Below are 57,671 nucleotides of genomic sequence, written 5' to 3' on the forward strand. Positions count from 1 at the left end.
ACGCCACGGAGAAGCGGTACGCGCCCAGCCCCAGGTCGCGCAGCAGGTCGAGGTCCTCGGCCCAGCGGTGGTAGTGGTCGCACGCCACGTCGCCGGTGTCGCCGCCGAGCACGCGCCCGGGCTCGTGGCTGAAGGTGTCCCAGACCGAGCGCCCGCGCCCGCCCTCGTCGACCCCGCCCTCGATCTGGTACGACGCCGTCGCCGCGCCCCAGAGGAAGCCGGGCGGGAACGTGCGGGCGGCGCTGCTGGCGTCGGTGGGGGTGGGGCCGGTGCTCATGGCCCGGACGCTACCCGCCCACCTGGCGGCGCCTGGCCTCGGCGGTCAGGTCGCGCACGTCGCGCAGGAACGCGAGCACGGCCTCCTGCCCCCCCGGGTCGAGCGCGGCGAAGCGCTCGCGGACGCCCGCCCCGAGCGGGCCGAACATCGCGCGCCCCGCGTCGCGCGCCTTGTCCTGCATCTCCAGCACGACCCGCCGGCGGTCCTCCGGGTGCCGGCGCCGGCGCAGGTGCCCGGAGCGCTCGAGCCGGTCGACGAGCGCGGTGGTCGCCGGCGCGGACAGCCCGAGCCGCCGGGCGAGCTGCCCGGGGGAGAGCGGTTCCCCGGCGCGCTCGGCGTCCATGACGTGCACCAGGGCGTCGAGGTCGGTGCGGTGCAGCCCGTGCGCCGCGGCCATCGCGTCGCCCATGCGGTCGGTCTCGACGCTGATGGCGCGCAGCAGCTCCGCGACCTCGTACGCCCCGCCCACCGCACCTCCGCTCGCCGTACCGCCCCGCACACCCTACTCTTTCCATCGTCGAACGTTCTCGTCGTGGAAGGACCAGGCTCATGGGCATCGCGGAGCGGGCGCGGCACCTCGTCACGGGACGGCGCTCGGCGTGGGTCGTGCTGCTCGTGGCGGTGGTGCTCTCGGGGCTCGCCCTCGGGCTGCGCGGGGAGGCGCCGTCGAGCGGCGACCCGACGTCGGGGCTGCCGGCGTCCGCGGAGTCGGCGCGGGCCGCCGCCCTGCAGCGGGAGCTGCCGAGCGGCCAGCTCGACCCCGCCGTCGTCGTCTACGCCCGCGGCGGCGACCCGCTCACCGCGCAGGACCGCGCCGCGGCGGCGCAGGACGCGGGGGAGCTGCGCGCGCTGGCCGTCGGGGGCGCGCTGCCGCCCCCGCTGCCGTCGGAGGACGGCACCGCCCTCGTCCTCACCGTGCCGCTGCAGGCCGACCGCGACTCCGAGCGCGTGGCCCGGGTGGTCGAGGAGGTCCGCGAGGTCGTGCGCGCCGGGCTGCCGGACGGGCTGAGCGCGCAGGTGACCGGCGGGGCGGCCTTCACCACCGACCTCGCCGGCGTCTTCGACGGCGCGGACGTCACGCTGCTCGGCGCCACCGTGGTCGTCGTGGCGCTGCTGCTGCTCGTGACCTACCGCAGCCCGTTCCTCTGGCTCGTCCCGCTGCTCGTCGTCGCGGTGGGGGACCAGGTCGCGGCGTCGCTGCTGACGATCGTCGCCCGGGCGTCGGGCACGCCGCTCGACCCGTCGACCGAGGGCATCAGCTCGATCCTGGTGTTCGGCGCCGGCACGAACTACGCCCTGCTGCTCATCGCCCGCTACCGCGAGGAGCTGCGCCGCACCGAGGACCGGCGGCAGGCGATGCGCGACGCCCTGACCGGCGCCGGCCCGGCCGTCCTGGCCAGCGCCGGCACCGTCGTGCTGTCGCTGCTCTGCCTGCTCGCGGCGTCGCTGACCTTCAACCGCGACATCGGGCTGGCCGGCGCGCTGGGCATCACGGTCGCGCTCGTGTACGCCCTCGTCGTGCTGCCCGCCGCCCTCGTCGTGCTGCCCCGCGGCGTCTTCTGGCCGTTCGTGCCGCGGGTCGGGCAGGGGGACAGGGCGCTGCACGGGCCCTGGGCGCGGGTCGGCGCCGCGGTGGCCCGGCGGCCGGTCGCCGTGGTGCTGCTCAGCGCGCTCGCGGTCGCGGTGCTCGCCGCGGGCACGCTCGGCGTGCGGGTCGGGCTGTCCCAGACGGAGCAGTTCCGCGAGCGGGTCGAGGCCGTCGAGGGGCAGGAGACGCTCGCCCGCTCGTTCTCCGCGGGGGCGTCGCAGCCGCTGTCCGTCGTGGCGCCCGTCGCGGACGCGGACGCCGTCGCGGCGGCCGCGCTCGAGGTGCCGGGGGTGTCCGACGCGCGCGTCACCGAGCGCGCCGAGGACCTCGCCGCCGTGCAGGTGGTCGTCGACGCCGCCGCGGGCACGGACGCGAGCGACGCCGCCATCGAGGGGCTGCGCGAGCGCCTCGACGACGTCGGCGGCGGGACCGCCCTCGTCGGCGGCCCGGTGGCCACCGAGCACGACACCCGCGAGGCCGCCGCCCGCGACCGGCTCGTCGTCATCCCGCTGGTGCTCGTCGTCGTGCTCGCCGTGCTGGCGGTGCTCCTGCGGGCGCTCGTCGCACCGGTGGTGCTCGTGGCGACGGTCGTCGCGACGTACTTCGCCGCGCTGGGCGCGAGCGCCCTGATCGTCACGCGGTGGTTCGGCGACCCGGCGCTCGACGCCAACGTGCCGCTCGTGGGGTTCCTCTTCCTCGTGGCGCTGGGCGTCGACTACAACATCTTCCTCACGACGCGGGCCCGCGAGGAGGCCCCGCGGGTCGGTACGCGCCGCGGCGTCCTCGTCGCGCTCGCCGTCACCGGCGGGGTCATCACGAGCGCCGGCGTCCTGCTCGCCGCCGTCTTCGCGGTGCTCGGGGTGCTGCCGCTCATCCTCCTCGGCCAGCTCGGCGTGCTCGTCGGCCTCGGCGTCCTGCTGGACACCCTCCTGGTCCGCTCCCTCGTCGTGCCCGCCCTCGTGCTGCTCCTCGGCCCGCGCTTCTGGTGGCCGTCGCGCCTCGCCCGCGAGGCGGAGCCGGAGCGGCGCGAGCCGGTGCGCGCCGGCGCCGGCTGAGGGTCCTGCCCGTGGCGCGCCCCTCCTCGGGCGGGCAGCGCCGACGACGCTCCCGGCGCCGCGCCGTCCGCGCACGACCACGGCACGGTCCGGGGCGGCGGCGCGCAGCGCGAGCTGCCCACCCTCCTCGGGGACGCGACGGGCCCGCTCGTCCCGGCCAGCACGGGCGGCGGGGCTCAGAAGCGGTAGACCTCCACCGCGAGCGCCGGGCGACCGCCGAACCGGGTGCCGGCCTGCTCGAGGAACACGCGCAGGAACTCCGGGTCCGCCATCGGGTGGTCCCCGAGCCCCTCGAGGTAGGCGCGGTGCTCGCGCAGCGAGGCGATGCCCGCGTCGACGGTGGCGGAGACGTCGATCGCGTGGGTGGCGAGGGGGGACCCGGCGACGAGCGCGGCGCGGACCTGGTGCGGCGGGCCGAGCTCGGGGAAGACCCACCGGTTCCCGGCGTCGCCCGCGGCGTCGAGCCCGGCCTGGCCCACGGCGCGGTGGTCGGGGGAGTTCAGCGTCCCCGGCGCCCACGTCTCGCGGTGGTTGAACAGCAGCAGCGTGTCCGGGCGGTGCCGGCGCACCGCGGCGGTGATGTCGCGGCGCAGCGGCACCCCGTACTCGACGACGCCGTCGGGGTGGTCGAGGAACTCCACGACCTCGACGCCGACGACGCGGGCGCTCGCGCGCTGCTCCTCCTCGCGGACGCGGGCGCACTCGGCGGGCTCCAGCCCGTCGATGCCGGCCTCGCCGCGGGTGGCGAGCAGGTACGCGACCTCGTGCCCGGCGGCCGTCCAGGCCGCGACGGCCGCGGCGGCGCCGTACTCCACGTCGTCGGGGTGCGCGACCACCGCGAGCACGCGGCCGATCTCGAGGTCGAGGGGTGCGAGGTCCGGCTGCTCGTCCACGAGGGGCAGCATGCCCGAGCCGCGCCGGGTGTGCGAGGCTGCGCCGCATGGTGCTCGAGGTCGCTCTCATCGACGTGGTGCCCGGCTCGGAGGACGCCATGGCGGCGGCGTACGGCGAGGCGAGGACGGTCATCACCGCGGCCGAGGGCTGCCGGTCGGCGCGGATGACCCGCGGCGTGGAGACCCCCGACCGCTTCGTGCTGCTCGTCGAGTGGGACTCCGTCGAGGCGCACGAGGCGTTCCGCGCGAGCGAGGCGTTCGGGCGCTGGCGGGCGCTCATCGGCCCGCACTTCGCCGGCCCGCCGCGCGTCGAGCACTTCACCGACGTCTGAGGCGCCCCCGGGTCAGCGCGCCTGCGCCACGTAGTCCTGCAGCGCCGTCCGCTCCCGCTCCAGCTCGTCGATCCGGTGCTTGACGACGTCGCCGATGCTGACGATCCCCGCCAGCGCGCCGTCGGCCAGCACGGGGACGTGGCGGACCCGCTGCGTCGTCATGAGGACCATGAGCTCCTCCACGGTCGTGGAGGGGGCGGCGGTGCGCACGTCCGGCGTGGCGATCGCGGCGACCGGCAGGTCGAGGGCCCCGGCACCGTGGGCGGCCAGGGCGGCGACGACGTCGCGCTCGCTGACGATCCCGGTGACCCGGGCGCCGTCCAGCGACACGACCACCGCCCCGATGCGCCGCCCGGTGAGCAGGTCGACGAGGTCGCGGACGGGGGTCTCCGGGGCCACGGTGACGACGTCCGTCCCCTTGGCGGCGAGCAGTCGGCTCACGAGCACGGCGACCTCCCGGGGTCCGCCGGGCCGGGCGCTCCCGGCCCGTGCGCCCCCGACGCTAGACCCGTCGGGCCGCTCAGTCGAGGTACGCCTGCGCCAGCCACCGGCCCTGCTCGTCCTGCCTGCCCGTGGGCAGGTAGGACCAGCCGCACTCGCGGTGCACGACCCGGTCGCGCGGCACGTTGAGCTCGTGGAACTCCACGGTGCGGCCCTCCGCGGGGCCGCCGACCAGGACGTACAGCACGGTGCGCTCCTCACGTGGTCGCCGCTCCGGCACCGTACCGACCGCGCCGGACCGCGCGCCGGAAACCCGGCTGACCGGGGGCCCCGCCGCGCGTACCGTCGGCCGCATGTGCCGCAGCATCAAGACGCTCCGCCCGCCGTACGTCGAGCAGGTCCAGGAGGACGACGTGCGCGCCGCGGCGCTGCAGTACGTCCGCAAGGTCAGCGGCTTCCGCGCCCCGTCGCCGGCCAACGCCGAGGCGTTCCAGGACGCGGTCGACGCGGTGACCGCCGCGACCGAGGAGCTGCTGGGCCGGCTGCGGGTCGGGGCCCGGTGACCTGGCGGGTCGACCGCTGGCAGCGCGGCGACGAGCCCTCGCTGCGGGCGTGGTTCGACGCGCGGGACAGCGCGTTCCGGCACGACCACCGCGGCCTGCCCGACGACCCCTGGGAGGAGGTGCGCCTCGTCGCGTCGACCGACCGGCCCGCGACGGCGACCGAGCGGCTCGTGCTGCGCACGGAGTCCGGCGACGTCGTGGGCGGCGCCCAGGTCGACCTGCCGCTGGAGGACAACGAGGACGTCGCGGAGGTCGACGTGTTCGTGGCGCCACCGCACCGCCGCAGGGGCGGCGGCACGGCCCTGCTCGGCGCCGTGCGCGAGGTGGCGCGCGGGCACGGGCGCACGAGGCTGGTGGCGGAGGTCGGCGGGCCGCTGGGGGAGGAGCCCCCCGGCGCCGCGTTCGCCCGCGCGCACGGGGGCAGCGCCGCGCTCGCGGAGGTCCGGCGGGTGCTCGACCTGCAGGGAGCGCAGCTCGACCCGCCACCCGTGCCCGGGGGCTACGAGGCGCTGGGCTGGACCGGGACGCCCGACGACGCGCTGCTGGAGGACCTCGCGCGGCTGCGGGTCGCGATGTCGGTGGACGTGCCCATGGGCGACCTCGACTGGAAGCCCGAGCGCTGGGACGCCGGGCGCACCAGGGCCTCGTACGAGTGGCCGCACGAGTGCGGGCGCACCGTCGTCAGCACCGCGGTCCGCCACACGGCGAGCGGGCGCCTCGTCGGCTGGACCGACCTCGCCGCCTCGCGGTTCACGCCGGAGCACGCCTACCAGTGGGACCTCCTGGTCGACCGCGACCACCGCGGTCACGGCCTGGGCCTGGTGCTCAAGGTCCTGAACCTGCGGCGCTTCCGCGAGGCGTGCCCGGGCAGCCGCTGCGTCCACACCTGGAACGCGGCGGTCAACCGCCACATGATCGCCATCAACGAGGCGGTGGGCTTCCGACCGCTCGAGGAGTGGGAGGAGTGGCTGCTGCCGCTGTGAGCCGTGCGAGGCTCGCCCCGTGACGACGCGCGTCCCCTGGTCGCAGGGCACCTGGCTCAACCCGCCGCCCGAGGCGCGGGAGGACGGCGGGGACCTCGTGGTGCTCGCCGCCGGCGGCAGCGACCTGTGGCGCACCACCTCGTACGGGTTCGTCCGCGACAGCGGCCACGCCCTGCTCGCCCCGCTCGCCGCCGGCGAGGCCGTCGAGGTCTCCTTCGTCGCCGCGCACGACCGGCTCTACGACCAGGCCGGGGTCCTCGTGCGGGTCGACGAGCGGACCTGGACCAAGGCCGGCGTGGAGGTGAGCGACGGCGCACCGCAGCTCGGCGCCGTCGTCACCCGCGGCGCCTCCGACTGGTCGATGGCGCCCGTGCCGGAGTGGGCGGGGACGACGGTCACGGTGCGCGCGAGCCGCGCCGGCGACGCCCTGACCCTGCGCGCCCGCAGCGGCGGCGGGCCGTGGCGGATGCTGCGCCTCGCCCCGCTGGACCCGGGCGCGGCGGCGCTGGCGGGGCCGTACCTCTGCGCCCCGCAGGGGGAGGGGCTGCGGGTGCGCTTCACCCGCTGGGCCACCGGGCCCGCCGACACGGGGCTGCACGACCCGGTCGCCTGACCGCGCGCCGCGCTGCGTCCCTTGACAGCCGCCGCCGCCGGGCGGAGGGTCGCCCCGCCGGGGGCGGGCGTCGCCCCCGCCGTCGACCAGGAGGTCCTGTGACCAGGTCCCTCACCCGCTGCGCCGTGGGGCTCCTCGCCGCCGCCGCGCTCGCGGTGCCCACCACCGCGGCCACCGCCGCGCCCGCCCCCGTCGCGCCGGCGCCGACCGCGCCCGCCGCCAGCGGGGGGACCGTCGACTGGGGCCCGTGCGAGGACGGCACCCTGCAGGCGTACGGCGCCGAGTGCGGCTTCGTCAGCGTCCCGCTCGACCACGACCGCCCGCGCGGCGAGCAGATCCGCCTGGCGGTCTCGCGCGTCGAGCACACCGTCCCGGACGACGAGTACCAGGGCGTCATGCTCGTCAACCCCGGCGGGCCCGGCGGCTCCGGGCTCGTGTTCTCCGTGCTCCAGACGTTCGTCCCGGACGGGGCCGGTGCCGCGTACGACTGGATCGGGTTCGACCCGCGCGGGGTCGGCGCGAGCGAGCCGTCGCTGTCCTGCGACCCGGGCTACTTCGGGTACGACCGGCCGCCGTACGACCCGGTCACCCCGGCCGTCGAGCGGGCCTGGCTGCGCCGGGCCGCGGGCTACGCGGCGGACTGCGCGCGCGCCGGCGGCGACCTGCTCGAGCACCTCACGACCCGCGACAACGTCCGCGACATGGAGCACATCCGCCGCGCCCTGGGCGAGCGGCGGATCAACTTCTACGGCTTCTCCTACGGCACCTACCTCGGGCAGGTCTACGCGACGCTCTACCCGCAGCGGGTGCGCCGCATGGTGCTGGACAGCAACGTCGACCCGCGCAACGTCTGGTACCGCGCGAACCTCAACCAGGACGTCGCGTTCGACCGCAACATCCAGCTGTTCTTCGCCTGGGTCGCGCGGTACGACGAGGTCTACCACCTCGGGAGGAGCCGCAAGGCGGTCAGCGCCCGCTGGTACGCCGAGAAGGCCGAGCTGCGCGACGCCCCCGCGGCCGGGCTCGTCGGGCCCAGCGAGTGGACCGACATCGTCCTCGGCGCCGGGTACGACGAGGGGGCCTGGCCGGGCACCGCCGAGCTGTTCGCCGCGTGGGCGCACGACGGCGACGCCCAGGCGCTCGTCGAGGCGTACGGCGAGCCCGAGGACATCGAGGGCGGCTACCCCGTCTACCTCGGCACGCAGTGCACCGACGTGCAGTGGCCGACGTCGTGGGAGCAGTGGCGGCGCGACAACACCCGCATCGCCGAGCGCGCGCCGTTCGAGACCTGGGCGAACGCCTGGTACAACGCGCCCTGCCTGTTCTGGCCCGCCACGGCGGACCGGCCGGTGCGCGTGGACGGGCGCCGCGCACCGGCCGTCCTGCTCGTGAGCGAGACGCTCGACGCGGCGACGCCGTACGCGGGCAACCTCGAGGTCCGCGAGCGGTTCCCGCGCTCGCGGCTCATCGCCACCGAGGGCGGCGCGACGCACGCGAACTCCCTCGCCGGCAACGCCTGCGTCGACGACCGGATCGCGGCGTACCTCGCCACCGGCGAGCTGCCGCGGCGCGTGCGGGGGCGCACCGCCGACGTGGTCTGCGAGCGCCTGCCCGAGCCGGTGCCCGCAGCGCCGGCCGCCGCCGCGCGCACGCTGGGCGCGACCCCGGCCCCGGCGCCCGCCCCGGCCCAGGACGGCCTGCGCGACGCGCTCCGCGCGGAGACGTACGGCCGCTGAGGCCGCGTCAGGCCGTGTGAGGCCGGGGGACCGGCCGCGCCCCCGTGCGGTTCGATGGGGTCGTGGCCGGTCCTGCGCCCGAGGGGCAGCGCGCCCGCCCGGGCCGCTACGCCCGGGCGGAGCGCGAGCGGCGGTGGGTGCTCGCCGCGCCGCCGTACGCCCTGCACGGGCCCGGCGTCCGGCGGATCGACCTGCGCGACCACTACGTCGAGGGCACCCGGCTGCGGCTGCGGCAGAGCACCGACCTCGGGACCGGGACGACCACCCTCAAGCTCGGGCAGAAGGTGCCGCTCGAGGGGGAGGGGCCCTCGTCGGTGGCGCACACGACGACGTACCTCTCGCCCCAGGAGTACGCCCTGCTGCGCCGCTCGCTGCCCGGGCGCGAGCTGCACAAGACGCGGCACCTGCTGGCCGTCGAGGGGGCCCGGGTGGCCGTCGACGTCTTCCACGGCGTCCTGCACGGGCTGGTGACGGCCGAGGTCGAGCTGGCCCCGGAGGCGTACGGGGCGTTCGTCCTGCCGCTGGAGGCCGCGCTCGTCGTGCGCGAGGTCACCGACGACCCGCGCTGGACCGGCGGGGCGCTCGCGGCCCTGGACCCGGCCGGCGCCGCCGCGCTCGTCGCGGACGGGCTGCGCCGCCCCCGGCGCCGGACGCCGCCGCGGGCGCCCCGGCAGACCGGCCGGCAGACCGGCGGGCGGGCCGGCGGGCGGGCCGGCGGGCGGGCCGGCGAGGGCCCCGACGGGTAGCATCGGTGGGAGCGCTCGGCGTCACCGATGGGAGGCCCGGAGGGGCCGCGCCGGGCCGGTCGCCCCCGCACGCCCGCACCCGGGCCGTCGCGGCGCGCGGCCCGCACGGGCCCGGGCCACCCCCGGGCACCCCATCGACCCGGAGGGACACCCACGTGACCACCCCCGCGACCACCGCCACCGGCGACTTCAAGGTCCGCGACCTCTCCCTCGCCCCGTGGGGGCGCAAGGAGATCCAGCTCGCCGAGCACGAGATGCCCGGCCTCATGAAGCTGCGCGAGGAGTACGGCCCGAGCCAGCCGCTCGCCGGCGCCCGCATCGCCGGCTCGCTGCACATGACCGTGCAGACGGCCGTGCTCATCGAGACGCTCGTCGCGCTCGGCGCGCAGGTCCGCTGGGCGTCCTGCAACATCTTCTCGACGCAGGACGAGGCGGCCGCGGCGATCGCCGTCGGCCCGACCGGCACCCCCGAGGCGCCCGCCGGCGTGCCCGTCTTCGCCTGGAAGGGCGAGACGCTCGAGGAGTACTGGTGGTGCGCCGAGCAGATCCTCGTCTGGCCGGGCGGCGAGGGCCCGAACATGATCCTCGACGACGGCGGCGACGCCACCCTCCTCGTCCACAAGGGCACCGAGTTCGAGGCCGCCGGCGCGGTCCCGACCGCCACCGAGGAGGACCCGGAGGAGTACCGCGTCATCCTCGACCTGCTGCGCCGCAGCCTCGGCGAGGACCCGCAGCGCTGGACCCGGATCGGGCAGGGCATCAAGGGCGTCACCGAGGAGACGACGACGGGCGTCCACCGCCTCTACGAGTTCGCGCGCGCCGGCACGCTGCTCTTCCCGGCGATCAACGTCAACGACTCGGTCACCAAGTCGAAGTTCGACAACAAGTACGGCACCCGCCACTCGCTCATCGACGGCATCAACCGCGGCACCGACACGCTCATCGGCGGCAAGGTCGCGGTGATCTTCGGGTACGGCGACGTCGGCAAGGGCTGCGCGGAGTCGCTGCGCGGGCAGGGCGCCCGGGTGATCATCACCGAGATCGACCCCATCTGCGCGCTGCAGGCCGCGATGGACGGCTACCAGGTCACGACGCTCGACGAGGTCGTGTCCACCGCCGACCTGTTCATCACGGCGACCGGCAACAAGGACATCATCACCGCCGAGGACATGGCGAAGATGAAGCACCAGGCGATCGTCGGCAACATCGGCCACTTCGACAACGAGATCGACATGGCCGGCCTCGAGCGCACCCCGGGCGTCGTGCGCAACCGGGTCAAGCCGCAGGTCGACGAGTGGGTCTTCCCCGACGGCCACTCGATCATCGTGCTGTCCGAGGGCCGCCTGCTCAACCTCGGCAACGCCACGGGGCACCCGTCCTTCGTCATGTCGAACTCCTTCGCGAACCAGACGATCGCCCAGATCGAGCTGTTCACGAAGAACGACGAGTACGAGAAGAAGGTCTACGTCCTGCCCAAGCACCTCGACGAGAAGGTGGCGCGCATGCACCTCGACGCGCTCGGGGTGAAGCTGACGCAGCTGAGCAAGGAGCAGGCCGAGTACATCGGCGTCGACGTGGCGGGCCCGTACAAGCCGGACCACTACCGCTACTGACCACTGCTGACCACCGCCCGAGGCGGTCGCCGGGCCCCGCGCCCGGCGACCGCTCAGGAGGGCGGGGCGAAGCCGCCGGGCGCCGGCCGGTGCGCCGGGGGCTGCACCGGCGCCGGGCCCGGCTGCGGCGCGGGAGGCGCTGGAGGCGCGGGCGGTCCGTACGGTCCCGCGCTGCGGTACGGCACCGCGCCCTGCCCGCTCCCGCCCTGCCCGCCGCCGACCAGGGCGCGCCGGGTGCGCTCGGCGAGCACGGCGGACAGGTACGCCGCCGGCGGCGTGCCGGGCGGCGGGTACGGCGCGACCCGCTCGGCGACGGCCCGGGCCAGGCGCAGGCCCACCTCCTCGCGGGGGCCGTCGGCGAGCTGGTGCCAGCGGGCGAGGTACTGCCGCGCGGCGAGGGCGAGGTCGTCGGGCAGCCGCGACAGGTCCAGGCCGCGGGCCCAGCCCTCGAGGCCGGGGGGCATCTGCGCCGGCAGCGGCTCCTCGCCGCGGCCGACCCGCTCGCGGACCACGACCGTCCCGGCGAGCAGGTCCCCGACGCGCTTGCCGCGCTCGGAGGCCAGCGAGACGAGCGCGGCGGGCACGCCGGCGAGGCCGTACAGCTCGACGACCGCCACCACGCCGCGCACGAGCGCGTGCCGGAAGCGCACCGGCCCGCCGTCGTCGCGCACCACGCGCAGCCCCATCGCCGCCTTGCCGAGCGTGCGCCCGCGGGACAGCGTCTCCGCGACGACCGGGTAGCCGACGAGCACGGCCACGACGACGACGAGGCTCAGCGCCGCCTCGAGCGCCGGGTCGGTCGCGACCCCGTACACCGCGAGCACGCCGCCGAGCAGCGCCGCGCCCTGCAGCAGCAGGTCGAGCGCCAGCGCCACGGCCCGGCTGGGCAGGCGGGCCACCCGCAGGTCGAGGGCGACCGCCTCGCCGGTGACCAGGTCGCTCACGGCTCCACCACGGCCCTAGCCTGCCAGGGTGGACCTCGACGCGTACGTGGCGGTGCACCGCCGGGAGTGGGACCGGCTCGCCGAGCTGGTGTCCCGGCGGCGCCGGCTCGCCGGCGAGGAGGTCGACGAGCTGGTCGAGCTCTACCAGCGCACGGCGACGCACCTGTCGGTCGTGCGCTCCGCCGCGCCCGACGCCGCGCTGGTCGCGCGCCTGTCCACCCTCGTGGCCCGGGCCCGCTCGGCGGTGACGGGCGCGCACGCGCCCGCCTGGCGCGAGGTGCTGCGCTTCGTCCTCGTGGTGTTCCCCGCGGCGTGCTACCGGTCGATGCGCTGGTGGGTGCCCACGGCGCTCGCCTTCGTGCTCGTGTCCGCGGCGATCGCGGCGTGGGTCGCCTCGACGCCCGAGGTGCAGGCCGGCATCGGCTCGCCGGCGGAGGTCCGCCAGCTCGTCGAGGAGGACTTCGAGGACTACTACTCGACCGACCCGGCCGGCTCGTTCGCCTTCCGCGTCTGGACGAACAACGCCTGGGTTGCGGCGCTGTCGCTGGCCCTCGGCGCGCCGACGCTCGGGCTCGCGGTGCTGTGGCTGCTCCTGCAGAACGCCCTGAACGTCGCCGCGTCGGCGGGCCTCATGGCGGCGAACGACCGCCTGGGGCTCTTCTTCGGGCTGATCCTGCCGCACGGGCTGCTCGAGCTGACCGCCGTCTTCGTCGCGGCCGGCGCCGGGCTGCGGCTCGGCTGGACCGTCGTGTCGCCGGGGGAGCGGACGCGCTCGCGGGCCCTCGCCGAGGAGGGGCGCGCGGCCGCCGCCATCGGGCTCGGGCTCGTCGGCGTGCTGCTCGTGTCGGGCGTGGTCGAGGCGTTCGTGACGCCGTCCCCGCTGCCGACGTGGGCCAGGGTGGGGATCGGCGTGGTCGTCGAGGTGGCGTTCCTCGCGTACGTCGTCGTGCTCGGCCGCCGCGCCGTGCGCCGCGGCGAGACCGGCGACCTCGAGCGCGCCGAGGCGGGGGACGTGCTCCCCGCCGCCGGCTGAGCCGACGACGCGAGCAGGGCCCGCACCCCGAGGGGTGCGGGCCCTGCTGCCGTACGGGCGGGTGCCGGGGCTCAGCCCTGGGCGACGTACGTGTAGGTGCTGCCGGGCGTCACGACGCTGCTGACGGTGCCGGTCGTCACCTTGACGGTGCACGGGCCGTCGACGGCCGTGGTGGCCGACTTCGGCACGGTGACGGTCATCGCGGTGGCGGTGGTGCCCGCCTTCACGGTCGCGGCGGTGCCGCAGACGGTGACGGTGGAGCCCGCGGTGAAGCCGGTGCCGGCGATCTTGATGTCGTTGCCGCCGTTGGACGGGCCGAAGGCCGGGGTGACGGTGATGGTGTTGCCGGCGTAGGAGAAGTCGGTGTCGGCGACGGAGAACGTCTTGGTGACGCCACCGCTGGTGACCGAGAGCGCGACCGCCCCCGCCGCGTGCGGGCCCACCTTGCCGGTGAAGGAGGCGCCACCGCTGGCCATGACGATCCCCGTGAGCGGGACGCCACCGAGGGTGGCCGCGAGCGGGGTGGCCGTGGTGTTGACGAACGGCGTGCTGCCGGCGGTGACCTTCACCGTCGTGCCGCCGCCCACGGGCGCGGTGATGACCTGCTCGCTCTGCGCGTGGGCGCTCGTGTTGGCCTGGATGACCGGGTGCGTCGTCGCCTTGGCGCTGATCGTCGGTGCGGCCACGAAGTTCAGCTTGTGCGCGGCCGCGACGGTGGCGGTGGCGCTGTTCGGGGTGGAGGCGACGAGCGTGGCGCCCTGGTCGTCCTTGAGCGTGACGACGGCGTTGGTGCCCGCGGCGCAGTCGGCGGCGGTCTTGAGCAGCAGGCTGGTGGGGCTGCTCACGATGTAGACGGGGTCGGTGGTGCAGCCCGTGACCGAGACGTCGGCGATGACGTCCTCGGAGAAGCCGGTGCCCGTGACGGTGATGATCTGGTTCGCGGTCAGCGCGGCGACGAGGTGCGGCGCGACCGAGGTGATCGTGGGGGCGGCGGCGGTGGCCGAGCCCGTGCCGAGGGCGAGACCGCCGGCCAGGGCGGAGACGGCGACGGCGGTGCTGAGCGCGGCGCGGCCGGCGCGGCGGGGGGAGAGCATGCGGGGGACTCCGTTCGATCGTCGAGAGGGGCTTCCGTGCCCCGGTGCGGCGGGGGCCGCTGCCCCACCCATCGACGCCCGCGCCGCGGGATGAAGGATTTCTGCCCGGTCCGATCGAGGAGCCGGTCGAGGGGCCCGGCCGAGCAGCCCGGTCGAGCAGATCGGCGGGGGGTCAGAGGCGCCCGGCCGCCTTGAGGTCGAGGTAGCGGTCGACGAGCGCCGGGGGCAGCCGCTCCGGCGGGGCGTCGAGCACCTCGACGCCGCGGCGGCGCAGCAGCGCGCTCGTGCGGGCCCGGTCGAGCCGGGCGCGCTCGGCGGCCGCGGCGCCGTACACGGAGGCGGCGTCCCCCCGCGCGGCGGCGAGCTCCTCCACCCGCGGGTCGGCCACCGCCGCGACGAGCAGCTGGTGCCGCGCGGCGAGCCCGCCGAGCACGGGCAGCAGCCCCTCCTGGACCGGGGCGGGGTCCAGCCCGGTCAGCAGGACGACGAGGGAGCGGCGCCGGGCGCGGGCCAGGACGGCCGCCGAGAGCGCCCGCCAGTCGGCCTCGACGAGCTCGGCCTCCAGCGGCGCCATCGCCTGCACGAGCGCGGGCAGCAGCGCCGCGCCCGTCTCGCCCCGCACGTCCGCCCGCACCCGCCGGTCGAAGGCGAGCAGGTCGACCCGGTCGCCGGCCCGCGCGGCGAGCGCCGCGAGGAGCAGGGCGGCGTCGAGCGCGGCGTCCAGCCGCGGCGCGTCGCCGACCCGCCCGGCGGCCGTGCGCGAGGTGTCCAGGACGAGGAGCACGTGCCGGTCGCGCTCGGGCCGCCAGGTGCGCACCACGACCTCCCGGCGGCGCGCGGTCGCCCGCCAGTCGATCGAGCGCACGTCGTCGCCCTCGACCCAGTCGCGCAGCGCGTCGAACTCGGTGCCCTGGCCCCGCACGTTGACCGCCGTGCTGCCGTCGACCTCGCGCAGCCGGGCCAGCGCGGCCGGCAGGTGCCGGCGCGAGGCGAAGGGCGGCAGCACCCGCAGGCGCCACGGGACGTCGTGCGAGCCCTGGCGCCCGGCCAGCCCGAGGGGGCCGAGGGCGCGGACGGTGGTGCGGGCGGCGTACCGGTCGCCGCGGCGGGTGGGGCGCAGGTGCGCCTCCACCGTCCGCACCTCGCCCGGGGGCACCCGCAGCCGGTGCCGCTGCGCCGCGGCGCCGGCGCTGGGCGGCCAGGCGTCGCGCAGCGCCCCGCGCACCGTCCGGTCGCCGTCGTTGCGCATCGCGAGCCGCACGACGGCGGGCTCGCCGAGGCGCACCGACGCGTCGCCCGAGCGGGCCAGGGCGAGCCGGCGCACGCTCGGCGCGAGCGCCACGTCGAGCAGGGCGAGCGCGACGACGAGCCCCGACACGACGAGGACGCCGGTCGCGGACGGCCAGGCGAGCGCGACGACGAGCACGCCGGCCAGCGCCAGCAGCCCCGCGCGCGCCGTCAGCGCCACGCCGCCGCCCCCCTCCCCGCGCGCCCGCTCAGCGCGGCACCGGCACCGCGGCGAGCAGGCCGTCGAGCACCGCGTCGGCGCTGACGCCCTCGAGCTCGGCCTCGGGGCGCAGCGCGAGCCGGTGCCGCAGCGCCGGCCGGGCCAGCGCCTGCACGTCGTCGGGGGTCACGAAGTCGCGCCCGGACAGCCACGCCCAGGCGCGCGCCGCCGCCACCAGCCCGGTCGCCCCGCGCGGGGACACGCCGAGCCGCAGCGCGGGCGAGGTGCGGGTCGCGCGGACCAGGTCGACGACGTACGCGAGCACCTCCGGCGCCACCTGCACCCGGGCGACCGCCGCCCGCCCCGCCGCGAGGTCCGCCGGGCCGGCCACCGCCCGGACCCCGGCCGCGGCGAGGTCGCGCGGGTCGAAGCCCGCGGCGTGCCGGCGCAGCACCTCGACCTCGTCGTCGCGGCCCGGCAGCGGCAGGACCAGCTTGAGCAGGAAGCGGTCGAGCTGGGCCTCGGGCAGGGGGTACGTCCCCTCGTACTCCAGCGGGTTCTGGGTCGCCGCGACGACGAAGGGGTCCGGCAGCGGGCGCGCGAGCCCGTCCACCGTGACCTGGCGCTCCTCCATCGCCTCGAGCAGCGCGGACTGCGTCTTCGGCGGGGTGCGGTTCACCTCGTCGGCGAGCAGCAGGTTGGTGAAGACCGGTCCGGGGCGGAAGGTGAGGTCCGCGGAGCGGCCCTGGAGCACCAGCGACCCGGTGATGTCGCCCGGCATGAGGTCGGGGGTGAACTGCACGCGCTTGCTGTCCAGGTCGAGCGCCGCGGCGAGGGTGCGCACGAGGAGGGTCTTCGCCACCCCCGGCACGCCCTCGAGCAGGACGTGGCCGCGGCACAGCAGCGCCACGACGAGCCCGCTCACCGCGGCGTCCTGGCCCACGACCGCCCGGGCCACCTCCGCGCGCAGCGCCACGAGCGCCTCGCGGGCGGGGTCGGGCGGGCGCTGGTCCGGCTGCTCGCTCACGTGCGGCGTACCTCCCTCTCCAGGGCGTCGAGCGCGTCGGCCAGCGACACCAGCGCGGCGTCACCGGCAGGGGGCGCACCGTACAGGAGGTCGCGGACCCCGGCCTCCGGGCGGCCGGACCGGGCGGCGACCGCGGCCACGACGGCGTCCGGCGGGTCGGCGCGGCCCAGCGCGAGCGCCGCCCGCAGCCGCTCCAGCGCCGCCGCGCGCAGCGCCGACGCCGCGGTCCCGCGGGCCCGGGAGCGGCGGTAGAGGCGGGCGCGGCCCTCGACCGCCTCGCTCGCGCGCACCACCACCGGCAGCGGCTCGGCGACGACGGGGCCGAGCCGGCGGGCCCGCCACAGCGCGAGGAGCGCGACGGCGACGCCGAGCTGCGCCAGGGCCGGCAGCACCCACCCGGGCAGCAGCTCGGTCAGCGGGCGCTGGGCGCCCTCCGGCAGGTCGCCCAGGGAGGGGAGGTACCAGACGAGGACCTCCTCGTCGCCGAGCAGGCCCAGCGCGAGCGCGGCGTTGCCGGCGTCGTCGAGGCGGTCGTTGGTCAGCGGGCGGGGGCCGCCGAGGACGCTCACCGTGCGGTCGGGGTCGTCGAGGACGGCCAGGCCCGCGCCGCCGTCCGCCGCCGGGTAGCACAGCGCCAGCGGCTGCCCCACGGGGCCGCCCCGCCCGTACGCCGCGCCGTCGACCTCGGCCGACCCGGCCCGCTGGGCGACCGGCAGCCCGCAGCCGGGGCCGCGCGCGTCCTCGCCGCCCTCCCCGACGACGGCGAGGCCCGGGGCGAGCAGGTCGAGGGCGGGGCCCGTGGGGGCGACGAGCACGAGGTCCGCGCCCGTGCGGCCGACCCGGCGCACCTGCTCGGCGGTGAGCAGGTCCGGCTGCGTGACGAGGACCGTCGTGGCCCCCCGCTCGCCCACGGCCCCGACCGTGGCGCTCGTCGTGCGGGTCACCCGCACCTCGACGCCCTGCGCGCGCAGCAGCTCGGCGAGGGCGCGGCTGCCCGCGCGGTCGGTGGCGCCGGGGTCGAGCAGGCCCGCGGAGCCGCCGGTGCGCAGCAGCGCGAGCACCAGCGCGCCGAGGAGCACGAGGGCGGCGAGGAGCACCGGGCCCCGCGCCGCGCGCCACACGTCGCGGGCCGTCGGGTCGAGGCTCGTCGCCGGCCGCTCCGGGGCCGCCGCGCCCGCCGTGCCCGCCGTGCCTGCCGTGCTCACCGCGGCACCGCCGCCACGGGGCCGCGCGGGCGGCCCTCGCCGCCGCCCGGGCCCCCGGGCGCCCCCGGGCGGGTGGCGCGGACCCGCGCGTCGAGGTCGCGCAGGCGCGCGTCGTGCTCGGGCCGCGCCCGGCGGTCGCCGTACGCCACCGCGTCGAACAGCCGCGCCGCGCCGGCCAGCTCGGGGCCGAGCGCGGGGAGGGCGCGCGAGGCGGCGCGCGCCGCCTGCTCCGCGGTGCGGCCCGGCCGGGCGTCGAGCAGGCCGCGCTCCTCCAGGCCCCGGACGAGGCCCCGGACGCGCTCGCGGACCGCGTCGTCCCAGCGGCCGGCGGCGGCGTGCGCGTCGGCGGCGGCGCGGTGCTCGTCCGCGCTGCGCCGGGCGTCCCCGGCGAAGAGGGCGCCCGCGCCGGCGCGGTGGGCCCGGCCCAGGGGGCCGAGCCGCAGCCGCAGCCCCACCACGACGGCGACGACGAGCAGCACGACGGCCACCAGGCCAGGCCAGCCGCCCGGTGCCGCGCCGGCCGCGCGGTCGAGGAGGTCCCCGAGCAGCTCCAGCGCGCGCTCGCGGACCCGCTCGACGAGGCCCGGCCGGTCGAGCTGGTACTCGCGCCGGGACAGCTCCTCGCGGGCCAGCTCGCGGGCGCGCTCGCGCCCCAGCTCGACGACGCCCGGCTCGCGGAGCGTCACGGGGCCGTCACCGGCCGACGGCGCGGGACAGCTCGAGGTCGAGCCCCTCGCGGCGCATGCGCCGGTCGACGTAGAGGAGCACGGTCGCGGCCGCCGTGAACGGCCAGGTGATGGCCGAGGCCACGACCGTGCCGACGGCGGTGACCAGCAGCGGCACCAGGTCCGACGGGTCCGGCGAGGTGAGGCCCGCGGCCACCGAGAACGGCACGCTGAGGATGCCGCTGAGGATGCCGGCCACGAGGTTCACGAGCAGCAGCACGCCGAACGTGCGCCACCACGCGCCCTGCACGAGGCGCGCCGAGCGCCGCAGCGACGCGACGACCGGGCTGCCCTCGAGCACGACGGCGGGGCTGGCGAGCGCGATCCGCACGTACACCCACGCCAGCAGCGGCAGGCCCACGACCAGCCCCAGCAGGACGAGCCCGGCGGCGACGTCGCCGTCGCCGCCGGTCGCCGCCACGAGGACGCCCGGCAGCACGGGGACGAGCAGCACCAGCCCGAGCAGCAGCATGCTGAGCAGGGTCAGCCCGAGCAGCGGGAGCAGCCGGGGCCGCGCCCGCGCCCACGCCTCGCCGAGGGAGAGGTCCTCGCCGAGCACCGCCCGGCTCACGACGACGGTGAGCACGCCGGTGAGGAAGGTCGCGGCGAGCAGCGTCACCACCAGGCTCACCAGCGCCGTCGCGCCGAGGCCCCCCAGGTCGCCGAGGTCGCCGGCCGCCGCGCCGGTCTCGAGGTCGAGGTCCCCGAGCAGCAGCCACGACAGCGGCACCTCGACGAGCTGGGTCACCAGGGCGACGAGGGCGGAGAGGCCGAGGACGGTCCGCGGGTGCGAGCGCAGGGTGCTGATCGCGCCGTCCAGCAGCTCGCCGACCCCGAGCGGGCGCAGCGGGATGATCCCGGGCTTCGGCGCCGGGGGCGCCCAGGGCGCCCGTCCCGGGCCGCCCTGCGGGGCGCCGCCGTACGGGCCCCCGCCCTGCGGGGCGCCGCCGTACGGAGCCCCGCCCCAGCCCTGCCCGCCCCAGCCCTGCCCGCCCCAGCCCTGCCCGCCCCGCTCCCAGCCGACGGGACCGCCGGGACCGCCGGCGCCTCCGGCGCCTCCGGGCGCCGTCCCGGCGGAGGGGGCCGGCGGCGGCTGCTGGGGCGACCAGCCGGGCGGGACCGGGGCCGGCGGCGGGGCGCCGTCCGCGTCGCCGGGCTCGTACGGCCCGGGCGGGCGCGGGCTGTCGGTCATCGGGTCCCCCTCGTGGCGCGGTCGCGGTCCTGCGGCGGCCGGGGCTCGCGCGGGGCCCGGCCGGTCTGCGCTCATCGTGGCACGGAGGAGCGCGGCGGGGCCGGACGAGCGGCGCGGGCGCGTGCGGCGGCCCGGCGCCGCGCGGGGTGTCACCATGGAGGGGTGAAGGGACGCGTCCTGGTCGTCGACGACGACCCCGCCCTCGCCGAGATGCTGGGCATCGTCCTGCGCGGCGAGGGCTTCGACCCGGTGTTCTGCGGCGACGGCGCCGCGGCGCTCGCGGTGTTCCGCGAGAGCCGGCCCGACCTGGTCCTGCTCGACCTCATGCTGCCGGGGCGCGACGGCATCGACGTGTGCCGGCGCATCCGCGCGGAGTCCGGCGTCCCCATCGTCATGCTCACCGCCAAGGCCGACACGGTCGACGTCGTCGTCGGGCTGGAGTCGGGCGCCGACGACTACGTCGTCAAGCCGTTCAAGCCCAAGGAACTCGTCGCGCGCATCCGCACCCGGCTGCGCCGCACCGACGACCCGGTGCCCGAGACGCTGCAGATCGGCGACCTCAGCATCGACGTCGCCGGCCACAGCGTGAAGCGCGGCGACCGCCAGATCGCCCTGACCCCGCTCGAGTTCGACCTGCTCGTGGCGCTCGCCCGCAAGCCCTGGCAGGTGTTCACGCGCGAGGTCCTGCTCGAGCAGGTGTGGGGCTACCGGCACGCCGCCGACACCCGCCTCGTCAACGTGCACGTGCAGCGGCTGCGCTCCAAGGTCGAGAACGACCCCGAGAAGCCCGAGGTCGTCGTCACCGTGCGCGGGGTCGGCTACAAGGCGGGCGCGAGCTGAGCGAGCCCGTCGCGCGGGCGGGCGCCACCGCCCTCCCCGCCGCCCGCGGCCCCCGCCGCCGGTACGGCCCCGGCCTGCTGCGGGGGCTCCCCGGCGTGCCCCGCCCGGCCGTCTGGCGCCGGTCCCTGCGCCTGCGGGTCGTCACCTCGACCACGGTGCTCTCGCTCGTCGTCATCGCCGTGCTCGGGCAGTTCCTCGTGCAGCGCATCGCCGACGGGCTCATCGACGCCAAGGTGGCGGCCGGGCTGGCCGAGGCGGCGGCGGGGGCCGGCGACGCGCAGGAGAGCTTCAGCGCGTCCGGCGCCGGCGAGCCGCAGCTCGTCACCGAGCTCGCCGCGCAGGTCGTGCAGCGCCTGGCCACGAGCGGCGGCCCGGCGGGGCTCAACGACGTGCTCCTCGTGCGGTCCCCGTCGGCGGCGGACGCCCCGCCGGGGGTCGCGGTCGACCTCTCCAGCTGCCCCGCCGACGCGCCCTGCGAGGTCCCCGAGCGGCTCCGCGAGCGGGTACGCGCCACCTCGGCCCAGCAGTGGACGTACGTGACCACGCCGGCCGAGGACGGGCGCCCCGTCCCGGGGCTGGCCGTCGGCAGCCCGGTGGTGCTGCCCGGCACGGCGGGCCCGTACGAGCTCTACTACCTCTTCCCGCTCGACCAGGAGCAGGAGACGCTCGGGCTGGTCCGGCGCACCATGCTGGCCGGCGGCCTCGCGCTCGTCGTGCTCGTGGCGCTGCTGGCGTGGCTCGTCACCCGGCAGGTCGTGAGCCCCGTGCAGGCGGCGGCGCGCATCGCCGAGCGGCTGGCCGCGGGCCGGCTCGAGGAGCGGATGCACATGCGCGGCGAGGACGACCTCGCCCGCCTCGCCGCCTCCTTCAACCGCATGGCGACCAACCTGCAGGGGCAGATCCGCAAGCTCGAGGAGCTCTCCCGGGTGCAGCGCCGGTTCGTCTCCGACGTGAGCCACGAGCTGCGCACGCCCCTGACCACCGTGCGGATGGCCGCCGACGTGCTGCACGACGCGCGCGAGGACTTCGACCCGGTCACCCGGCGCAGCGCGGAGCTCCTGCAGACCCAGCTCGACCGCTTCGAGTCGCTGCTGGCCGACCTGCTGGAGATCAGCCGGTTCGACGCGGGCGCCGCCAGCCTCGAGCCGGAGGAGGTCGACCTGCGCGACGTCGCCCAGCACGTCATCGACGCGTCCGAGGCGCTGGCCGAGGCCAAGGGCAGCGACGTCGTCCTCGTCGCCCCGCCGTGGCCGTGCACCGCGGAGGTCGACCGGCGCAGGGTCGACCGCGTGCTGCGCAACCTCGTGGTCAACGCCATCGAGCACGGCGAGGGCGGCCCGGTCGAGGTGCACGTGGCGCAGGACCGCGACGCGGTCGCCGTGGCGGTGCGCGACCACGGCTGCGGGCTCCGCCCGGGCGAGGCCGCGCTCGTGTTCAACCGGTTCTGGCGCGCCGACCCCGCCCGGGCCCGCACGACGGGCGGCACCGGGCTGGGCCTGTCCATCGCCCTCGAGGACGCCCAGCTGCACGGCGGCTGGCTCCAGGCCTGGGGGGAGCCGGGCGACGGCGCGCAGTTCCGCCTCACGCTGCCGCGCCGCGCGGGGCAGGAGCTCGCGGCGTCCCCGCTGCCCCTCGAGCCCCCCGACGCGCGCCGGGGGCGCGGGTCGGGCGTCGGCGGGCCGTACCGCCGGACGGCGGGGCGCGCGTGAGCCGCCGCCGCCGCGCCCTCGGCGCCCTGCTGGGCGCGGCCCTGGCGCTCGCCGGCTGCGCGTCGATCCCCGACAGCGGACCGGTCCGGCCGGGGCAGGACAGCGCCGTCGCGCTGGACGAGCCGCCCGTGCGCGTCCTGCCCCCGCCGCCGCGCCCCGGCGCCGGCCCCGAGGACGTCGTCCGCGGCTTCCTGCTCGCCTCGGCGAGCCCCGAGGACGACCGGGCCTCGGCGCGGGCGTACCTCGCCCCCGAGACGGCCCAGGACTGGCGCCCGCAGGCGGGGGCCCGCGTGTACGAGAGCGGGACGCTGCGCATCGCCCGCCGCGGCGCGAGCGTGACGCTCACCGCGCAGCAGGTGGCGGCCATCGGGCCCGACGGGCGCTACGTCCCCGAGGCCGAGCCGGTGCTGCTGCGCACCCGCTTCTCGGTGCAGCAGGTGGGCGGGGAGTGGCGCATCGACGGCCTCGAGCCGGGCCTGCTGCACACGACGTTCGACGTGGAGCGCACCTACCGCACGGCGTCGGTCTACTTCCTGGACCCCTCGGGACGCACCGTCGTGCCCGACCTGCTCGCGCTGCCGGTGCGCTCGAGCATGGCGACGGCGCTCACCCAGCGCCTGCTCGAGGGGCCGAGCGACTGGCTGGCCCCCGCGGTGCGCACGGCCGTACCGGCCGGCACGGCGCTGGCCGTCGCGAGCGTCCCGGTGGTGGGGGGCGTCGCGCAGGTCGACCTCACGGAGGAGGCGTTCGGGGCCGGCAGCGAGGAGCGCCAGGCCCTGTCCGCCCAGATCGTGTGGACGCTGCGCCAGCTCGACGAGGTGCGCTCGGTGCGCATCAGCGTGGAGGGCGGGGAGTACGCCGTCCCCGGCGTCGCGGGCGAGCAGTCCCGCGACTCCTGGCCCGGCTTCGACCCCGGCGCCCTGCCGGAGGACGCCGACGCCGCGGTCGTGCGCGACGGCGTCCTGGGCCGGCTGGAGGGGGAGGGCTGGGTCGCCGTCGCCGGCGAGGCCGGCACGGGCGGGGCGCGCGTGCGCGAGCCGGCGCTGTCGCTGGCCGGCGACGTCGCCGCGGTGCTCAGCCCGGACCGGCGGCGCCTGCTGCGCGGCGCCCTGACCCCCGACGCCCCGCTCGTCCCGGTGCTCACCGGCGGCGACCTCGCCGAGCCCTCCTGGGACCGGTACGGCCACCTCTGGTCCGTCGACCGCGCCGACGGCACCGTGCGGGTGGCCGCCGCCGACGGCGCGCCCGTCGCGGTCGCGGTCCCGTCCGGGCTGCGGGTCGTGGGCGTGCGGGTGGCGCGCGACGGGGCGCGCGCCCTGCTCCTCGTGCGCCGCGGCCAGGGGTACGCCCTCCTCGTCGGCGCCGTGGTGCGCGGCGGGGGCGAGGTCCCGCTGCGCGTCGTCGGACCCGTCGTCGTCGCGCCCGAGGTGGTCGACGTGCGGGACGTGGCCTGGGTGGACGACGGGCGGGTGGCCGTCCTCGGCGTGGTCGAGGGGGAGGGGCGCCAGGTGCGCGTCGTCGACGTCAGCGGGTGGGACGCGGTGCCCACCGGCCCGGTGGACGCGGTGAGCGTCGCCGCCGCCCCGGACCGCCCCGTCCTCGTCGGCACGCCGGACGGGCAGGTGCTCCGGGCGGCGGGGCGCAGCTGGACCGCGGCGGGGCCCGGCGCCGACCCGGCCTACCCGGGCTGACGGCGCCGCACCCGAGGGCGGGCGGGCCCGTGGGGTGCGTCGTCCCCGGGGTCCCGGGGGGCCGGTCGCCCCCAGGGCCCATGGGGGCCGGTCGTCCCCAGGCTCCGCGGGGGCCGGTCGTCCCCAGGGTCCGCGGGGGCCGGTCGTCCCCAGGCGCGGGCGCGGGCCGGGCGCGGGCGGGGCCCGGCCGCGAGGCTGAGCCCCGTGGACACCGCCCCCGGCGCCGAAGCACGCACCGCCGCACGCACCGCCCCGCGCACCGCGGCACCCACCGCCGCCGCGGCGCGCGCGTCCCCGCTCGGGCCCGCCCTCGCCGAGGCGGCCGCCGTGGCCCGCGCCCTCGCCGACCTCGTGCTGCCGGCCTCCTGCGCCGGCTGCGGCGGCGACGGCCCGGCGTCCGCGCCGCTGTGCCGCGGGTGCGCGCCCGCGCTCGTCGGGCCGGCGGCGCCGGCCCCGCCCGACCCGGCACCGCCGGGGCTGCCCGAGCCCTGGGCCGCGGCGACGTACGCCGGCCCGGTGCGCGGGGCGCTGGCCGCGTGGAAGGAGGACGGGCGGCGGGCGCTGGAGGTCGTCCTCGCCGACGCGCTGGCGCGTGCGCTGCGCGCGGCCCTGGCCCGCGCGGCGGGGCCGGCGCTGGTCGTCCCCGTGCCGAGCACGCGCGCCGCGCGCCGGCGCCGCGGCGGGGACCCGCTGCAGCGGCTCGTCCGGCGCGCGCTGGCCACCGGCGGCGCGGGCTGCCCGCCGGCGCTGCTCCTGCCGCGGGCGCTGGCGCAGGCGCGGCGCCCCGCGGACCAGGCGGGGCTCGGGGCCGGCGCGCGGTGGGCCAACCTGCACGGCGCCCTCGCCGTCGCGCCCCGGGCGGAGCCGCTGCTCGCCGGGCGCACGGTCGTCGTCGTCGACGACGTGCTCACCACGGGCGCGACGCTGGCGGAGGCGGCGCGCGCCCTGCGGGCCGCGGGGGCGCGCGTCCCCGCGGCGGCCGTCGTGGCCGCGACGCCCCGGCGCCGGCACCTGCGGGCGGTGGCGCGGTGACCGTGCTGCGCCGCGAGGGTCCGTCGCGGGCGGACCGCTGACCAGCAGGCGTGCCGCTGCGCAACGGGGTCGCGGCGCACCGTGACGAGGGGTGGCCGTACGTCGAGCCCCGGCGGGGACTAGCGTTCGTCCATGGCACCCGCTCGGGTCCGTGGTTGCGCCGGGAGCGGCCCCTGCAGGGGCCGGGCCCGGCAAGCCGATGCCAGCCGCAGGCGAAACGGCCCACGTAAGGCGACTCGTCGTCGTCCGATCACGGTGCGGCTTAGGAGTAAGCCCTGCCCCGCCGGAGGTCCAGACGTCCTCCGACCCGGGAGAAGGGGAGTAGTGGCCCAGGCCGCGAGACCCTCAGCAGGCGGATGTGGGGTCGAAGACCAGGTCGGCCGGGCGGGTGCCTCCCCCGGCTGCCGGGCGTCCCGCGGGGCGCCCGGCCGGACCTCCCCCCGCTGCCACCGGCGGCGCTTGGTCCCCCGGCGCGGGGGCAACCGTCCCTCCCCGACCCGCGGCACCCGCCCGCAGCGGCGGTCCCCGTCCCGTCCCCGAGGAGCAAGGAGCAACAGTCCGTGGACATCGTCGTCAAGGCCCGCCACTGCGAGGTGCCGGACCGCTTCCGCAAGCACGTGGGCGACAAGCTGGCCAAGGTGGCCCGGCTCGACCCCAAGGTGATCACCATCGACGTCGAGGTGTCCAAGGAGCACAACCCGCGCCTCGCCGGGCAGAGCGAGCGCATCGAGATCACGTGCCGCACCCGCGGCCCGGTCATCCGCGCCGAGGCCGCCGCCGACGACCCGTACGCCGCTCTGGACATGGCCTGGGCCAAGCTCGAGGGCCGGCTGCGCAAGGGTGCGGACCGGCGCCGGGTGCACCACGGCGGCAAGACGCCCGTGTCGGTGGCGGCGGCCACCGCGGCGCTCGCGGACCTGCCGCCGGTCGGGGCCGCCGCGCAGGACGGCGCGGCCGACGACGACGCCGCGCCGGACGGGCTGGCGGTGGTGGCCGGCGCGCCCGCCGTGGACGGCGACGGCCCGATGGTGCTGCGGGAGAAGGTGCACGCCGCGACGCCCATGACGCTCGAGCAGGCGCTCTACGAGATGGAGCTCGTGGGGCACGACTTCTTCCTCTTCGTCGACCAGGCGACCGCGCGCCCGAGCGTGGTCTACCGGCGCCGGGCGTACGACTACGGCGTCATCCGCCTCGAGGTGCAGGCCGCGGACGCCCCGGGCGCCGCGGCGGCCGCGGGCGGCTGAGGGCCCGCGGTGCCCGCCCGGCGGGCCGCGCCGGCGCCGGCGCGGCCCGCCGGGTCGCGTACGGCCCGCGCGCCCCGCGGCAGGGGGTCGCGCGTGAGAGGATCGGGCGCGCCGGCAGGGGGCCGGCGCCGCACCACGCCCAGGGGGCCCAGACCGTGACGGAGCCGACCGCGCCGAGCGCGCCGAGCGGACCGACCGTGCCGACCGTGCCGACCGTGCCGACCGTGCCGACCGGGACGGACGACGACCGCGAGGGGGTGGCGCCGGGGGGCGCCGACCCCATCCGCGTCCTCGTCGTCGACGACCACGCGCTCTTCCGCCGGGGCCTGGAGATGGTCCTCGGCCAGGAGGAGGACATCTCCGTCGTCGGCGAGGCCGGCGACGGCGCCGAGGCGCTCGACCTGGCCCGCGAGCTCACTCCGGACATCGTCCTCATGGACATCCGGATGCCGCGCCGCGACGGGATCCAGGCCTGCACGGCCATCAAGGACGTCGTCCCGAGCGCGAAGATCATCATGCTGACCATCTCCGACGAGGAAGCCGACCTCTACGAGGCGATCAAGGCCGGGGCCACGGGCTACCTGCTCAAGGAGATCTCCATCGACGAGGTGGCGTCCGCGATCCGCGCGGTCGCCGGCGGCCAGTCGCTCATCAGCCCGTCCATGGCGTCCAAGCTGCTCACCGAGTTCGCCTCGATGGTCAAGCGCAGCGACGAGCGCCAGCAGCTCCCCGCGCCGCGGCTCACCGACCGCGAGCTGCAGGTGCTCCGGCTCGTCGCGCGCGGCCTCAACAACCGCGACATCGCCAAGGAGCTCTTCATCAGCGAGAACACGGTGAAGAACCACGTGCGCAACATCCTGGAGAAGCTCCAGCTGCACTCGCGCATGGAGGCCGTGGTCTACGCCGTGCGCGAGAAGCTGCTCGAGATCACCTGAGCCCCCGGGCCGTCGGTGCCCTCTGGCAGCATCGCGCCCGTGCCCGCAGCGCCTCCCGGACCCCCCGCAGGACCGCTCGCCGGGTCGTCGGCGCCACCGCTGCGGCGCCGCGCCCGCGAGCGCCTCAGCGCCGCGCAGGCGCGCCGGGTCGCCGTCGCCGCGCAGGGCCTCGCCGCGCCGCGGCCGGCGGTCGTGGGCACCCGGCAGGTCACCGGGACCGTCGAGCGCACCGGCCTGCTGCAGGTCGACAGCGTCAACGTGCTCGTGCGCGCGCACTACCTGCCGCTGTTCAGCCGGCTCGGGCCCTACGACCGCGGCCTGCTCGACCGGGCCCTCGGGCGCGCGCCGCGGCGCCTGGTGGAGTACTGGGCGCACGAGGCCAGCATCGTCCCGCCGGCCACGCACCGGCTGCTGCGCTGGCGCATGCGCCGCTGGCGCGAGGAGGCCTGGGGCGGCATGCGCCGGGTCGCGGTCGAGCACCCGCAGCTCGTCGCCGCGGTGCTCGCCGAGGTGCGCGCGGGCGGCCCGATGACCGCCGGGGAGGTCGAGGCCTCGCTGGCGCACGACGCGCCGCGCAGCCGCGAGCACTGGGGCTGGAACTGGTCGCTCGTCAAGCAGGCGCTCGAGCACCTGTTCTGGTCGGGGGAGGTGACCTCGGCCGGGCGCACGAGCTCCTTCGAGCGCCGCTACGCAGCACCCGAGCGCGTGCTGCCCGCCGCCGTGCTCGACGCCCCCGACCCCACCGACGAGGAGGCCTTCGTCGCGCTGACCCGCATCGCCGCGCGGGCCCACGGCGTGGCCAGCGAGCCGTGCCTGCGCGACTACTTCCGGTTGCGCCCCGCCGACAGCCGCGCCGCCGTCGAGGCCCTCGTCGCGGCCGGCGAGCTGCTGCCCGTGCAGGTGCAGGGCTGGGCGCGGCCGGCGTACCTGCACCGCGAGGCGCGGGTGCCCCGCGCGGTCGCGGCGCGCGCCCTGCTCGCGCCCTTCGACCCGCTCGTGTGGGAGCGCTCGCGCGTCGAGGCGCTCTTCGGCTTCCGCTACCGCATCGAGATCTACGTGCCGCAGGACCAGCGGGTGCACGGCTACTACGTGCTGCCGTTCCTGCTCGGCGACCGGCTCGTCGCCCGGGTCGACCTCAAGGCCGACCGGGCGGGCGGGCGGCTGCTGGTGCGCGGGTCGTACCTCGAGCCGGGGGAGCCGGCGGGCGCCGTGGCCGAGGAGCTCGCCGCGGAGCTGCGGCTCGCGGCGGGCTGGCTGGGGCTGGACGACGTGGTCGTCGAGCCCCGCGGCGACCTCGCCCCCGCCCTGGCCGCCGCGGTGGCGACGGCGGGCTAGTGCACGTCCTCCATCATGCCGGTCGCCCAGCCGACGACGATGCCGCCGACGGAGAGCACCACGCCGACCCAGAAGAGCCACCACGTGGGGCCGAGGATGAGCCCCAGCCCGCCGACGATGAAGCCCACGATCACCACGGCCACGACCGCCCACGACACGGGACGCCCCCGCGGGCTGCTCTCGACCACCTCGACCACCTCCGGTTCTCGGCCCCCATCATGCCGGTCCCCCCTGCGCGGCCCGGCCCAGGTCCTCCCGCGGCGCGCCGCGGCGCCGCGCGCCGGCGACGGGCGGCTAGGCCGGCGGGAGGTCGCCCGGCAGCAGCGACCCGACCCAGGCGTCGCGACGGACCCCGCGCTGCACGAGCCGGGCGCGCTGCAGGCCCTCGACGCGGAACCCCGCCTTCTCGGCGGCCCGGCGCGAGGCGTCGTTGCCGACGTAGGCGCGCCACTCGAGGCGGGCGAGCCCCAGGGCGGGGAAGGCCCAGCGGGCGGCGAGCACGAGCGCGGCCGGGACGAGCCCCTCGCCGCGGGCCCACGGCGCGCAGGCGTACCCCACCTCGGCGCGGCCCGGGTCCTCCGGTGCCACGCGCAGGTCGAGGGCGCCGCAGAAGGCGTCGTCGCCGGGGCGGCAGAGGACCCAGCCGGCGCCCGCCCGCTGAGCCCACGGCGCGGGCGAGACCTCCTCGACGAAGGTGCGGGCGTGCTCGGGCAGGTAGGGCTCGGGCACGGTCGTCCAGCGCAGGTACTCACCGTCCACCGCGCGCAGCACCTGCTCCGCGTCCTCGGGCCGTGCGGGGCGCAGGCGCACCCGGGCGCCCTCGAGCACCGGCTGGGGGCGGTCGTACGGCGGGCGCGTCACCGCAGGTCCTCCGGCAGCAGCCCCGCCATCCAGGCGTCCGCCCGCCCGGGGTGGTCCCCGCGCCCCGCGAGCCGGCCCCGCAGCGTCCCCTCGACGACGAACCCGCAGGCCTCGGCCACGCGCCGGGACGGCCAGTTGCCGACCTCGGCCTGCCACTCCAGGCGCACCGCGCCCAGGCGGGCGAAGGCGAAGGCGGCCACGAGGCGGGTCGCGGCCCGGGCGACCCCGCGCCCGCGCTCCGGCGCGGCCACCCACAGCCCCAGCTCGTACACGTCCGGCTCGGGTGCTCCCACGACGCCGTGCGCGCCGAGCACGGCGCCGCTGGTGGCGTCGTACACCCCGAAGGCGGGCAGCCCCACGGCCCAGCGGGCCGGCGCCTGCTCGACGAAGGCGCGGGCGTGCTCCGCGGTGTAGGGGACCGGCACCGTGGTCCAGCGCTGCACGAGCGGGTCCTGGCAGGCGGCGTGCACGGCGGGCGCGTCGCCCGGGCTCCAGCAGCGCAGGACCAGGCCGTCGCCGCGCAGCTCGACCGGCTCCACCTGCCACCTCCCGGGGTCGTGCAGCCACGCGCTGCGACCAGCACGGCACCGACGGCCCCCCTGCCCGGCGCGACGGCCTACCATGCCAGGTGCGACGGGGCCCGCCCCCGCGCCAGCGCGCCCGCGGGCGCCGCTGCGCCTGCGTGTCTCGGCGCGTCCGCGCGCCACCGAAGCACCGAGGAGTCGTCCGAGTGCCCGCACTGCTCGACAGGATCCTTCGCGCCGGCGAGGGCAAGATCGTCCGCAAGCTCTCCGCGATCGCCAAGCAGGTCAACGCGATCGAGGAGGACTTCGTCGCGATGAGCGACGACGAGCTGCGCGGCATGACCGGCGAGTTCAAGGAGCGGCTCGAGAAGGGCGAGACGCTCGACGACATCCTCCCCGAGGCGTTCGCGACGGTGCGCGAGGCGGCCAAGCGGACCCTGGGGCAGCGGCACTACGACGTGCAGCTCATGGGCGGTGCCGCGCTGCACCTCGGCAACATCGCCGAGATGCGCACCGGCGAGGGCAAGACGCTCGTCGGCACCCTGCCGGCGTACCTCAACGCCCTCTCCGGCAAGGGCGTGCACATCATCACCGTCAACGACTACCTCGCCGAGCGCGACTCCGAGTGGATGGGCCGCGTCCACCGGTTCCTCGGGCTCGAGGTGGGCGTGATCCTCGCGCACATGAAGCCCGACGAGCGCCGCCGGCAGTACGCCTGCGACATCACGTACGGCACGAACAACGAGTTCGGCTTCGACTACCTGCGCGACAACATGGCGTGGAGCCGCGAGGAGCTCGTCCAGCGCGGGCACAACTTCGCCATCGTCGACGAGGTCGACTCGATCCTCATCGACGAGGCGCGCACGCCGCTCATCATCAGCGGTCCCGCGGACCAGGCCACGAAGTGGTACCAGGAGTTCGCCCGCATCGCCCCGCGCCTGCGCCGCGGCGACCCCGAGAAGGGCGTCGACGGGGACTACGAGGTCGACGAGAAGAAGCGCACCGTCGGCATCCTCGAGTCCGGGGTGGCGAAGGTCGAGGACTACCTCGGCATCGACAACCTCTACGACAGCGTGAACACCCCGCTCGTCGGCTACCTCAACAACGCGCTGAAGGCCAAGGAGCTCTTCAAGCGCGACAAGAACTACGTCGTCATGAACGGCGAGGTGCTCATCGTCGACGAGCACACCGGGCGCATCCTCGCCGGGCGCCGCTACAACGAGGGCATGCACCAGGCCATCGAGGCCAAGGAGGGGGTGAAGATCAAGGACGAGAACCAGACGCTCGCCACGATCACCCTCCAGAACTACTTCCGCATGTACGACAAGCTCTCCGGCATGACCGGCACGGCCATGACCGAGGCCGCGGAGTTCAGTCAGATCTACAAGCTCGGCGTCGTGCCCATCCCGACGAACCGCGAGATGCAGCGCATCGACCAGCCGGACCTCATCTACCGCACCGAGCAGGCGAAGTTCGACGCGGTCGTCGAGGACATCGCCGAGCACCACGCCCGCTCGCAGCCGGTGCTCGTGGGCACCACGAGCGTGGAGAAGTCCGAGCACCTGTCGATGCTGCTCAAGCGCCGCGGCGTCCCGCACGAGGTCCTCAACGCCAAGCACCACGAGCGCGAGGCCGCGATCGTCGCCCAGGCCGGGCGCAAGGGCGCGGTCACCGTCGCCACCAACATGGCCGGCCGCGGCACGGACATCATGCTCGGCGGCAACTCCGAGTTCATGGCCGACGCCGAGCTGCGCCAGCGCGGCCTCGACCCGGTCGAGGACCCCGAGGGGTACGAGGCGGCCTGGCCCGACGCGCTGGAGAAGGCGAAGAAGGCCGTCGCGGCCGAGCACGAGGAGGTCGTCGACCTCGGGGGGCTCTACGTGCTGGGCACCGAGCGCCACGAGTCGCGGCGCATCGACAACCAGCTGCGCGGGCGCTCCGGGCGCCAAGGCGACCCGGGCGAGTCGCGGTTCTACCTCTCGCTCGGCGACGACCTCATGCGCCTGTTCAACTCCGGCATCGTCGAGCGCGTCCTCGCCGTCGGCGGCGTCGAGGACGACGTCCCGCTGGAGTCCAAGATGGTCACCAACGCCATCCGCTCCGCGCAGACCCAGGTCGAGGCGCAGAACTTCGAGATCCGCAAGAACGTCCTCAAGTACGACGACGTGCTCAACCGCCAGCGCCAGGTCATCTACGAGGAGCGCCGGCGCGTCCTCGAGGGCGAGGACCTGCACGAGCAGGTCGAGCACATGATCGACGACGTGGTCGTCGGGTACGTCCGCGGTGCCACCGCCGAGGGCTACGCCGAGCAGTGGGACCTCGAGCAGCTCTGGACGGCGCTGCGCACGCTCTACCCGGTCGGCGTCACGCTCGAGGACCTCGAGCAGGAGGCGGGCGACCGCGCCGGCATCACCGCGGACCTGCTCGCCGAGGAGCTGCGGGCCGACGCCCGGGCGGCGTACGAGGCCCGTGAGCAGCAGCTCGGCCCGGACGTGCTGCGCGAGCTCGAGCGGCGGGTCGTCCTGTCGGTGCTCGACCGCAAGTGGCGCGAGCACCTCTACGAGATGGACTACCTGCAGGAGGGCATCGGCCTGCGCGCGATGGCCCAGCGCGACCCGCTCGTCGAGTACCAGCGCGAGGGCTTCGACCTGTTCAACGCGATGATGGAGGCCATCAAGGAGGAGTCGGTCGGCTACCTCTTCAACGTCGAGGTGCAGGTCGAGCAGCCCGCCCCCGCCGGCCCCCGCATCGACGCCTCGTCCGCCGCGGCGGCCGCCGCCGCCCTCGGCGGCGGTGTGCAGGCCGGCCCCGCCACCGACGGGGCCGAGGGCGAGGGCGCCGGGACCGCCGCGGACGGGGAGGCGCCGGCCGCGCCGCAGATCCGGGCGAAGGGCCTCGAGGCCCCCGCACGGCCTAGCCACCTCGAGTACAGCGCGCCCACCGTCGACGGCGAGGGCGGCGTCGTGCGCACCGCCGAGGACGGCGAGCCGGTCGAGGAGTCCACCGGCAACCGCGCCGAGCGCCGCCGCGCCCGCAAGCGCCGCTGACGCACCGCACGGCCACCGCACGACGGCCCGGTTCCTGAGGGGCCGGGCCGTCGTGCGTCCCCCGGGCAGCGCCGTCCTCGCACGATCGCGGGTGCGGCGTGCCCCCTTCCCCGCGGTGATCATGCGCGCAGGGCGGAGGAGTGCCGGCCGCCCGCGGCCCGCGCCATCCCCGCATGGCCGCGGCGGGAGAGCCGGGACGCTTCCCCGCGGTGATCATGCGCGCAGGGTGGGAGGGGTTCCTGCTGCCCGTGCCACCCCCGCACGATCGCGGTGGGGGAGAGGTCGGAGCGCCATGCCCGCATGATCACGGCGGGGGAGAGCCGGGCCCCGTCCCCGCCGTGGTCGTGCGCCGAGGGCGGGGCGGGCTCAGCCGACCTGCAGGGCGGTGCAGCGCCAGCGCCCGCCGAGGCCCTCGAGGCGCAGCGCGACGGCGTGCACCCGCCCGGCGCGGGCGACGACCGCGCACACCTCGGCGACACCGTCGGCCGGGGCGCCGACGTGGACGCTGCGGACCGCGCAGCGCGGCCCGCCGCGGCGGGCGCCCGGCCCGGCGGTGCCCGCGGCGAGGGCGCGGCGCTGCAGGTCCGCGTACACCCGCGCGCTCGTCCAGCGCACCAGCTGGGTCACGGGCCGCTCGCCGGCGAGCACCTCCAGCGCGGCCTGGACGTAGCGCCCGGACCACGCGGCGGGGTCGGGCAGCTCGCACGTCGGGGTCGGGCGCGGCCCCTCGTCGTCCTCGTCGGGGACGGCCGCGAGGCGCGGTGCCGGCGGCACGGCGGGCGCCCCGGAGGGCAGGGTGAAGGCCAGGGCGAGGGTCCCCTGGGTCGCGGGGCGCCGGTACGGCGTCGCGGTCCAGGCGCGCTGCTCCTCGCAGGCCGGTTCGCTGCGCGGAACGGGCAGCAGGCGCGGGCGCGGGGCGGTGTCGACGGGCACGAGGACCTCCGGACGGTCGGGGCGGGGCGGGGCGGGGCAGGGCGGGGCAGGGCGGAGCAGGGCGGGTCGGGGCGGGGCGGGGCGGGGCAGAGGCAGGGCAGCAGGGGCGCCGGCGGGTGGCGGGGGGAGGGAGCTCAGCCCGGGGCCCGGAGCACCTGCCCGGGGCGGATGAGCGAGGGGTCCTCGCCGACGACGTCGAGGTTCGCGGCGTGCCACCGGGGCCAGGCCCGCGCGACCTCGAGGTCGGTGGCGCCGGGGCCGAGGGTGCGCCGGGCGATGTCCCAGAGCGTGTCGCCCGCGCGCACGACGACCTCGTCGGCCCCGTCCGCGCCGTGGCCGGCGCGCTCGGCGTCGGCGCGCGGGACGGCCGTCACGAGCCGCACGGCCTCGGCCGCCCGTTGCAGGGCCGGGGCCGCCGCGGGCCGGTCGGGCGTCCAGCCGGCGGGCAGGGCCGCCGGGGCGTGCGGGGCGGGCGCGATGGCCTCGGCAGGTCCGGCGGGGACCGGGCGATCAGTGGCCGCGCCGTCGGTGCGGGGGGCGTCGGAGCCGGCCCCGGCTGCGGGCTGCGCGGCGGGACGGTCGACGGCGGAGGCGTCGAGGACCCGTACGGCGGCCACGGGCGCGGCCGGGGCCGCAGCGGCCCCGGCGGCGCCCGCCCCGGCGAGGGCGGTGCCACCGAGCACGGCCGCGCCGACCGCGGCACCCACCGCGCGCCGCAGCGCCGCCGGGGCGAGCCGCCCGGCCAGCGCGGCCGCGCGCCCGGCGCCGCCGCGCAGCGCCGCGAGCGCGCAGAGGCCGGCACCGAGGGCCAGCCAGGTGAGCGCGAGCCACGCCCCGCCGGCGGCGGCGACCGCGACGAGGTCGTCGAGCCGCGCGGGCCCGGGGCCGCGCACCGCCGAGAGCGGGGCTGCGCCGGCCCAGCCGACGAGCGCGCTGGCGGCCAGCCAGAGCGCGGCGCTGCCGCCGGCCACACCCAGCGCGCGCAGCCGCGGGGGGAGCGCTCGGACCACGTCGACCTCCGATGCCGTCGTTTGCTTGCGTTTGCTTGTGTACAAGCGCGGGGAGGGCAGGATCAAGCGGTCGGGCGCGGTTGTGGACGGAGCTCACCCGCGCGGCGGCGGGCGGGTCACGGTGGGCGCACCCTGCGCGCACGCTCGGGCGCGTACCCGCCGCCGACGGGGGGAGGAGGCGGGCGTGCGGTGGGAGAGGCTCTTCGACGACCTCGAGGCGCAGCTGGACGCCGCCGACCGGGCCGAGCTGGCGGCGGAGGTCGCCGACCGCAGCCGCCGGGAGGCGGCGCTGCTCCGCACGGGCGACCGGCTGGCCGCCGCCGTGGGCACGGCACTGGGCCTGCACGTGCTGGGCGGCGGCGCCGTGCAGGGCGTGCTCGAGGAGGTCGGCCGCGACTGGCTCCTGCTCGCCGAGCCGGCCGGGGGGCGCGCCGTCGTGCCGCTCGCGGCGCTCGCCGGCGTGACGGGGCTCGGCCGGCGCAGCGCGCCGCCCGCCCCGACGGGCGCCGCGGGCGCCGGGGGCGCCGGGGGCGCTGAGGGCACCGGGACCGGCGCCCTCAGCGGGCCCGGCCTGCGGGGGCGGCTGGGTCTCGGGCACGTCCTGCGCGGCGTGGCGCGGGACCGCGCCCCCGTCGTGCTGGAGCTCGTCGACGGCACCCGGCTCACCGGGACCCTCGACCTCGTCGGCGCCGACTTCGTCGAGCTCGCCGAGCACCCGCCGGGCGAGCCGCGCCGGCGCGGCGGGGTGCGCGGGGTGCGGCTCGTCCCGCTCCCGGCGCTGGCCGTGCTCCGGGCGGGCTGACGCCCACCCCTGCCGAGGGCGCGCCGGCGCCCCCGCTCACGGCGGGCCGACGCCCGCCGGCAGGCTCACCCCTCGGGCTCGTCCCCGCGGCCGAACGGGTGCTGGGCGACGAAGGCGCGGGTCTCGGCGTACATCCGCTGGATGTAGTCCTCGAGCACGGAGGCCTCGACGCGCCACTGCCCGCGGCCCCCGACCTTGATGGCCGGCAGCTCGCCGGAGCGCACCAGCGCGTACGCCTGCGCCGAGCTGATGTTGAGCACCTCGGCCACGTCGGCCAGCTGCAGGAAGCGCGGGCTCGCCATCGGCTCGGGCCCCTCCGTCCGTCGGTCGCGCGGCGCGGGCCGGCGCCCGCACCAGGGCATGGTGGCACCCGGCGGGTGCAGCGCGTCGGCGGCCGTCCACAGGGCGCGGCGCGGCGCTGCTGCCGTCGGGTGATCCCGCGCCGACCCGCCCGCCGCCGGGCGCCCGGCTTGCGAGCATCGTCCGGTCCCCACCCCGTGCGACCCCGAGGACCGCCGTGCCCGACCTGCCCGCCCCCGCCGCGCCGCGCCTCGCGCGCCCGCGCTGGCTCGACGCCCGCCTCGTGGTGGGGCTGCTGCTCGTCCTGGCCTCCGTGGTGCTCGGCGCCCGCGTGGTGGCCGCGGCCGACGACGCCGTGCCGGTGTGGGCGGTCACCGCCGACCTCGGCCCCGGCACCCGGCTCGGCGAGGACGACCTCGTCCGCCGCGACGTGCGCCTCGACGCCGGCGCCGCCCGCTACGTCTCCGCCGCCGGCGCCCCGCCGGTCGGCTGGGTGCTCACCCGCGCCGTGGGCGACGGCGAGCTGCTGCCGGCGGCGGCGGTGGCCCGCGAGGGCGCGCAGGACCTGCGCCGCCTGCCGGTCGAGGTGGACCCCGTCTCGGCGACCGGGCTGCGCGACCACGCCGTCGTCGACCTGTACGTCGTCCCCGGCGCCGGTCCCGGCGACGCGGCGCCGCCGGCGTCCGAGCCGGTCCTCGAGGGCGTGACGGTGGACGAGGTCGCCGAGAGGACCGGCGGCCTCGCGCCCGGCTCGCGCGGGGGCAGCGTCGTCCTGCTCGTCACGCCCGAGGGCGCCCGGGCGGTGCTCGACGCGCAGGCCCGCGGCGCGCTGCGCCTGCTCCAGGTGCCGGTGGGCGCGTCGTGAGCGTGCCGCTGCTGCTCGCCGTCACGGGCGAGCCGTGGGAGGCGGCGCTGGTCACCGCCCTCGAGCGCGACGGCGGCGTCGAGGTCGTGCGCCGCTGCGTCGACGTGGCCGACCTGCTCGCCGCGGCCGGCACCGGCACGGCGCGCGCCGCCGTCGTGAGCGCCTCGCTGCGCCGGCTCGACCGGGACGCCCTCGCCCGCCTCGCCGCGGCCGGGGTCGCCGTGGTCGCGCTGACGGGTCCCGGCGACGAGGCCGCGGAGCGGCGGGTCCGCCAGCTCGGCGTCCTGCGGGTCCTGCCGGCCGACGCCGCCGCGGCCGACCTCGCCGAGGCGGTGCAGGCGGCCGTCGACGGCGAGGCCCCCGCGCACCCGCGTGACGTCGCCGACCCGCGCAGCGCCCTCGCCGACCCGGTGCCCGCGGCCGGCGCTGAGGCCCCGCCGTCCGGCGACGGGCGGGTCGTCGCCGTGTGGGGCCCCGCGGGGGCGCCGGGGCGCACCACGCTGGCCGTCACCCTCGCGGGGGAGTCCGCGCGGCTCGGCGTCCCGACGCTGCTCGCCGACGCCGACGTGTACGGCGGGGTGGTCGCGCAGGTCCTCGGCCTGCTCGACGAGTCGCCGGGCCTGGCGGCGGCCGCGCGGGCCGCGAACAGCGGGGTGCTCGACCTGCCGGCCCTGGCGAAGCTCGCCCCCGTCGTCGTGCCCCGGCTGCGCGTGCTCACCGGCATCGCGCGGGCCGACCGCTGGCCCGAGCTGCGCCCCGCCTCGCTCGAGGTGGTCCTCGACCTGGCGCGCCGGCTCGCCGACCTCACGGTCGTCGACTGCGGCTTCTGCCTCGAGGAGGACGAGGAGCTGGCGTTCGACACCGCCGCGCCGCGCCGCAACGGCGCCACCCTGGAGGTCCTCGCCCGGGCCGACACCGTCGTCGCGGTCGGGACGGCCGACCCGGTCGGGGTGCAGCGCCTGGTGCGCGGCCTGGCCGAGCTGCGCGACGCGGTCCCGACGGCCGACCCCGTCGTCGTCCTCAACCGCGTGCGCAGGGGCCCCGTCGGCGGCGACCCGGCCGTGCAGCTGCGGGAAGCGTTGTCCCGGTACGCCGGCGTCGACGAGGTCCTGCTGGTGCCCGAGGACCGGGCCGGGCTCGACGCGGCGCTGCTCGAGGGGCGGCTGCTCGCGGAGGCGGCCCCGGGCTCGCCGGTGCGGGCGGCGCTGGAGCCGCTGGCCGTACGCCTCGCCGGGGTCGTCCCCGGCCGCCGGCCGCGGCTGGGCAGGACGTGGCGGCGGCGCGCCGCCTAGCATCGCGCCCGTGGCGCTGACGGGGCTGGTGGTCGACTGGGGCGGGGTCCTCACGGGCTCCCTGGAGCTGTCCACCGGCGCGTGGGCCGAGGCGGAGGACGTCGACCTCGACAGCTTCCGCGAGGTGCTGCGGACCTGGCTGGGCGGGGACGTCGCGGCGGCGGCCGAGCAGAACCCCCTCTACGCGCTGGAGCGCGGCGAGGTGGCGGTGCCCGACTTCGAGCGCCGGCTGGCGGAGCGGCTGCGCAGCCGCTCGGGGGCGCCGCTGCGGGCCGAGGGCCTGCTGGCGCGGATGTTCGACCACTTCGTGCACGCCCCGGAGATGGCGGCGCTGGTGCTGCGCGCCCGGCGCTCCGGCCTGCGCACGGCGCTGCTGTCGAACTCGTGGGGCAACGACTACCCCCGCGACGGCTGGGACGACATGTTCGACGAGGTCGTCATCTCCGGCGAGGTGGGGATGCGCAAGCCCGAGGCGCGCATCTACGCGCACGTCCTCGACCGGCTCCGCCTGCCCGCGGGGGAGTGCGTGTTCGTCGACGACCTGCGCGCCAACGTCGCCGCGGCCGTCGCCGTGGGCATGGTCGGCGTGGTCCACGAGACGTACGAGGCCACCGCCGCCGAGCTCGAGGTCCTCTTCGAGCGGCCCCTCGCGCGCTGACGCGCCCGCACGTCCCGCGGAGGGCTACCCGCGCAGAGCCACCCCGCGCAGAGCTACCCCGCGAAGAGCAGGAGCAGCCCGCCGACGGTGTACGCCACCATGAGCACGAGCAGCGGGAGCTGCCCGGCCACCGCGCGGCGCGGGAAGAGGCGCACGGCGCGGTCGTGCGCGAGCACGACGCCGAGCACGTGCCCGGTGACGACGGCCACGACCTGGAGCGCGGCGACCCCGGACGGGGTCACGAGCGAGCTGTCCACGGCCCGCCCCCCGAGACCCAGCCAGTCCGAGCCCTGCACGAGCGGGTCGGAGAGCTGGACCAGCGTGCGCTGCCCCTCGAGCACGAGGAGCGAGTAGTAGTGCGCCACGACGTACCCGACGGCGATCGGCACGATGGTGTGCGCGAACTCGCCGGGGGCCCGTCGCGGGCCGACCTCCCCGCCGCCGACCGCGCCCGCGACGCGGGTGCACAGGACGAGGGCGGCGAGCACGACGGCGATGACGCCGAGCAGGCCGAGGGTGCCCGCCAGCACCGGCGGCACGTCGCTGCTCTGCACGGCGCGGAACCAGGTGGGCGTCGAGCCGAGGCTGTCGAAGCCGGTGCTGCCGAGCATCACCGCCACCACGGCGACGAGGCCGGGGGCGGGCCGCAGCGTGGCCATCCCGTCGAGCGGGTTGCGCAGCACGAGGGTGCCGTCCGCCCGCCTGCCGAGCGGGGCGAGGCGCCCGACGAGGTCCGACCAGACCTCGAAGGCGTCGCCGCGGTCGAACCAGCGCGAGCCCCACACGACCGCGGCGAGCAGGTGCAGCCCGGCGTACAGCAGGATCGCCGTGCGCAGCACCGGCAGCGTCGCGCGGTCCGGCGCGACGAGCTCCATCCAGGTGAAGGCCAGCAGGCCGGCCGCGGCGGGCCAGTAGCCCGCCCCGGCCGGCAGGTCGAGCACGCCGTGGCGCCGGTCGATGCGCAGGAGCGCGGCCACCGCCGCGTGCACCCCGCGCAGCGGGTTCACCAGGCGCCAGACCGGCCCCAGCAGCAGCGACAGCGGGACGATGCCGACCCACAGCAGGACGTACACGACGCCGGCGGTCGGGTTCGTCGCGAGGTCGGGGCCGAGGAAGGCGGCGAGGAGCACGTACGCCGCGACGACGACGCCGAGCACCCGCAGCGCGGCCCGGGTGGCGGGCGCGTCGACGAACCGCTGCAGGCGCGGCAGGGGCCGCCCCGCGCGCTCGCCCCCGAGGCGCGGCTCGCGCCACAGCGTCCCGAGCGCGACGAACGAGACGACGAGCGCGAGCGCCGCGCCGACGAGGGTGAAGGAGAAGGGCAGCGGCAGGTCCTGGCGGCTGCCGACGCCGTGGGCGAGCAGCACCTCAGCGGACGGCGAGCGTGAAGAGCAGCAGGCCGCTCTCGTGCGTCTCGACCTCGAACTGGCCGGTCTCGTCCGCCGTGAGCTCCAGCGTGCCGGGGACCCCCGGCTCGAGCTCGAGCGACGGGTCGCCGAAGCCGTGCACGTGCAGCTCGTCGGGCTCGTCGCTCGTCACGGTGATCCGCAGCTGCTCGCCCTGCTCGACGTCGTACGTCCCCGTGGCCGGGCGCACCTCGCCCTCGACGACGCTCACCTCGATCTCGCGCGCCTGCGGCGCGACGGTGCCCGGGGTGCCGACGACGCCGGGCGCGGTCGGCGTCACCTCCGGGCTCACCCCCGGGGTCGCCCCCGGCGCCGCCCCCGCCGGGCTCGGCGCGGCGGACGCGGTGGCCGCGGGGGCGGTCGGCCGCTCCTCGTCGGCCGACGCGCACCCGGCGAGGGCCAGGGCGGCGAGCAGCGCGGCGGCGGCGGTCTGGCGGCGGAGGGGGGTCACAGCGGGGGTGCTCCTCGGGCGTGGGCTGGTGGTCGGTCCGTGCGGCGGGGTGGCGGGGCCCCCTGACAGGATGGCCCACGACGTCCGACGACCGAGGGAGGCCCCGCGTGCCCGAGCGGCTGTCGGCGGTCGACGCCGCCTTCCTCTACCTGGAGTCGCCGACGACCGCCATGCACGTCGGCACGGTCGCGGTCTTCGAGGAGCCCGTCGACGGGTTCGACCACGACCGCCTGGTCCAGCTCATCGGCGAGCGCATCGCGTACGTCCCGCGCTACCGCCAGCGCCTCAAGGCCGTCCCGGGCCGGATCGCCAACCCGGTCTGGGTCGACGACGAGGGCTTCGACATCAGCTACCACGTGCGGCGCTCGGCGCTGCCGCGCCCGGGCACCCGCGCCCAGCTCGCCGAGTTCGTGGCCCGCGTGCAGTCCCGCCGGCTCGACCGCAGCCGCCCGCTGTGGGAGGCGTACCTCGTCGAGGGGCTCGAGGGCGGGCGCTTCGCGGTCGTCACGAAGACCCACCAGGCCATGGTCGACGGCGTGGCGGCCGTGGACATCGCCCAGGTGATCGTCGACGCGAGCCCGCACGCCGGCGCCTCCCCGCCGGACTCCTGGCGCCCGGCGCCCGAGCCGTCGTGGCCGGAGCTCGTCGTCGGGGCCGTGGCGGACTCCGTCCGGCGCCCCGGCGAGCTCGTCGACACCGTCCGCACCGGCTTCAGGGACCTGCGCACGACCGCCGGGCGGGTCGCCGGCGGGGTGCTCGCCCTCGCGCGGACCACGGCCCGCTCGGCCCCGTCCTCGCCGCTCAACGGCCCGGTGGGCGAGCAGCGCCGCTACGCCATGGTGGACACCGCCCTCGAGGACTTCCGCGCCGTGCGCAGCGCGCACGGGGCGTCGGTGAACGACGTCGTGCTCGCCACCGTCGCGGGGGCGCTGCGCGAGTTCCTCATGTCGCGCGGCGAGCCGCTGGGGCGCGCCGCGGTCGTCCGGGCCCTGGTGCCGGTGAGCGTGCGGCCGGAGGAGGGCGAGGAGCCCGCGCCGGGCGTGGGCGGGCGGGTCCGCTCGGTCCTCGTGGACCTGCCGGTGGGCGAGCCCAGCGCGGTGATGCGGCTGCACCAGACGGCGTACCAGACGGCGGCGCACGCGGAGTCGGGCACGGCGGTGGGCGCGCGCACCCTGACCGGCATCGCCGGCTTCGCGCCGCCGACCCTGCACAGCCTCGGCGCGCGGGTCGCGAGCACGCTGTCGCAGCGGCTGTTCAACCTCGTGGTGACCAACGTCCCCGGACCGCAGGACACGCTCTACGCCGACGGCGCGCGGATGACGGCGGCCTACCCGGTCACCCCCCTGTCGCGCGGGCAAGCGCTGTCCATCTCGACGACCTCGTACGCGGGCGGGGTCTACTTCGGCCTGCAGGCCGACCGCGACCTGCTCCCGGACCTCGACGTGCTCGCGGACCTCGTGCCGGAGGCGCTCGCGCAGCTCGTCGCCGCGGTGCGGTGAGGCGCGCGCTCGTCCTCGGCGCCGGGGGCGTGCTCGGCGCGGCCTGGGAGACCGGTGCCCTGTGCCGGCTGGCCGACGAGGGCCTCGACCGCTGGGACCTCGTCGTCGGCACGTCGGCGGGCTCCGTCCTCGCAGCCCTGCTCGCCGCCGGCATCCCGCCGCAGGCGCTGCGCGACCACCAGCGCGGCCTCCCGCTGCCCGGCGACGTCGCCGTGGACTGGGACCACGACCGGGGCACGGGCGGTCCCCGCCCCGTCCGCCCCGCCCTGCGCCCCGGGTCGCCGTCGCTCGTCGCGGCCGGCCTGCGCCGCCCCCGCGCGCAGCGCCCGCTCGTCACCCTCGTCGGCCTCGCGCCCCGCGGGCGCGGCTCGCACGCCGCGCTCGCCGCTGCCGTCGAGGCGGCGCTCGGCGGCGCGGCGTGGGCGCCGCGGCCGGTGTGGGTGTGCGCGCTGGACTACCGCACGGGCCGGCGGGTCGTCTTCGGGCGCGAGGGCGCCCCGCGGGCCCGGCTCTCCGAGGCCGTCGCCGCCTCGTGCTCGCTGCCCGGCTGGTACGCCCCCACCGTCCTCGACGGCGTCCCGTACGTCGACGGGGGCTCGCTGTCCTCCACGTCGGTCGGCCTCCTCGCCGGCGCCGGGTACGACGAGGTGGTCGTCCTCGCGCCGACCGCCACCGCGCCGCCCAGCCGGTACGACCGCCCCCGCGGCCTCGAGGCGCGGCTCGAGCGGCGGTGGCGGCGGCACGTCACGCCGTTCCTGCTGCGCGAGGTCGCGGCGGTCGAGGCGGGGGGCACCCGGGTGCGCGTGGAGACCCCGGACGCCGCGGACCTGGAGGCGGTGGGCGGCAACCTCATGGACCCGCGGCGGCGCCTGCGGGTGCTCGACACGGCCCTGCGGCCCCGCCGCCGGTGACCCGGCTGGCACCCTGGCGGGCGTGCGCGTCTACCTGCCGACCACCCTGCCCGCCCTCGCCGCCCTGCGACCGGCCGGGGAGGTCGGCCCCGCGCCGCTCGCCGCGCACGCGGTGACGCCGGCGCTGCGCGAGTGGTACGCGGGCAGCGACGACGAGGAGCTCGAGTACGCAGCCGCGGCGGGGGCCGCGCGGGCGAGCCTCGCGCTGCTCGCCGCCGAGCTGGGGCGCGACCCGGGCGCGCGCGCCCGCCGCGTGGTCCTCGCCGCCGACGTGCCGGACGCCGCCGTGCGCCCGGCGCCGGGGGACCGCAGCGCGGTCGTCCTCGGGCAGCCCGTGCCCTGGCGGCTGCTCGCGAGCGTGCACGTCGACGACGCCGCGGCGGAGGACGACGTGCGGGCCGCCGCCGGGGCGCTGGCGGCCGCCGCGGCGGGGGACGAGGACGCCGCGCTCGCCGTCGACGGGGCCGAGGACCACGAGCTGCTCTGGTACGGCGTCCAGGAGGTCCCGGACCTCGTCGGCTGACGCCGGCCGTCCGCCCACGGCGAACCGCCCTGGCGCGGCCCCGCCCCGCGCGCCGACGATGCGCGGGTGGAGCTCCTGGTGCTGGGCGGGACGCGGTTCGTGGGCCGCGCGGTGGTGGCCGCGGCGCTGGAGCGCGGCGACGCGGTCACGGCGGTGCACCGCGGGCTCACCGGCCGCCTGCCCGCGGGCGTGCGCGCGGTGCGCGCCGACCGCACGGACCCCGCCGGCCTGGCCGCCGCGCTGGCCCCGCTCGGGCCGTGGGACGCGGTCGTCGACACCTGGGCCGGGGCGCCGGCGGCGGCGGCCGCGGCGGCCGCGCTGCTGCGCGGCCGTGCGGCCCGCTACGGCTACGTCTCGAGCGCCTCGGTGTACCGCTGGGGCGAGCACGTCGACGAGTCGAGCCCGCTGGTCGACGGGGACCCCGACGCGGGGGAGGGCGACTACGCGGCGCAGAAGCGCGGGGCCGAGCTCGGGGTCCTGCGCGCGCACCCCGGGGCCGTGCTGGCCCGGGCGGGGCTGGTCCTCGGGCCGTACGAGGACGTCGGCCGGCTGCCCTGGTGGCTGTCCCGCACCGCGCGCGGCGGGCGGGTCGTCGCCCCGGGCCGCCCGGAGCGCCCCCTGCAGCTCGTCGACGCGCGCGACCTGGCCGGCTGGCTCCTCGCGGCCCTCGACGGGGGCCTGCAGGGCCCGTACGACGTGGCGAGCCCGAGCGGGCACGCCACCACCCGCAGGCTGCTCGAGGCCTGCGTCGCGGCCACGGGCGGCGGCGCCGAGCTCGTGTGGGTCCCCGAGGACGACCTCGCCGCGGCGGGCGCGGAGCCCTGGACGCACCTGCCGTGCTGGGTGCCCGAGGGCGGGGAGTGGGCGGGGTTCCTCGAGGCCGACACCTCCCGCGCCGCGGCCGCCGGCCTCGCCTGCCGCCCCGTCGAGGCGACCGTCGAGGACACCTGGGCCTGGGTGCGGCGCGAGGGCGTGCCCCCGCAGCGGCCCGACCGCCCGGTGCACGGCCTGCCGCCCGGGCTCGAGGCCCGGCTGCTGGCCGGCCGCTGAGGCCCGGGCGCCCTTGAGGCCTGACCGCCGTTGAGGCCCGACCGCCGCTGAGGCCCGACCCCGCTGAGCCCGACCGCCCCGGCTCAGAGGTGCGGCGCGAGCAGCAGGGCGAGGTGCAGGCGCAGCCGGTCGCGCCCGTCGCGCAGGTCGAGCCCGGTGAGGGCCTCCACCCGGTGCAGCCGCGCGTAGAGCGTCTGCCGGTGCACGTGCAGCGCCGCGGCGGTCGCCTGCGCGCTGCCGCCGTGGTCGAGCCAGGCCCGCGCGGTGGCGGCGAGGCGCGGGTCGGGGTCGTCCAGCAGCCGGCGCGCCGCCGGGTCCAGCACGGCCGCGCGCAGCGGCCCCGCGGGCGCGGCCCCGAGCAGCCGGTGGGCGCCGAGCGCCTCCCAGTCCGCCACCGGTCCCGCGGCCGGCTCGTCCCGGGCGACCCGGGCGGCCGTACGGGCCTCGTGCCACGCCCCGCGCAGCGCGCCCGGGTCCGTGCGCGGCCCGCCGAGCCCGGCGACGGCGCCGTCCACGGCCACCCGCGCGGCGACCCGGCCGGGCAGCGCGGCGTCGCGCGCGGGGACCAGCAGGGCGAGGCCGCCGGGCACGGCGGCGGCGAGCACGCCGCGGGGCAGGGACGCGGGCGGCACCCCCGGCCCGCCGAGGACGGCGACGGGCACCAGGGGGCCGGGCTCCAGCAGGCCCGCGTCGCGCAGCGCCTCGGCCGCCGCCCCGGCGTCGTCGCGGTCCTCCCCGAGCAGGGCGAGCACGTGGCCCTCGACCGCCGCCCGCGCCCGCGCGGCCCGCGCGAGCAGCGCGCCCGTCCGCTCGGCGAGCCCCGCGGCCGCCTCGAGCGCGGCCGGCGCGACCGGCGCGCCGTCGTCGAGCAGCCACAGGTAGCCGTAGGTCACCCCGCGCCAGCGGGCGGGCAGGCAGAGCCGGGCCAGCACGCCGAGCTCCGGGTGCGCCGGCACCCGCAGCGGGGCGGCCGCGGTCGCGATGCCGAAGCCCTCGAACCAGCGGCGCACCTGCTCCGAGGAGCCGCGGCGCAGGATGGACGCCTGGCGCACGGCGTCGATGTGCTCGGGCTGCGAGCCGAACGCGACGAGGTGGAAGGCGCGGTCCTCGAGCGTGGCCGGCGCGCCGAGCAGCGCCGACACCTCGTCCACGACGTCCTGCAGGTCCTGCTCCACCCGTACGACCGTACGAGGTCGGGGCGCCGAGGACCAGACGTCCGTCCGTGGCACGGCCCACCTTGCGCTCCTACGCTCGGGGGCACCACCACCGGCACCACCACCGAAGACCACCGAGACCACCGAGACGCCCGCCCCGGAGCCCGCCGTGCTGAGCCCCCTCCTGCTGGCCGCCGCCAAGAGCGCGCGCACGCGCAGCGCCGTGACCTCCTTCCCGGCGACGCGCCGCGTCGTCGACCGCTTCGTCGCGGGCGAGACGCTGCAGGACGCCGTCGCCACGACCCGCGAGCTGCTCGCCGACGGTCGCCGCGTGACGCTGGACCACCTCGGCGAGGGCACCACGGAGCGGGCGCAGGCCGAGGCGGTCGCGGCGGCGTACACGGACCTGCTGCGCGCCCTCGCCGAGGCCGGGCTCGCCGACCGCGCCGAGGTGTCGGTCAAGCTCTCGGCCCTCGGGCAGGCCCTGCCGGCCGACGGGGAGCGCGTCGCGCTCGACCTGGCCCGCCAGGTCTGCGCCGCCGCCGACGCGGCGGGCACCACCGTGACCCTCGACATGGAGGACCACACGACCGTCGACTCCACGCTGTCGGTCCTGCGCGAGCTGCGGTCCGACTTCCCGTGGACCGGCGCCGTGCTGCAGTCGATGCTGCGCCGCACCGAGGCCGACGCGCGCGACCTCGCGGTCGCCGGCTCGCGGGTGCGCCTCGTGAAGGGCGCGTACGCCGAGCCCGCCTCGGTCGCCTTCCGCAGCGGCGAGGAGGTCGACGCCGCGTACGTCCGCTGCCTCGGCACCCTCTTCCGCGGCCCGGGCTACCCCATGGTCGGCTCGCACGACCCGGCGCTGGTCGCCGAGGCGGAGCGCCTCGCCCGCGAGACCGGCCGCGCGCCGGGCACCTACGAGTTCCAGATGCTCTACGGCATCCGCACCGGGGAGCAGCGCCGCATCGCGCGGTCCGGGCGCACGATGCGCGTCTACGTGCCCTACGGCACCGACTGGTACGGCTACTTCATGCGCCGCCTCGCCGAGCGCCCGGCCAACGTCGCGTTCTTCCTGCGCTCGTTCGTCCCCGGCCGCTGACCCCCAACCACCACCAGGAGCACCACGATGGACGCCGTCACCAGCCCGCCCGCAGCCCGCAACGAGCCGGTGCTCGGCTACGCCCCCGGCAGCCCCGAGCGGGCGCGGCTGGAGGCCGAGCTCGCCCGGCTGTCCGCCGAGCGGGCGGAGCTGCCCGCGGTCATCGGGGGCGAGCGCGTCATGGGCGAGGGGGAGCCGTTCGACGTCGTGGCGCCGCACCGGCACGCGCACGTGCTCGGCACGAGCGCGCACGTGAGCAGCGGGCAGGCCGCGAAGGCGGTGGACGCCGCCCTGTCCGCGGCCGCGGCGTGGCGGGACACGCCGTTCGACGCGCGCGCGGCGGTGCTGCTCAAGGCCGCGGACCTGCTCTCGGGCCCCTGGCGGGCGACGCTCAACGCGGCGACGATGCTCGGGCAGAGCAAGACCGCGGTGCAGGCCGAGATCGACGCCGCCTGCGAGCTCGCGGACTTCTGGCGGTTCAACGTCGCCTTCGCCCGGCAGATCCTCGCCGAGCAACCCCTTTCCAGCCCGGGCGTCTGGAACCGCACCGACCACCGCCCGCTCGAGGGCTTCGTCTACGCGGTCACGCCGTTCAACTTCACCGCCATCGCCGGCAACCTCCCCACCGCCCCGGCGCTCATGGGCAACGTGGTGCTCTGGAAGCCCTCGCCCACGCAGCAGCTCGCGGCGAGCCTGACCATGCGGCTGCTCGAGGAGGCCGGGCTCCCGCCGGGCGTCATCAACATGCTCCCGGGCGACGGCGTCGCGGTCTCCGAGGCGGCGCTCACCCACCCGGAGATGACGGGCATCCACTTCACCGGCTCCACCGCGACGTTCCAGCACCTGTGGCGCACGGTCGGGGAGAACGTCCAGGGCTACCGCAGCTACCCGCGGATCGTCGGCGAGACCGGCGGGAAGGACTTCGTCCTGGCGCACCCGTCGGCCGACCCGGCGGTCCTCACCACCGCCCTGGTGCGCGGCGCCTTCGAGTACCAGGGCCAGAAGTGCTCCGCGGCCTCGCGCGCGTACGTCCCCCGCTCGGTCTGGGACCGGATGGGCCGGGACTTCTGCGAGGTCGTCGACGCGCTGCCGATGGGCGACGTCGCCGACCTGTCCACCTTCCTCGGCGCGGTCATCGACGCGCGGGCCTTCGCCAAGCACAGGGAGGCGATCGACCGGGCCCGCGGGCTCGACGGGGTCGAGGTCGCCGCCGGCGGCACGTACGACGACGCCGAGGGGTGGTTCGTGCGCCCCACCGTCCTGCTGTGCGACGACCCGACGGACGAGCTCTTCACGCGCGAGTACTTCGGCCCGATCCTCGCCGTGCACGTCTACGCCGACGCCGACTACGACCGCGTCCTGGCGCAGGTCGAGTCGGCGAGCGCGTACGGGCTGACCGGCGCCTTCGTCGCGCAGGACCGGGCGGCGATCACGGCGGCGACGCACGCCCTGCGGTTCGCCGCGGGCAACTTCTACGTCAACGACCGGCCGACCGGGGCGGTGGTGGGCCAGCAGCCGTTCGGCGGCGGGCGGGCGTCCGGCACCAACGACAAGGCCGGGTCGGCGCAGAACCTGCTGCGCTGGACGAGCGCGCGCAGCATCAAGGAGACCTTCGTGCCGCCGACCGACCACCGCTACCCCCACATGGGGTGAGCGGGCGGGGAGGTGCCCGCGGGCCACGTGGGTAGGGTCGGGGCGGACCCAGCACCGAGCGGCGACGGAGGCGGGACGGTGTCGGCACAGGCGGGCGTCGAGGCGGCGGGGACGGGCCCGGGGCAGGGCGCGTCGCCCCGCGTGGACGAGGCGCTCGTGCGCCGCTACTGGCAGCACGTGCCCGAGGAGGACGTCGCCGCGCGCAGCGCCGACGCCCTGCACGAGGCGGTCCGCGCGCACCTGCGCCTCGCGCGCCGGCGCCCCCCGCGCACCCCGCTCGTGGCGGTGCGCGACCCCGAGGGCGAGCCGGACGCCGCGACGAGCGTGGTCGAGGTCGTCGTCGACGACATGCCCTTCCTCGTCGACTCGGTGACCGCCGAGCTCACCCGCCAGGACCGCGGCATCCAGCTCGTGGTGCACCCGACCCTGCGGGTGCGCCGCGACGAGGACGGCGCGCTGGTCGGCGTCGAGCCCGCGGACGGCGGCGGGCAGGTCGAGTCGTGGATGCACGTCGAGGTGGACCGCCTCGGCGGGCAGGACGACCGCGACGAGGTCGTCGCCGGGCTGCTGCGGGTCCTCGGCGACGTGCGCCGGTCCGTCGAGGACTGGGGGCCCATGCAGGCCGCCGCCGAGCGCACGGCCGACGAGCTGGCCGCGCACCCGCCGGCGGGGCTGCCCGCCGACGAGGTGGAGGAGGCCCGCGCGCTGCTGCGCTGGCTGGCCGACGGGCACTTCACCTTCCTGGGCTACCGGGAGTACCGGCTCACCGGGCCGGCCGGCGGGGAGTCCATCGGCCCGGTGCCGGGCACGGGCCTGGGCCTGCTGCGCACCGACGAGGGCGCACCCCGGGAGCTCGCGTCGCTGCCGCCCGAGGTCCGCCGGCGCGCGCTCGAGCCGCGCCTGCTCGTCATCACCAAGGCCAACTCGCGCTCCACGGTGCGCCGGCGGGCGTACCTCGACTACATCGGGGTGAAGGCCTTCGACGCCGAGGGCCGCGTCGTGGGGGAGCGGCGCTTCCTCGGCCTCTTCGCCGTGGCGGCGTACCAGGAGAGCGTGCAGCGCATCCCCGTGCTGCGCCGCACGACCCGCGAGGTCCTCGCCCGCGCCGGCTTCGCGCCGGAGAGCCACTCCGGCAAGGACCTGCTGCAGGTCCTCGAGACCTACCCGCGCGACGAGCTGTTCCAGGTGTCCGTGGACGACCTGTCGCGGGTCGCGCGCGCGGTGACGCAGCTGCAGGAGCGGCGCCGGCTGCGGCTGTTCCTGCGCCGCGACGACTACGGGCGCTTCATGTCGTGCCTGGTCTACCTGCCGCGCGACCGCTACACGACCCGCGTGCGCCAGCGCATGGAGCGGATCCTGCGCGAGGCGTTCCGCGGCGCGAGCGTCGACTTCACCGCCCGCATCACCGAGTCGGTGCTCGCCCGCCTGCACTTCGTCGTGCGCACCGAGCCCGGCGTCGCCGTCGCCGAGGTGGACCCCGGCGAGCTCGAGCGCCGCCTCGTCGAGGCCACCCGCTCCTGGTCCGACGACCTCGCCGACGCGCTCACCGCGCAGGTCGGGCGCGGCGAGGCGGCGCGGCTGCTGCGCGAGTACCCCGACGCCTTCCCGGAGGCGTACAAGGAGGACTTCGCCCCCGCGCTCGCCGTCCCGGACCTGCTGCGCACCGCGGCGCTGGAGCGCGAGGGGCTCGCGATGAGCCTCTACGAGCCCCGCGGCGCCGGGCCGGGCGAGCTGCGGTTCAAGGTCTACCGGGACGGGCCGGTCTCCCTGTCCGCGGTGCTGCCGGTGCTGCGAGACATGGGCGTGGAGGTCGTCGACGAGCGGCCGTACGAGATCCAGCGCGGGGACGGGCGCCTGTCGTTCATCTACGACTTCGGCCTGCGCGCGGCCGGCCCGCTGCCGCGCGCCCGGGAGGGCCGCGGCGGGCAGGGGCTGCGCGAGACGTTCCAGGAGGCCTTCGCGGCGGTCTGGAACGGCGAGGCGGAGAGCGACGGGCTCAACGCGCTCGTCCTCGCCGCGGGGCTGGGGTGGCGCCAGGTGGCCGTGCTGCGGGCGTACGCCCGCTACCTGCGCCAGACCGGGTGGACCTACAGCCCCCGCTACGTCGAGGAGGTCGTCAGCGCCAACCCCGGCATCGCGCGCCGGCTCGTCGCGCTCTTCGAGGCCCAGTTCGACCCCGCGCTCGTGCGCAGCGGCCCCGACGGCGAGCTCGCGGAGGCGCTCGCCGAGGAGGTCGAGGGCGCGCTGGAGGCGGTCGAGAGCCTCGACCACGACCGCATCCTGCGCGGCATGCTCCGGGCGGTGCGGGCGACGACGCGCACCAACGCCTTCCAGACCATGGACCCCGGCTCCGGAGCCGGGCCGCGGCACAAGCCGTACGTCTCCCTCAAGCTCGACCCGCAGCGGCTGCCCGAGCTGCCCCGGCCGCGCCCCGAGCGCGAGGTGTGGGTCTACTCGCCGCGGGTCGAGGGCGTGCACCTGCGCTTCGGCGCCGTGGCCCGCGGCGGGCTGCGCTGGTCCGACCGCCGCGAGGACTTCCGCACCGAGGTGCTGGGGCTGGTCAAGGCGCAGGCGGTGAAGAACGCCGTCATCGTGCCGGTGGGCGCCAAGGGCGGCTTCGTCGCCAAGCGCCTGCCCGACCCGTCGGTCGACCGGGAGGCGTGGCTGGCCGAGGGCGTGGCGTCGTACCGGACCTTCATCTCGGGCCTGCTCGACATCACCGACGACCTCGACCAGGAGCGCGTCGTCCCGCCGCGCGACGTCGTGCGCCGCGACGGGGACGACCCCTACCTCGTCGTCGCCGCCGACAAGGGCACGGCGACGTTCTCCGACATCGCCAACGGCGTCTCGGCCGAGTACGGCTTCTGGCTCGGCGACGCCTTCGCCTCCGGCGGGTCGGTGGGCTACGACCACAAGGCCATGGGCATCACCGCCCGCGGCGCGTGGGAGAGCGTCAAGCGGCACTTCCGCGAGCTGGGCGTCGACACGCAGGCCGAGGACTTCACCGTCGTCGGCGTCGGCGACATGAGCGGCGACGTCTTCGGCAACGGCATGCTCCTGTCCCCGCACATCCGGCTCGTCGCGGCGTTCGACCACCGCCACGTGTTCCTCGACCCCGACCCCGACCCCGCGGCCTCGTACGCCGAGCGCCGCCGGCTGTTCGAGCTGCCGCGCTCGTCGTGGGCCGACTACGACCCGGCGCTCATCTCGCCCGGCGGCGGCGTCCACCCGCGCACCGCGAAGTCGGTGCCGGTCGCCCCGCAGGTGCGCCGCGCCCTCGGCATGGACGGGAGCACCCTGTCGGTCACCCCCCAGCAGCTCATCTCCGCGGTGCTGCGCGCCCCGGTCGACCTGTTCTGGAACGGCGGCATCGGCACCTACGTCAAGGCCTCGACCGAGGCGCACGCCGACGTCGGCGACAAGGCCAACGACGCGATCCGCGTGGACGGCTCCGCGCTGCGCTGCCGGGTCGTCGGCGAGGGCGGCAACCTCGGTCTCACCCAGCGCGGGCGCATCGAGGCCGCGCGCTCGGGGGTGCGGCTCAACACCGACGCCATCGACAACAGCGCCGGCGTCGACTGCTCGGACCACGAGGTCAACATCAAGGTGCTGCTCGACCGGCTCGTGCGCGACGGCGCGCTCGAGCGCGACGAGCGCGACGCGCTGCTGCTCGCCATGACCGACGAGGTCGGGGCGCACGTGCTGCGGGACAACTACGAGCAGAACGTGCTGCTCGGGGTCGGCCGCGGGCTCGCGCCGTCGATGGCGAGCGTGCACAAGCGCTTCCTGCGCGACCTCGAGGAGCGCGGCGTGCTCGACCGCGCGCTCGAGCACCTGCCCACCGGCCGCGAGCTCGACGCGCGCGCCGCGTCGGGCGGGGGGCTCACCTCGCCGGAGCTGTCGGTGGTCGCGGCGTACTCCAAGACGACGCTGAAGACGACGCTGCTCGAGGGCCCGCTGCCCGACGAGCCGTGGTTCCAGCGCGAGCTGCTCCGCTACTTCCCGGCGCCGCTCACGGCGCGCTTCGGCGACCGGCTCGCCCAGCACCCGCTGCGCCGGCAGATCGTGACGACCTGCGTCGTCAACGACCTCGTGAACCACGCCGGGACGACGTACGTCTTCCGCGCCGCCGAGGAGACCGGGGCGACCGCCGACGACGTGGTGCGGGCGTACACCGTCGCGCGCGAGGTCTTCGGCCTGCGCGGGCTGTGGGCCGACGTCGAGGCGCTGGACGGGCAGGTGCCCGCGGCGTCGCAGGACCGCGTCCACAAGGAGTCGCGGCGCCTGCTCGACCGGGTGGGGCGGTGGCTGCTGCAGGCCCGCAGCAGCGGCATCGACGTCGCCGCGGAGGTCGAGCGCTTCACCCCGGTGGCGCAGCTGCTGCCGCTGGTGCCCGAGCTGCTGCAGGGCGACGAGCGCGAGGTCATGCTCCAGGGCGTCGCCTCGCTGCGCGAGGACGGCCTGCCCGAGGCCCTCGCCCTGCGCACCGCCTCGCTGCTCAACGGCTTCGCGCTCCTCGACGCCGTCGAGATCGCGCGCGCCTCGGGGCAGCGCGCCGAGGAGGTGGCGCGCCTGCACTTCGCGGTCTCCGAGGCCTTCGACGTGGACCGGCTCCTCGTGCGCATCACCGGGCTGCCGCGCGGTGACCGGTGGCAGGCGCTGGCCCGCGCGGCGCTGCGGTACGACCTCTACGCCGCCCTCGCCGCGCTCACCACCGACGTGCTCGCCACGACCGGGCCGGGCTCGCCGGCGGAGCGCATCGCGGCGTGGCGCGAGGCGAACGCGGCCCGGCTGGCCCGGGCCACCGGCACGCTGGAGGAGATCGCGGCGGAGGGCCAGAGCGACCTCGCGACGCTGTCGGTGGCGCTGCGCACGCTGCGCGCGGTGCTGCGCGGCTGAGGGCGGGGGGCGTCGGGGCCGCCCGTTACGATCCGGGCCATGGACGTCGAGACCCCGCTCTGGGTGACCCTGCTCGTGGCCGCCGTGGGGGTCGTGGCGACCCTGCTCGCCGCGCTGCTCTCCTCGGCGCTGACCGCCCGTCGCGAGGCGGCGCGGGCCCGCGAGGAGGTCGCCCGCGAGCAGGCCCGGGCGCGCGAGCTCGCCGAGTCCGCCACGGCCACCAGCCGGGAGGTGCTCGAGCGCGAGGACGCCCGGCGCCGCGAGGCCGACCGCGCCGCCGCCGCGGCCCGCGCCGCCGACGAGCGGCGGGCGGCGTACGCGGCGTTCCTCACCGCCGCCTCGCGCTGGGCGCGGTACGGCGAGCAGAAGCGCGACCAGCGCGCCGCCCGCAGCGGTGGCGTCGTCCCGGTCGACGCCACCGGGCTCGAGGACGAGGTGGGGGCGGCGCTGGCCGCCGTGCAGGTGCTCGGCGCGCCCGAGGTGCAGGCGCCGGCGCGGACCGCGTACGACGCGCTCGTCGTGCTGCTCATGAACCTCGAGGCCTCGCACTTCAGCGTCAACCGGGTCGACGAGGGCATCGAGCAGGCCGTCGCCGCCCTCGACGCCTACCTCGCCGCGGTGCGCCGGGACCTCGGGGTCGACGCGCGGCCCGGCGGGAGCACCGCCGCGTGAGACCTGCCGGGAGCACGGGGCCGGGCGCGGGCAGGGCGGGGCGGGGGGCCTGGTGCCGACGCTAGGGGACCTGGTCCGCGAGCACACCGACCTCGGCGAGGCCGACACGGAGTGGCTGCACCTGCTCGTCGCGGACTGGCAGATGCTCGCCGACCTCAGCTTCGCCGACCTCGTGCTGTGGGTGCGCTCGCGGGTGGGGGAGTGGGTCGCGGTCGCGCAGATGCGCCCCACGACCGGGCCGACCGTCTACTACGACGACCTCGTCGGCGAGGTGCTGCCGCCCGGCTGGCGCCCCCAGCTGGACAACGCCGTCGCCGCCGGGCGCATCTGCCGCGAGGGCGACCCGGACTGGCACGACGACATCCCGGTGCGGGAGGAGACGATCCCCGTCGTGCGCGACGGCCGGGTCATCGCGGTGGTGGCGCGCCAGACCAACCTGTCGACGACGCGCACGCCGAGCCGGCTCGAGCTGACGTACATCGCCTGCGCGGACGACCTCGCGCGGATGATCGCCGAGGGGGCCTTCCCCGTCGCCGAGGGCCAGGTCGGCGGCCGGCGCGGCGCCCCGCGGGTCGGCGACGGCCTCATCCGGCTCGACCGCGACGGCGTCGTGAGCTACGCGAGCCCCAACGCCGTCTCGGCCTACCGCCGGCTCGGGCTGACCGCCGACCTGGTGGGCGCGCACCTGGGGGCGGTCACGACCGCCCTGGCGCCGACCGAGGGGCCGGTGGACGAGGCGCTGGCCGTCGTCGTCAGCGGGCGCGCGCCCCGGCGCGTGGACGTCGAGGCGAACAAGAACGTCGTGGCGCTGCGCGCCATCCCGGTGCGCCTCGAGGGCGTGCGGATCGGCGCGCTCGTGCTGTGCCGCGACGTCACCGAGCTGCGCCGGCGCGAGCGGGAGCTCGTGACCAAGGACGCGACGATCCGCGAGATCCACCACCGGGTCAAGAACAACCTGCAGACGGTCGCCGCCCTGCTGCGCCTGCAGGCCCGCCGGCTCGAGGAGCCGACCGGCCGGGCCGCGCTCGAGGAGGCGGTGCGCCGGGTCGGGGCCATCGCCCTCGTCCACGAGGTGCTGAGCCGCGCGCTCGACGAGACCGTGGACTTCGACGGGATCGCCGAGCAGCTCGCCGCGTCGATGGTCGACGTCGCCGTCGTGGCGCTGCCGCGCGGGGGGGTCGCCGTGCGCCGCGACGGCTCGTTCGGGCTGCTGCCGGCCGGGGTCGCCACCCCGCTCGCGCTGGTGCTCACCGAGCTCGTGCAGAACGCCCTGGAGCACGGCGCGCCGCAGGGCGGCACCGTCGTGGTCCACGCCGAGCGCGCGCCCGGGCGGCTGCGCGTCGCGGTGCTCGACGAGGGCCCGGGGCTGCCCGAGGGGTTCGACCTGGACCGCTCGCGGAGCCTGGGGCTGCAGATCGTGCGCGCCCTCGTCGAGGCCGAGATGGACGGCGCGCTCACCCTCGCCGGGCGGCCCGGGGGCGGCACCGAGGCCTGCGTCGAGCTCCCGGTCCCCGAGCGCTGAGCCGCCGGGCGCGGGGCCGGGCGCGGGGCCGGGCGCGGGGCCGGGCGCGGGGCCGGGCGCGGGGCCGGGCGGGGGCTGCACCGCGGTCGGACGCACCGGAGCCCCGGCCGCGGGGGCGGCTCGGGGCTCCGGGGGTGGTGCTGGGCGCAGCGGGGGCTGCGGCCGGGGTGGCGCGGTGGCGCCTCAGGCGGTGCGGGCGCGGTTGCGGGCCGTGCGCCGCTTCAGGGCGCGCCGCTCGTCCTCGCTCAGGCCGCCCCAGACGCCGGCGTCCTGGCCGCTCTCCAGCGCCCACTGCAGGCAGGGCTCGCTCACCGGGCAGCGCCGGCACACGGCCTTGGCCTCCTCGATCTGCAGCAGCGCCGGGCCCGTGTTCCCGATGGGAAAGAACAGCTCGGGGTCCTCGTCGCGGCACGCAGCGCGGTGGCGCCAGTCCATGGGGCTCGCTCCTCGTCTCGTGGGGCCCTGGGGGTGGGGCCCCGGCCCTGGGCGTCCTTCGCCCAGGGCGTACGGTCGGTCACACGCTCGTGGTGCGCGCCTCGTGCGGCTCCCGCGAGGGCCGTGGTGCGGCGCCTGCAGCGGGTGCCGGGCAGCGTCCGGGCACCGTCGGTCGACGGCGCTCCTCGCGCACACCCCCAAGGCTGGCCGAGCCGGCCTCGCGGCACAAGGGTGGTGGCTTGTGATGTGCACGACGGCTGCCCGTAACGTGCCGGACGCCCAGGGCGGCGTACCGGGACGAAGGGGGCACCGGGGGACGTCCGGTGCTGCTGCGGTCGCCGTGCGGCGGGTCCTCCTGCTCCACGGGCGGTCGGTCGGTCGGGCCGCTCCCGCCAGGTGCCGGGTGGCGACGCCCCACGGGTCCCCCGTCCCGGTGGCGCTCACACCTCATCACCCTGGGAAATCTAGTAGCACACCGCTGACATGCGCTCACGCGGCGTGATGAGACGCCGTGCGGCGCCGGGTCAGACCCGGACCGCGAGCGCCCCGGGGACCGCCGTGAAGGTCAGCGAGGTGCGGGTGCCCAGGTGCTCGCCGTCGATCTGCAGCGCCACGGGCACCTGCGAGCGCAGGACCAGCTCGGGCTCGTCGTGCAGCTGGAGCACCGAGGCGCCGGTGCGCCCGGTGCCGCGCAGCAGCGCCGCCGCCTCGCGCAGCACCGTCGCGCTGCGCAGCGAGCGCAGCGCGTAGAGGTCCAGGCCGGTGTCGAAGGACGCGCGGGGGGAGGGGTCGATGCGCCGGGTGCCGAGGTACGTCCACGGCGCGGTGTTCTGCACCACGGCCAGGAAGAGCCCCTCGACGTCCGGCTGACCGGGCCGCACGAGGGTGAGGGGGCCGTGGCGCCGCTCGGTGCCGAGGTAGAACTGGCGCACCGCGGTGCGCAGGAACAGCCCGGGGGTCGAGCGGGCGCCGGCCCCGCGGCGCCGGTCCACCGCGCCGACCACCTCGGCGTCCAGGCCGAGCCCCGCACTGAAGGTGAACCAGCGCTCCCCGGCGCGGGCCAGCCCCACCCGCCGCAGCCGCCCGGCCGCCACCGCGTCGAGCAGCTGCCCGGTCGCCTCCACCGGGTCCTGGGCGACGCCGAGCGCGCGGGCGAACACGTTCGTGCTGCCGCCCGGCACCACCCCGAGCGCGGGGGCGCCGGGCGCCGGCGCCGCGCCGAGCAGGCCGTTGACGACCTCGTTGACGGTGCCGTCGCCGCCGAGGGCCACGACGAGGTCGAGCCCCTCCGCCCGGGCGCGCCGGGCGAGGTCGCGGGCGTGGCCGCGGTGCTCGGTGAGGACGACGTCGAGGTCGTAGGTGCTCGACAGCGCCCGGGCGATGACGTCGCGGGTGCGCGTGGTCGTCGTGGTGGCGGTGGGGTTGGCCACCAGCAGGGCGCGCACGGGGGGAGAGCGTACCGACGCCTAGGCTGGCCCCCGTGAGGGAGCGGGAGCCGTACCGGGACGGGGACGAGGACGGGCGGGCGCACGGCGACGCGCCGGGGCCCGAGCCGCTCCTGCTGCGCCTCGCCACGCTCGGCGTGGCCCTCGAGGCCGTGGCCCTGCTCGCCTTCGGCGGCTGGCTCGGCGTCGAGACGCTCGTCGCGACGCCCGACAACGAGGACATCGCCCGGGGCTCGACGGCGTACTTCCTCGTGCTCGGCGCCCTCGTCGCGCTCGTGGCCCTCGCCCTGGCCCGGCGCCAGGCGTGGAGCCTCGGCGCCGGCACGTTCCTGCAGCTGCTGGCGCTGCCCATGGCGTGGTACATGGC

54 protein-coding genes (2 of these 54 running past the window's edge) are annotated in these 57,671 nt (G+C 77.9%); 31 read left to right on the forward strand and 23 right to left on the reverse strand.

Annotated features, from left to right (window positions below):
• Nucleotides 1–277 carry the 5' end (the start) of a GH1 family beta-glucosidase gene (locus D5H78_RS12060; RefSeq protein WP_119950739.1) on the reverse strand. It extends 1,151 nt beyond the left edge of the window, so the window shows 277 of its 1,428 coding nt (coding positions 1–277); the start codon lies at nt 275–277; its stop codon lies off the left edge, out of view.
• A gap of 10 nt (nt 278–287) precedes the next feature.
• On the reverse strand, nt 288–746 hold the full coding sequence (locus D5H78_RS12065) for a MarR family winged helix-turn-helix transcriptional regulator (RefSeq protein WP_119950740.1): 459 nt from the start codon (nt 744–746) through the stop codon (nt 288–290).
• An 80-nt stretch (nt 747–826) separates the two neighbouring features.
• Here D5H78_RS12065 and D5H78_RS12070 point away from each other — a divergent pair, with 80 nt between their 5' ends.
• The gene (locus D5H78_RS12070; protein WP_119950741.1) at nt 827–2,920 is read left to right on the forward strand and encodes an MMPL family transporter; all 2,094 of its coding nucleotides are present in this window, start codon (nt 827–829) and stop codon (nt 2,918–2,920) included.
• Between the two features lie 176 nt (nt 2,921–3,096).
• Here D5H78_RS12070 and D5H78_RS12075 read toward each other — a convergent pair whose 3' ends face one another.
• Nucleotides 3,097–3,825 (reverse strand): PIG-L deacetylase family protein, encoded by a 729-nt coding sequence (locus D5H78_RS12075; RefSeq protein ID WP_119950742.1) that lies wholly within the window; start codon nt 3,823–3,825, stop codon nt 3,097–3,099.
• A 35-nt stretch (nt 3,826–3,860) separates the two neighbouring features.
• Between D5H78_RS12075 and D5H78_RS12080 the strand changes: the two genes are divergently transcribed.
• Nucleotides 3,861–4,145 (forward strand): antibiotic biosynthesis monooxygenase family protein, encoded by a 285-nt coding sequence (locus D5H78_RS12080; RefSeq protein ID WP_119950743.1) that lies wholly within the window; start codon nt 3,861–3,863, stop codon nt 4,143–4,145.
• Between the two features lie 12 nt (nt 4,146–4,157).
• On the opposite strand, the gene D5H78_RS12085 is transcribed toward D5H78_RS12080, so the two are convergent.
• Together D5H78_RS12085 and D5H78_RS19360 are read right to left on the reverse strand one after the other, a co-directional pair.
• A complete protein-coding gene (locus tag D5H78_RS12085; protein ID WP_119950744.1) occupies nt 4,158–4,592 on the reverse strand; it encodes a CBS domain-containing protein in 435 nt (144 codons plus the stop codon).
• Nucleotides 4,593–4,665: 73 nt separating this feature from the next.
• Nucleotides 4,666–4,833, reverse strand: coding sequence for a hypothetical protein (locus D5H78_RS19360; protein WP_165865717.1), 168 nt, complete (start codon nt 4,831–4,833; stop codon nt 4,666–4,668).
• A gap of 106 nt (nt 4,834–4,939) precedes the next feature.
• On the opposite strand from D5H78_RS19360, the gene D5H78_RS12090 reads away from it, so the two are divergent.
• The 6 genes from D5H78_RS12090 (at nt 4,940) to ahcY (ending at nt 10,840) form a co-directional block, all read left to right on the forward strand.
• Entirely contained in the window at nt 4,940–5,149 is a 210-nt protein-coding gene (locus D5H78_RS12090) for a DUF2277 domain-containing protein (protein ID WP_119950745.1), read from the forward strand.
• Nucleotides 5,146–6,132, forward strand: coding sequence for a GNAT family N-acetyltransferase (locus D5H78_RS12095; protein ID WP_119950746.1), 987 nt, complete (start codon nt 5,146–5,148; stop codon nt 6,130–6,132). Before D5H78_RS12090 ends, D5H78_RS12095 begins: the two co-directional genes overlap by 4 nt.
• Nucleotides 6,133–6,151: 19 nt before the next feature.
• On the forward strand, nt 6,152–6,745 hold the full coding sequence (locus D5H78_RS12100) for a DUF1349 domain-containing protein (protein ID WP_119950747.1): 594 nt from the start codon (nt 6,152–6,154) through the stop codon (nt 6,743–6,745).
• Nucleotides 6,746–6,843: 98 nt separating this feature from the next.
• On the forward strand, nt 6,844–8,481 hold the full coding sequence (locus tag D5H78_RS12105; protein WP_218566539.1) for an alpha/beta hydrolase: 1,638 nt from the start codon (nt 6,844–6,846) through the stop codon (nt 8,479–8,481).
• 62 nt (nt 8,482–8,543) lie between these two features.
• Nucleotides 8,544–9,227 (forward strand): CYTH domain-containing protein, encoded by a 684-nt coding sequence (locus D5H78_RS12110; RefSeq protein ID WP_119950748.1) that lies wholly within the window; start codon nt 8,544–8,546, stop codon nt 9,225–9,227.
• Between the two features lie 155 nt (nt 9,228–9,382).
• The gene (gene ahcY / locus D5H78_RS12115; protein WP_119950749.1) at nt 9,383–10,840 is read left to right on the forward strand and encodes an adenosylhomocysteinase; all 1,458 of its coding nucleotides are present in this window, start codon (nt 9,383–9,385) and stop codon (nt 10,838–10,840) included.
• A 53-nt stretch (nt 10,841–10,893) separates the two neighbouring features.
• Here ahcY and D5H78_RS12120 read toward each other — a convergent pair whose 3' ends face one another.
• Nucleotides 10,894–11,784: an RDD family protein gene (locus D5H78_RS12120; RefSeq protein WP_119950750.1), complete on the reverse strand. Its 891-nt coding sequence runs from the start codon at nt 11,782–11,784 to the stop codon at nt 10,894–10,896.
• Nucleotides 11,785–11,812: 28 nt separating this feature from the next.
• Here D5H78_RS12120 and D5H78_RS12125 point away from each other — a divergent pair, with 28 nt between their 5' ends.
• Nucleotides 11,813–12,817, forward strand: coding sequence for a stage II sporulation protein M (locus tag D5H78_RS12125; RefSeq protein ID WP_119950751.1), 1,005 nt, complete (start codon nt 11,813–11,815; stop codon nt 12,815–12,817).
• 71 nt (nt 12,818–12,888) lie between these two features.
• Here D5H78_RS12125 and D5H78_RS12130 read toward each other — a convergent pair whose 3' ends face one another.
• From D5H78_RS12130 to D5H78_RS12155, 6 genes are all read right to left on the reverse strand, one after another.
• Entirely contained in the window at nt 12,889–13,911 is a 1,023-nt protein-coding gene (locus tag D5H78_RS12130; RefSeq protein ID WP_165865718.1) for an IPT/TIG domain-containing protein, read from the reverse strand.
• Between the two features lie 172 nt (nt 13,912–14,083).
• On the reverse strand, nt 14,084–15,379 hold the full coding sequence (locus tag D5H78_RS12135; protein WP_119950753.1) for a DUF58 domain-containing protein: 1,296 nt from the start codon (nt 15,377–15,379) through the stop codon (nt 14,084–14,086).
• A gap of 28 nt (nt 15,380–15,407) precedes the next feature.
• A complete protein-coding gene (locus D5H78_RS12140) occupies nt 15,408–16,385 on the reverse strand; it encodes an AAA family ATPase (RefSeq protein WP_119950754.1) in 978 nt (325 codons plus the stop codon).
• Entirely contained in the window at nt 16,382–17,590 is a 1,209-nt protein-coding gene (locus tag D5H78_RS12145; protein ID WP_119950755.1) for a DUF4350 domain-containing protein, read from the reverse strand. The genes D5H78_RS12140 and D5H78_RS12145 overlap by 4 nt, the downstream gene beginning before the upstream one ends.
• On the reverse strand, nt 17,587–18,276 hold the full coding sequence (locus D5H78_RS12150; RefSeq protein ID WP_119950756.1) for a DUF4129 domain-containing protein: 690 nt from the start codon (nt 18,274–18,276) through the stop codon (nt 17,587–17,589). Before D5H78_RS12150 ends, D5H78_RS12145 begins: the two co-directional genes overlap by 4 nt.
• Nucleotides 18,277–18,283: 7 nt before the next feature.
• Nucleotides 18,284–19,507 carry a DUF7847 domain-containing protein gene (locus tag D5H78_RS12155; protein WP_119950757.1) on the reverse strand — a complete coding sequence of 408 codons (1,224 nt, stop codon included), beginning with the start codon at nt 19,505–19,507 and terminating at the stop codon, nt 18,284–18,286.
• A gap of 162 nt (nt 19,508–19,669) precedes the next feature.
• Between D5H78_RS12155 and mtrA the strand changes: the two genes are divergently transcribed.
• The 7 genes from mtrA (at nt 19,670) to D5H78_RS12195 (ending at nt 28,293) form a co-directional block, all read left to right on the forward strand.
• Nucleotides 19,670–20,347 carry an MtrAB system response regulator MtrA gene (mtrA, locus tag D5H78_RS12160; protein ID WP_119950758.1) on the forward strand — a complete coding sequence of 226 codons (678 nt, stop codon included), beginning with the start codon at nt 19,670–19,672 and terminating at the stop codon, nt 20,345–20,347.
• 95 nt (nt 20,348–20,442) lie between these two features.
• Entirely contained in the window at nt 20,443–22,056 is a 1,614-nt protein-coding gene (gene mtrB, locus D5H78_RS12165; protein WP_218566540.1) for an MtrAB system histidine kinase MtrB, read from the forward strand.
• Nucleotides 22,053–23,747, forward strand: coding sequence for an LpqB family beta-propeller domain-containing protein (locus D5H78_RS12170; protein ID WP_119950759.1), 1,695 nt, complete (start codon nt 22,053–22,055; stop codon nt 23,745–23,747). The genes mtrB and D5H78_RS12170 overlap by 4 nt, the downstream gene beginning before the upstream one ends.
• 204 nt (nt 23,748–23,951) lie before the next feature.
• The gene (locus D5H78_RS12175; protein ID WP_218566541.1) at nt 23,952–24,779 is read left to right on the forward strand and encodes a ComF family protein; all 828 of its coding nucleotides are present in this window, start codon (nt 23,952–23,954) and stop codon (nt 24,777–24,779) included.
• Between the two features lie 560 nt (nt 24,780–25,339).
• Nucleotides 25,340–26,023 (forward strand): ribosome hibernation-promoting factor, HPF/YfiA family, encoded by a 684-nt coding sequence (gene hpf / locus D5H78_RS12180; protein WP_119950760.1) that lies wholly within the window; start codon nt 25,340–25,342, stop codon nt 26,021–26,023.
• Nucleotides 26,024–26,238: 215 nt separating this feature from the next.
• Nucleotides 26,239–26,958: a response regulator gene (locus tag D5H78_RS12190; protein WP_425472953.1), complete on the forward strand. Its 720-nt coding sequence runs from the start codon at nt 26,239–26,241 to the stop codon at nt 26,956–26,958.
• A 99-nt stretch (nt 26,959–27,057) separates the two neighbouring features.
• Entirely contained in the window at nt 27,058–28,293 is a 1,236-nt protein-coding gene (locus D5H78_RS12195; RefSeq protein ID WP_119950862.1) for a winged helix-turn-helix domain-containing protein, read from the forward strand.
• Here D5H78_RS12195 and D5H78_RS12200 read toward each other — a convergent pair.
• From D5H78_RS12200 to D5H78_RS12210, 3 genes are all read right to left on the reverse strand, one after another.
• On the reverse strand, nt 28,290–28,481 hold the full coding sequence (locus tag D5H78_RS12200) for an HGxxPAAW family protein (protein WP_133412053.1): 192 nt from the start codon (nt 28,479–28,481) through the stop codon (nt 28,290–28,292). The genes D5H78_RS12195 and D5H78_RS12200 overlap by 4 nt on opposite strands.
• A 106-nt stretch (nt 28,482–28,587) precedes the next feature.
• Nucleotides 28,588–29,154, reverse strand: coding sequence for a GNAT family N-acetyltransferase (locus D5H78_RS12205; protein WP_165865719.1), 567 nt, complete (start codon nt 29,152–29,154; stop codon nt 28,588–28,590).
• A complete protein-coding gene (locus D5H78_RS12210; RefSeq protein ID WP_165865720.1) occupies nt 29,151–29,693 on the reverse strand; it encodes a GNAT family N-acetyltransferase in 543 nt (180 codons plus the stop codon). Before D5H78_RS12210 ends, D5H78_RS12205 begins: the two co-directional genes overlap by 4 nt.
• A gap of 191 nt (nt 29,694–29,884) precedes the next feature.
• Here D5H78_RS12210 and secA point away from each other — a divergent pair, with 191 nt between their 5' ends.
• Nucleotides 29,885–32,725 carry a preprotein translocase subunit SecA gene (secA, locus tag D5H78_RS12215; protein ID WP_119950766.1) on the forward strand — a complete coding sequence of 947 codons (2,841 nt, stop codon included), beginning with the start codon at nt 29,885–29,887 and terminating at the stop codon, nt 32,723–32,725.
• A 366-nt stretch (nt 32,726–33,091) separates the two neighbouring features.
• Here the strand turns inward: secA and D5H78_RS12220 are convergent, their stop codons facing one another.
• Together D5H78_RS12220 and D5H78_RS12225 are read right to left on the reverse strand one after the other, a co-directional pair.
• Complete coding sequence (locus tag D5H78_RS12220; RefSeq protein ID WP_119950767.1) at nt 33,092–33,658, reverse strand: Rv3235 family protein; 567 nt, start codon at nt 33,656–33,658, stop codon at nt 33,092–33,094.
• Between the two features lie 134 nt (nt 33,659–33,792).
• Entirely contained in the window at nt 33,793–34,668 is an 876-nt protein-coding gene (locus tag D5H78_RS12225) for a LysM peptidoglycan-binding domain-containing protein (RefSeq protein ID WP_165865721.1), read from the reverse strand.
• A 184-nt stretch (nt 34,669–34,852) separates the two neighbouring features.
• On the opposite strand from D5H78_RS12225, the gene D5H78_RS12230 reads away from it, so the two are divergent.
• A complete protein-coding gene (locus tag D5H78_RS12230; RefSeq protein ID WP_119950769.1) occupies nt 34,853–35,470 on the forward strand; it encodes a hypothetical protein in 618 nt (205 codons plus the stop codon).
• A gap of 65 nt (nt 35,471–35,535) precedes the next feature.
• On the opposite strand, the gene D5H78_RS12235 is transcribed toward D5H78_RS12230, so the two are convergent.
• A complete protein-coding gene (locus D5H78_RS12235; RefSeq protein WP_119950770.1) occupies nt 35,536–35,772 on the reverse strand; it encodes a helix-turn-helix domain-containing protein in 237 nt (78 codons plus the stop codon).
• A 215-nt stretch (nt 35,773–35,987) separates the two neighbouring features.
• On the opposite strand from D5H78_RS12235, the gene D5H78_RS12240 reads away from it, so the two are divergent.
• Genes D5H78_RS12240 through D5H78_RS12250 form a run of 3 tightly spaced genes read left to right on the forward strand, consistent with a single transcriptional unit; the run spans nt 35,988 to nt 38,585 of the window.
• Entirely contained in the window at nt 35,988–36,635 is a 648-nt protein-coding gene (locus tag D5H78_RS12240; protein WP_119950771.1) for a CpaB family protein, read from the forward strand.
• Nucleotides 36,632–37,927, forward strand: coding sequence for a CpaE/TadZ family protein (locus tag D5H78_RS12245; RefSeq protein WP_119950772.1), 1,296 nt, complete (start codon nt 36,632–36,634; stop codon nt 37,925–37,927). Before D5H78_RS12240 ends, D5H78_RS12245 begins: the two co-directional genes overlap by 4 nt.
• A 10-nt stretch (nt 37,928–37,937) precedes the next feature.
• On the forward strand, nt 37,938–38,585 hold the full coding sequence (locus tag D5H78_RS12250; RefSeq protein ID WP_218566543.1) for an HAD-IA family hydrolase: 648 nt from the start codon (nt 37,938–37,940) through the stop codon (nt 38,583–38,585).
• Nucleotides 38,586–38,638: 53 nt separating this feature from the next.
• Here D5H78_RS12250 and D5H78_RS12255 read toward each other — a convergent pair whose 3' ends face one another.
• Nucleotides 38,639–39,952: a hypothetical protein gene (locus tag D5H78_RS12255; protein ID WP_119950773.1), complete on the reverse strand. Its 1,314-nt coding sequence runs from the start codon at nt 39,950–39,952 to the stop codon at nt 38,639–38,641.
• Nucleotide 39,953: 1 nt separating this feature from the next.
• Complete coding sequence (locus tag D5H78_RS12260) at nt 39,954–40,442, reverse strand: cupredoxin domain-containing protein (RefSeq protein ID WP_119950774.1); 489 nt, start codon at nt 40,440–40,442, stop codon at nt 39,954–39,956.
• Nucleotides 40,443–40,549: 107 nt separating this feature from the next.
• Between D5H78_RS12260 and D5H78_RS12265 the strand changes: the two genes are divergently transcribed.
• From D5H78_RS12265 to D5H78_RS12280, 4 genes are all read left to right on the forward strand, one after another.
• Complete coding sequence (locus D5H78_RS12265; RefSeq protein WP_119950775.1) at nt 40,550–41,941, forward strand: WS/DGAT/MGAT family O-acyltransferase; 1,392 nt, start codon at nt 40,550–40,552, stop codon at nt 41,939–41,941.
• Nucleotides 41,938–42,852: a patatin-like phospholipase family protein gene (locus D5H78_RS20305; RefSeq protein WP_119950776.1), complete on the forward strand. Its 915-nt coding sequence runs from the start codon at nt 41,938–41,940 to the stop codon at nt 42,850–42,852. Before D5H78_RS12265 ends, D5H78_RS20305 begins: the two co-directional genes overlap by 4 nt.
• Before the next feature lie 22 nt (nt 42,853–42,874).
• Nucleotides 42,875–43,375 (forward strand): DUF6912 family protein, encoded by a 501-nt coding sequence (locus tag D5H78_RS12275; protein WP_119950777.1) that lies wholly within the window; start codon nt 42,875–42,877, stop codon nt 43,373–43,375.
• Between the two features lie 66 nt (nt 43,376–43,441).
• Nucleotides 43,442–44,425: an NAD-dependent epimerase/dehydratase family protein gene (locus tag D5H78_RS12280; protein ID WP_177891230.1), complete on the forward strand. Its 984-nt coding sequence runs from the start codon at nt 43,442–43,444 to the stop codon at nt 44,423–44,425.
• An 83-nt stretch (nt 44,426–44,508) separates the two neighbouring features.
• Here the strand turns inward: D5H78_RS12280 and D5H78_RS12285 are convergent, their stop codons facing one another.
• On the reverse strand, nt 44,509–45,600 hold the full coding sequence (locus D5H78_RS12285; RefSeq protein ID WP_119950778.1) for a PucR family transcriptional regulator: 1,092 nt from the start codon (nt 45,598–45,600) through the stop codon (nt 44,509–44,511).
• A 148-nt stretch (nt 45,601–45,748) separates the two neighbouring features.
• On the opposite strand from D5H78_RS12285, the gene D5H78_RS12290 reads away from it, so the two are divergent.
• The 5 genes from D5H78_RS12290 to D5H78_RS12310 all read left to right on the forward strand — a co-directional run bounded on the left by D5H78_RS12290 (nt 45,749) and on the right by D5H78_RS12310 (nt 55,424).
• A complete protein-coding gene (locus tag D5H78_RS12290) occupies nt 45,749–46,678 on the forward strand; it encodes a proline dehydrogenase family protein (RefSeq protein WP_119950779.1) in 930 nt (309 codons plus the stop codon).
• 27 nt (nt 46,679–46,705) lie between these two features.
• Entirely contained in the window at nt 46,706–48,331 is a 1,626-nt protein-coding gene (pruA, locus tag D5H78_RS12295) for an L-glutamate gamma-semialdehyde dehydrogenase (RefSeq protein ID WP_119950780.1), read from the forward strand.
• 78 nt (nt 48,332–48,409) lie between these two features.
• On the forward strand, nt 48,410–53,230 hold the full coding sequence (locus D5H78_RS12300) for an NAD-glutamate dehydrogenase (RefSeq protein ID WP_119950781.1): 4,821 nt from the start codon (nt 48,410–48,412) through the stop codon (nt 53,228–53,230).
• A 39-nt stretch (nt 53,231–53,269) separates the two neighbouring features.
• Nucleotides 53,270–53,902: a hypothetical protein gene (locus tag D5H78_RS12305; RefSeq protein WP_119950782.1), complete on the forward strand. Its 633-nt coding sequence runs from the start codon at nt 53,270–53,272 to the stop codon at nt 53,900–53,902.
• Nucleotides 53,903–53,954: 52 nt separating this feature from the next.
• The gene (locus tag D5H78_RS12310) at nt 53,955–55,424 is read left to right on the forward strand and encodes a sensor histidine kinase (protein WP_119950783.1); all 1,470 of its coding nucleotides are present in this window, start codon (nt 53,955–53,957) and stop codon (nt 55,422–55,424) included.
• A gap of 183 nt (nt 55,425–55,607) precedes the next feature.
• On the opposite strand, the gene D5H78_RS12320 is transcribed toward D5H78_RS12310, so the two are convergent.
• Both D5H78_RS12320 and D5H78_RS12325 read right to left on the reverse strand, forming a co-directional pair.
• Nucleotides 55,608–55,859 (reverse strand): WhiB family transcriptional regulator, encoded by a 252-nt coding sequence (locus D5H78_RS12320; protein WP_119950784.1) that lies wholly within the window; start codon nt 55,857–55,859, stop codon nt 55,608–55,610.
• Nucleotides 55,860–56,383: 524 nt separating this feature from the next.
• On the reverse strand, nt 56,384–57,304 hold the full coding sequence (locus tag D5H78_RS12325) for a diacylglycerol/lipid kinase family protein (protein WP_119950785.1): 921 nt from the start codon (nt 57,302–57,304) through the stop codon (nt 56,384–56,386).
• Between the two features lie 35 nt (nt 57,305–57,339).
• On the opposite strand from D5H78_RS12325, the gene D5H78_RS12330 reads away from it, so the two are divergent.
• On the forward strand, nt 57,340–57,671 hold the 5' portion of the coding sequence (locus tag D5H78_RS12330) for a hypothetical protein (protein WP_119950786.1). 103 nt of this gene lie beyond the right edge of the window; the window shows 332 of its 435 coding nt (coding positions 1–332); its start codon is at nt 57,340–57,342; its stop codon lies off the right edge, out of view.

It is taken from the genome of Vallicoccus soli (assembly GCF_003594885.1).
Taxonomy (GTDB): domain Bacteria; phylum Actinomycetota; class Actinomycetes; order Motilibacterales; family Motilibacteraceae; genus Vallicoccus; species Vallicoccus soli.

What these genes read in the sequence shown, in the direction of transcription:
- pruA (WP_119950780.1), top strand. Translation starts at nt 46,706, where the DNA reads ATGGACGCCGTCACCAGCCCGCCCGCAGCCCGCAACGAGCCGGTGCTC.
- D5H78_RS12090 (WP_119950745.1), top strand. Translation starts at nt 4,940, where the DNA reads ATGTGCCGCAGCATCAAGACGCTCCGCCCGCCGTACGTCGAGCAGGTC.
- D5H78_RS12155 (WP_119950757.1), bottom strand. Translation starts at nt 19,507, where the DNA reads ATGACCGACAGCCCGCGCCCGCCCGGGCCGTACGAGCCCGGCGACGCG.
- D5H78_RS12080 (WP_119950743.1), top strand. Translation starts at nt 3,861, where the DNA reads ATGGTGCTCGAGGTCGCTCTCATCGACGTGGTGCCCGGCTCGGAGGAC.
- D5H78_RS12070 (WP_119950741.1), top strand. Translation starts at nt 827, where the DNA reads ATGGGCATCGCGGAGCGGGCGCGGCACCTCGTCACGGGACGGCGCTCG.
- D5H78_RS12320 (WP_119950784.1), bottom strand. Translation starts at nt 55,859, where the DNA reads ATGGACTGGCGCCACCGCGCTGCGTGCCGCGACGAGGACCCCGAGCTG.
- D5H78_RS12235 (WP_119950770.1), bottom strand. Translation starts at nt 35,772, where the DNA reads ATGGCGAGCCCGCGCTTCCTGCAGCTGGCCGACGTGGCCGAGGTGCTC.
- D5H78_RS12075 (WP_119950742.1), bottom strand. Translation starts at nt 3,825, where the DNA reads ATGCTGCCCCTCGTGGACGAGCAGCCGGACCTCGCACCCCTCGACCTC.
- D5H78_RS12305 (WP_119950782.1), top strand. Translation starts at nt 53,270, where the DNA reads ATGGACGTCGAGACCCCGCTCTGGGTGACCCTGCTCGTGGCCGCCGTG.
- D5H78_RS12130 (WP_165865718.1), bottom strand. Translation starts at nt 13,911, where the DNA reads ATGCTCTCCCCCCGCCGCGCCGGCCGCGCCGCGCTCAGCACCGCCGTC.